This is a genomic window from Klebsiella indica (assembly GCF_005860775.1).
In the GTDB taxonomy this organism is placed as follows: domain Bacteria; phylum Pseudomonadota; class Gammaproteobacteria; order Enterobacterales; family Enterobacteriaceae; genus Klebsiella; species Klebsiella indica.
Genome location: NZ_VCHQ01000001.1, coordinates 1 through 57671, shown reverse-complemented (window position 1 = coordinate 57671; position 57671 = coordinate 1). Strand labels below are relative to the sequence as shown.

The 57671-nt window shown below is 51.5% G+C and carries 52 protein-coding genes, 1 tRNA gene, 1 pseudogene and 1 riboswitch (1 of these 55 running past the window's edge); of the genes and pseudogenes, 35 read left to right on the top strand and 19 right to left on the bottom strand.

Annotated elements, in window-relative coordinates:
* Positions 1-1397, bottom strand: the 5' portion of a protein-coding gene (copA, locus tag FE839_RS00280; protein ID WP_138357975.1) for a copper-exporting P-type ATPase CopA. The gene continues 1105 nt to the left of window position 1, outside the view; only the first 1397 of its 2502 coding nucleotides appear in the window; it begins with the start codon at positions 1395-1397; the stop codon falls past the left edge of the window.
* A 106-nt stretch (positions 1398-1503) separates the two neighbouring features.
* Between copA and cueR the strand changes: the two genes are divergently transcribed.
* Positions 1504-1914 carry a Cu(I)-responsive transcriptional regulator gene (gene cueR / locus FE839_RS00275; RefSeq protein WP_138357973.1) on the top strand — a complete coding sequence of 137 codons (411 nt, stop codon included), beginning with the start codon at positions 1504-1506 and terminating at the stop codon, positions 1912-1914.
* On the opposite strand, the gene FE839_RS00270 is transcribed toward cueR, so the two are convergent.
* Both FE839_RS00270 and FE839_RS00265 read right to left on the bottom strand, forming a co-directional pair.
* On the bottom strand, positions 1911-2375 hold the full coding sequence (locus FE839_RS00270) for an NfeD family protein (protein WP_138357971.1): 465 nt from the start codon (positions 2373-2375) through the stop codon (positions 1911-1913). The two genes, cueR and FE839_RS00270, sit on opposite strands and share 4 nt — an antisense overlap.
* A complete protein-coding gene (locus tag FE839_RS00265) occupies positions 2372-3289 on the bottom strand; it encodes an SPFH domain-containing protein (protein ID WP_138357969.1) in 918 nt (305 codons plus the stop codon). Before FE839_RS00265 ends, FE839_RS00270 begins: the two co-directional genes overlap by 4 nt.
* Positions 3290-3426: 137 nt before the next feature.
* Here FE839_RS00265 and fetA point away from each other — a divergent pair, with 137 nt between their 5' ends.
* Positions 3427-4104, top strand: coding sequence for an iron efflux ABC transporter ATP-binding subunit FetA (fetA, locus tag FE839_RS00260; protein WP_138357967.1), 678 nt, complete (start codon positions 3427-3429; stop codon positions 4102-4104).
* Positions 4091-4873 (top strand): iron efflux ABC transporter permease subunit FetB, encoded by a 783-nt coding sequence (gene fetB / locus FE839_RS00255; RefSeq protein ID WP_138357965.1) that lies wholly within the window; start codon positions 4091-4093, stop codon positions 4871-4873. The genes fetA and fetB overlap by 14 nt, the downstream gene beginning before the upstream one ends.
* Before the next feature lie 81 nt (positions 4874-4954).
* Here the strand turns inward: fetB and FE839_RS00250 are convergent, their stop codons facing one another.
* The 3 genes from FE839_RS00250 to tesA are packed head-to-tail and all read right to left on the bottom strand — an operon-like array spanning position 4955 to position 7294.
* Positions 4955-5809, bottom strand: a complete 855-nt coding sequence (locus FE839_RS00250; RefSeq protein WP_138357963.1) for a thioredoxin family protein — start codon at positions 5807-5809, stop codon at positions 4955-4957.
* 59 nt (positions 5810-5868) lie between these two features.
* A complete protein-coding gene (locus FE839_RS00245; protein WP_171034785.1) occupies positions 5869-6678 on the bottom strand; it encodes an SDR family oxidoreductase in 810 nt (269 codons plus the stop codon).
* Positions 6668-7294 carry a multifunctional acyl-CoA thioesterase I/protease I/lysophospholipase L1 gene (gene tesA / locus FE839_RS00240; protein ID WP_138357958.1) on the bottom strand — a complete coding sequence of 209 codons (627 nt, stop codon included), beginning with the start codon at positions 7292-7294 and terminating at the stop codon, positions 6668-6670. Before tesA ends, FE839_RS00245 begins: the two co-directional genes overlap by 11 nt.
* Here tesA and ybbA point away from each other — a divergent pair.
* Both ybbA and ybbP read left to right on the top strand, forming a co-directional pair.
* Complete coding sequence (gene ybbA / locus FE839_RS00235) at positions 7262-7948, top strand: putative ABC transporter ATP-binding protein YbbA (protein ID WP_138357955.1); 687 nt, start codon at positions 7262-7264, stop codon at positions 7946-7948. The genes tesA and ybbA overlap by 33 nt on opposite strands.
* Entirely contained in the window at positions 7945-10359 is a 2415-nt protein-coding gene (ybbP, locus tag FE839_RS00230; RefSeq protein ID WP_138357952.1) for a putative ABC transporter permease subunit YbbP, read from the top strand. Before ybbA ends, ybbP begins: the two co-directional genes overlap by 4 nt.
* A gap of 569 nt (positions 10360-10928) precedes the next feature.
* Here ybbP and mnmH read toward each other — a convergent pair.
* From mnmH to purE, 3 genes are all read right to left on the bottom strand, one after another.
* A complete protein-coding gene (gene mnmH / locus FE839_RS00225; RefSeq protein WP_171034784.1) occupies positions 10929-12014 on the bottom strand; it encodes a tRNA 2-selenouridine(34) synthase MnmH in 1086 nt (361 codons plus the stop codon).
* A gap of 193 nt (positions 12015-12207) precedes the next feature.
* On the bottom strand, positions 12208-13275 hold the full coding sequence (purK, locus tag FE839_RS00220; RefSeq protein ID WP_138357949.1) for a 5-(carboxyamino)imidazole ribonucleotide synthase: 1068 nt from the start codon (positions 13273-13275) through the stop codon (positions 12208-12210).
* Positions 13272-13781 carry a 5-(carboxyamino)imidazole ribonucleotide mutase gene (purE, locus tag FE839_RS00215; protein WP_138357946.1) on the bottom strand — a complete coding sequence of 170 codons (510 nt, stop codon included), beginning with the start codon at positions 13779-13781 and terminating at the stop codon, positions 13272-13274. Before purE ends, purK begins: the two co-directional genes overlap by 4 nt.
* Positions 13782-14382: 601 nt before the next feature.
* On the opposite strand from purE, the gene FE839_RS00205 reads away from it, so the two are divergent.
* Positions 14383-15867, top strand: a complete 1485-nt coding sequence (locus FE839_RS00205; RefSeq protein ID WP_171034783.1) for a bifunctional metallophosphatase/5'-nucleotidase — start codon at positions 14383-14385, stop codon at positions 15865-15867.
* 42 nt (positions 15868-15909) lie between these two features.
* On the opposite strand, the gene lpxH is transcribed toward FE839_RS00205, so the two are convergent.
* Together lpxH and ppiB are read right to left on the bottom strand one after the other, a co-directional pair.
* Positions 15910-16686 carry a UDP-2,3-diacylglucosamine diphosphatase gene (lpxH, locus tag FE839_RS00200; protein ID WP_138357940.1) on the bottom strand — a complete coding sequence of 259 codons (777 nt, stop codon included), beginning with the start codon at positions 16684-16686 and terminating at the stop codon, positions 15910-15912.
* Positions 16687-16689: 3 nt separating this feature from the next.
* On the bottom strand, positions 16690-17184 hold the full coding sequence (gene ppiB, locus FE839_RS00195) for a peptidylprolyl isomerase B (RefSeq protein ID WP_004130079.1): 495 nt from the start codon (positions 17182-17184) through the stop codon (positions 16690-16692).
* Between the two features lie 173 nt (positions 17185-17357).
* Here ppiB and cysS point away from each other — a divergent pair, with 173 nt between their 5' ends.
* Both cysS and FE839_RS00185 read left to right on the top strand, forming a co-directional pair.
* Positions 17358-18743: a cysteine--tRNA ligase gene (gene cysS / locus FE839_RS00190; RefSeq protein ID WP_138357936.1), complete on the top strand. Its 1386-nt coding sequence runs from the start codon at positions 17358-17360 to the stop codon at positions 18741-18743.
* Positions 18744-18897: 154 nt separating this feature from the next.
* A complete protein-coding gene (locus tag FE839_RS00185) occupies positions 18898-19641 on the top strand; it encodes an SDR family oxidoreductase (RefSeq protein WP_138357933.1) in 744 nt (247 codons plus the stop codon).
* Positions 19642-19674: 33 nt separating this feature from the next.
* Here the strand turns inward: FE839_RS00185 and ybcJ are convergent, their stop codons facing one another.
* Together ybcJ and folD are read right to left on the bottom strand one after the other, a co-directional pair.
* On the bottom strand, positions 19675-19887 hold the full coding sequence (ybcJ, locus tag FE839_RS00180) for a ribosome-associated protein YbcJ (protein ID WP_138357930.1): 213 nt from the start codon (positions 19885-19887) through the stop codon (positions 19675-19677).
* Position 19888: 1 nt separating this feature from the next.
* The gene (gene folD, locus FE839_RS00175) at positions 19889-20755 is read right to left on the bottom strand and encodes a bifunctional methylenetetrahydrofolate dehydrogenase/methenyltetrahydrofolate cyclohydrolase FolD (RefSeq protein ID WP_138357927.1); all 867 of its coding nucleotides are present in this window, start codon (positions 20753-20755) and stop codon (positions 19889-19891) included.
* Positions 20756-21098: 343 nt separating this feature from the next.
* Between folD and FE839_RS00170 the strand changes: the two genes are divergently transcribed.
* A tRNA-Arg gene (locus FE839_RS00170) sits at positions 21099-21175 on the top strand.
* Between the two features lie 266 nt (positions 21176-21441).
* Here the strand turns inward: FE839_RS00170 and FE839_RS00165 are convergent.
* Positions 21442-23862 carry a flavocytochrome c gene (locus FE839_RS00165; RefSeq protein WP_138357925.1) on the bottom strand — a complete coding sequence of 807 codons (2421 nt, stop codon included), beginning with the start codon at positions 23860-23862 and terminating at the stop codon, positions 21442-21444.
* Between the two features lie 5 nt (positions 23863-23867).
* Positions 23868-24476 carry an NADPH-dependent FMN reductase gene (locus FE839_RS00160; protein WP_138357923.1) on the bottom strand — a complete coding sequence of 203 codons (609 nt, stop codon included), beginning with the start codon at positions 24474-24476 and terminating at the stop codon, positions 23868-23870.
* 147 nt (positions 24477-24623) lie between these two features.
* On the opposite strand from FE839_RS00160, the gene FE839_RS00155 reads away from it, so the two are divergent.
* The 4 genes from FE839_RS00155 to FE839_RS00135 all read left to right on the top strand — a co-directional run bounded on the left by FE839_RS00155 (position 24624) and on the right by FE839_RS00135 (position 27589).
* Complete coding sequence (locus FE839_RS00155; RefSeq protein WP_138357921.1) at positions 24624-25577, top strand: LysR family transcriptional regulator; 954 nt, start codon at positions 24624-24626, stop codon at positions 25575-25577.
* Positions 25574-26506, top strand: coding sequence for an FAD:protein FMN transferase (locus FE839_RS00150; RefSeq protein ID WP_138357919.1), 933 nt, complete (start codon positions 25574-25576; stop codon positions 26504-26506). Before FE839_RS00155 ends, FE839_RS00150 begins: the two co-directional genes overlap by 4 nt.
* A 322-nt stretch (positions 26507-26828) precedes the next feature.
* Complete coding sequence (locus FE839_RS00140) at positions 26829-27191, top strand: hypothetical protein (protein WP_138357915.1); 363 nt, start codon at positions 26829-26831, stop codon at positions 27189-27191.
* Positions 27192-27250: 59 nt separating this feature from the next.
* Complete coding sequence (locus tag FE839_RS00135) at positions 27251-27589, top strand: hypothetical protein (protein ID WP_138357913.1); 339 nt, start codon at positions 27251-27253, stop codon at positions 27587-27589.
* A gap of 134 nt (positions 27590-27723) precedes the next feature.
* Here FE839_RS00135 and FE839_RS00130 read toward each other — a convergent pair whose 3' ends face one another.
* From FE839_RS00130 to FE839_RS00120, 3 genes are all read right to left on the bottom strand, one after another.
* On the bottom strand, positions 27724-28656 hold the full coding sequence (locus tag FE839_RS00130) for a LysR family transcriptional regulator (protein WP_138357911.1): 933 nt from the start codon (positions 28654-28656) through the stop codon (positions 27724-27726).
* Positions 28657-28759: 103 nt separating this feature from the next.
* Positions 28760-29998 carry an MFS transporter gene (locus tag FE839_RS00125; protein WP_171034782.1) on the bottom strand — a complete coding sequence of 413 codons (1239 nt, stop codon included), beginning with the start codon at positions 29996-29998 and terminating at the stop codon, positions 28760-28762.
* A 38-nt stretch (positions 29999-30036) separates the two neighbouring features.
* Positions 30037-31224: a M20/M25/M40 family metallo-hydrolase gene (locus tag FE839_RS00120; RefSeq protein ID WP_171034781.1), complete on the bottom strand. Its 1188-nt coding sequence runs from the start codon at positions 31222-31224 to the stop codon at positions 30037-30039.
* Positions 31225-31631: 407 nt separating this feature from the next.
* Between FE839_RS00120 and FE839_RS00115 the strand changes: the two genes are divergently transcribed.
* The 18 genes and pseudogenes from FE839_RS00115 to FE839_RS00030 all read left to right on the top strand — a co-directional run.
* Positions 31632-31817 carry a hypothetical protein gene (locus tag FE839_RS00115; protein ID WP_138357905.1) on the top strand — a complete coding sequence of 62 codons (186 nt, stop codon included), beginning with the start codon at positions 31632-31634 and terminating at the stop codon, positions 31815-31817.
* Positions 31818-32181: 364 nt separating this feature from the next.
* Positions 32182-32892, top strand: coding sequence for a FadR/GntR family transcriptional regulator (locus FE839_RS00110; RefSeq protein WP_138357903.1), 711 nt, complete (start codon positions 32182-32184; stop codon positions 32890-32892).
* Positions 32879-34045, top strand: a complete 1167-nt coding sequence (locus FE839_RS00105; RefSeq protein WP_138357901.1) for a PLP-dependent transferase — start codon at positions 32879-32881, stop codon at positions 34043-34045. The genes FE839_RS00110 and FE839_RS00105 overlap by 14 nt, the downstream gene beginning before the upstream one ends.
* A 20-nt stretch (positions 34046-34065) precedes the next feature.
* On the top strand, positions 34066-35340 hold the full coding sequence (locus FE839_RS00100) for an ABC transporter substrate-binding protein (RefSeq protein ID WP_138357899.1): 1275 nt from the start codon (positions 34066-34068) through the stop codon (positions 35338-35340).
* Between the two features lie 24 nt (positions 35341-35364).
* Positions 35365-36285 carry a carbohydrate ABC transporter permease gene (locus FE839_RS00095; protein ID WP_171034780.1) on the top strand — a complete coding sequence of 307 codons (921 nt, stop codon included), beginning with the start codon at positions 35365-35367 and terminating at the stop codon, positions 36283-36285.
* Positions 36286-36294: 9 nt separating this feature from the next.
* Positions 36295-37119, top strand: coding sequence for a carbohydrate ABC transporter permease (locus FE839_RS00090; RefSeq protein ID WP_138357897.1), 825 nt, complete (start codon positions 36295-36297; stop codon positions 37117-37119).
* Positions 37120-37122: 3 nt separating this feature from the next.
* Positions 37123-38190 carry an ABC transporter ATP-binding protein gene (locus FE839_RS00085; protein ID WP_138357895.1) on the top strand — a complete coding sequence of 356 codons (1068 nt, stop codon included), beginning with the start codon at positions 37123-37125 and terminating at the stop codon, positions 38188-38190.
* 22 nt (positions 38191-38212) lie between these two features.
* Complete coding sequence (locus FE839_RS00080) at positions 38213-39811, top strand: ABC transporter substrate-binding protein (RefSeq protein WP_138357893.1); 1599 nt, start codon at positions 38213-38215, stop codon at positions 39809-39811.
* Positions 39812-39871: 60 nt separating this feature from the next.
* A complete protein-coding gene (locus FE839_RS00075; RefSeq protein WP_138357891.1) occupies positions 39872-41236 on the top strand; it encodes an alpha-L-fucosidase in 1365 nt (454 codons plus the stop codon).
* A gap of 833 nt (positions 41237-42069) precedes the next feature.
* Positions 42070-42288, top strand: a riboswitch (cobalamin riboswitch).
* 368 nt (positions 42289-42656) lie between these two features.
* On the top strand, positions 42657-43712 hold the full coding sequence (locus FE839_RS00070; protein WP_138357889.1) for an ABC transporter substrate-binding protein: 1056 nt from the start codon (positions 42657-42659) through the stop codon (positions 43710-43712).
* Between the two features lie 263 nt (positions 43713-43975).
* The gene (locus FE839_RS00065) at positions 43976-45046 is read left to right on the top strand and encodes a FecCD family ABC transporter permease (protein WP_241675599.1); all 1071 of its coding nucleotides are present in this window, start codon (positions 43976-43978) and stop codon (positions 45044-45046) included.
* Positions 45043-45858 carry an ABC transporter ATP-binding protein gene (locus tag FE839_RS00060; protein WP_138357887.1) on the top strand — a complete coding sequence of 272 codons (816 nt, stop codon included), beginning with the start codon at positions 45043-45045 and terminating at the stop codon, positions 45856-45858. Before FE839_RS00065 ends, FE839_RS00060 begins: the two co-directional genes overlap by 4 nt.
* A 10-nt stretch (positions 45859-45868) precedes the next feature.
* On the top strand, positions 45869-46309 hold the full coding sequence (locus FE839_RS00055; RefSeq protein ID WP_138357885.1) for a pseudoazurin: 441 nt from the start codon (positions 45869-45871) through the stop codon (positions 46307-46309).
* A 27-nt stretch (positions 46310-46336) separates the two neighbouring features.
* Complete coding sequence (petA, locus tag FE839_RS00050) at positions 46337-46888, top strand: ubiquinol-cytochrome c reductase iron-sulfur subunit (protein WP_138358311.1); 552 nt, start codon at positions 46337-46339, stop codon at positions 46886-46888.
* Between the two features lies 1 nt (position 46889).
* The gene (locus tag FE839_RS00045; RefSeq protein WP_138357883.1) at positions 46890-48050 is read left to right on the top strand and encodes a cytochrome b; all 1161 of its coding nucleotides are present in this window, start codon (positions 46890-46892) and stop codon (positions 48048-48050) included.
* A 2-nt stretch (positions 48051-48052) separates the two neighbouring features.
* Entirely contained in the window at positions 48053-48862 is an 810-nt protein-coding gene (locus FE839_RS00040) for a cytochrome c1 (protein ID WP_138357881.1), read from the top strand.
* Positions 48863-48986: 124 nt separating this feature from the next.
* Positions 48987-49220: a hypothetical protein gene (locus FE839_RS00035; protein ID WP_138357879.1), complete on the top strand. Its 234-nt coding sequence runs from the start codon at positions 48987-48989 to the stop codon at positions 49218-49220.
* A gap of 174 nt (positions 49221-49394) precedes the next feature.
* Positions 49395-49817: pseudogene (locus FE839_RS00030) on the top strand (LysR substrate-binding domain-containing protein); the annotation flags it as partial.
* Between the two features lie 96 nt (positions 49818-49913).
* On the opposite strand, the gene FE839_RS00025 reads toward FE839_RS00030, so the two are convergent.
* Positions 49914-50780 (bottom strand): GNAT family N-acetyltransferase, encoded by an 867-nt coding sequence (locus FE839_RS00025; protein ID WP_138357875.1) that lies wholly within the window; start codon positions 50778-50780, stop codon positions 49914-49916.
* A gap of 440 nt (positions 50781-51220) precedes the next feature.
* Between FE839_RS00025 and cadC the strand changes: the two genes are divergently transcribed.
* From cadC to FE839_RS00005, 4 genes are all read left to right on the top strand, one after another.
* A complete protein-coding gene (cadC, locus tag FE839_RS00020; RefSeq protein WP_138357873.1) occupies positions 51221-52732 on the top strand; it encodes a lysine decarboxylation/transport transcriptional activator CadC in 1512 nt (503 codons plus the stop codon).
* Positions 52733-53093: 361 nt separating this feature from the next.
* Positions 53094-54431 carry a cadaverine/lysine antiporter gene (gene cadB, locus FE839_RS00015; RefSeq protein WP_138357871.1) on the top strand — a complete coding sequence of 446 codons (1338 nt, stop codon included), beginning with the start codon at positions 53094-53096 and terminating at the stop codon, positions 54429-54431.
* A gap of 86 nt (positions 54432-54517) precedes the next feature.
* Entirely contained in the window at positions 54518-56665 is a 2148-nt protein-coding gene (gene cadA / locus FE839_RS00010) for a lysine decarboxylase CadA (protein WP_138357869.1), read from the top strand.
* A 486-nt stretch (positions 56666-57151) separates the two neighbouring features.
* On the top strand, positions 57152-57671 hold a 520-nt coding region (locus FE839_RS00005; protein ID WP_241675597.1), incomplete at its 3' end, for an OB-fold nucleic acid binding domain-containing protein.

Here is a 57671-nt window from a genome sequence, read left to right as displayed (position 1 = left end):
GTATAAACGATTTGCGGTGCCGGGCCGAAAAAGTACCAGATAGCGGCGCTGAACAGGGCAATCGCCACCACCGCCGGGACGAACACGGCGGAGATTCTGTCTGCCAGTTGGCCAATTTCCGGCTTACTGCTTTGCGCCTGGCGCACCATGCGGATAATCCGCGCCAGGGTGGTCTGGCTGCCGACGGCGCCGGCGGTAAACAGCACGCTGCCGTCCTGCACCACGGTCCCGGCATGAATGGTGTCGCCATCGCCTTTTTGCTGTGGCACCGGTTCGCCGGTGAGCATCGCTTCATCAAACCAGGCTTCGCCCTGGCTTATCACGCCGTCAACCGGGACACGATCGCCGGTGGTCAGGCGTAGCGTCATCCCTGACTGCACTTCCGCCAATGGCAGATCTTTTTCACCGTTGTCAGTGACGACCCGTGCTGACGGCGGCGTTAAATCGAGGAGTTTTTCCAGCGCTTTGGAAGAACGCTGACGCGCGCGAGCTTCCAGCATATGGCCGAGGTTGATCAGGCCGATAATCATCGCGCTGGCTTCATAATAGAGGTGGCGGGCTTCCATCGGGAACCACTGTGGCCACAGGTTGACGCTTATTGAGTAGAGCCAGGCGACTCCGGTGCCCAGCGCCACGAGGGTATCCATCGTCGCGGCGCCGTTTTTCAGGCTTTTCCAGGCGCTGCGGTAGAAATGGCCGCCAGCAAACACCATTACCGCCAGCGTGATAAGGCCGATAACCAGCCATAGTGAACGGTTGGCGTCGCTGACCATCATATTGTCGCCGATCATCCCCCAGCCCATCACCGGGATACCGACCAGCAGAGCGACGATGGCCTGCCAGCGGAAGCGTTTCATGGTGGCGACGGCGGTTTCCTGCTGACGTTCCCGGCGCTTGAGATCATCTTCGATGGCCTCGGCGCCATAGCCCGCTTTTTCCACCGCCTGGACTAATTCTGCGGCGGACGCGCTGCCCATCACCAGCGCAGTGCGTTCCGCCAGGTTGACCCGCGCCTGCGAGACGCCCGGAACCGCGGCAAGCGCGTTTTGTACCCGGGAGACACAGCTGGCGCAACTCATGCCGTTGATTAACAATTGTTGACTGTCATCCTCGGCATGGGCTGCCGGAAGCTCAGGGGCGGCCGCTGTCAGCGCTTCCGGCGGGGTTGATGATTCTGCCAGCGGTTTAGCCTTTGGGTGGCTGAGTGCCGCGCCGTATCCAGCCTGTTTAATGGTATCAATCAGCGCTTCCGCGCTGGCGCTGCCCGTGACATGGGCTTCGGTAATGGTTACCTCTGCCTGCTCAACGTCAGGGCGTTGCTCCAGGCTTTCTTTTACGCGTTTGACGCAGTGGCCGCAGGAGAGGCCATCAAGCGCCAGGTCGATAGTGTTAGACATAAATAACTCCTGAATAATTTTCCGGTTAATGATTGACCAGATCCACTCTTTCATCGAGTATTATCAAGGTTAAACCTTCCAGCAAGGGGAAGGTCAAGGAGGAAAAATGAATATTAGCGATGTAGCCAAAAAAACCGGCCTGACCAGTAAAGCGATCCGTTTTTACGAAGAGAAAGGGCTGGTGACGCCGCCACGACGGAGTGAAAATGGTTACCGTAGCTACAGCCAGCGGCATCTGGATGAACTGACTTTGTTACGGCAGGCGCGTCAGGTGGGGTTTACCCTGGAAGAGTGTCGCGAGCTGATATTTCTGTTTAACGATCCCTCGCGGCACAGCGCCGACGTTAAGCGGCGGACGCTGGAGAAAGTGGCGGAAATTGAACGTCATATCAGCGAGTTGCAAGGTATGCGCGCTCAGCTACTGGCGCTGGCGGATGCCTGTCCCGGCGATGACGGCGCGGATTGCCCGATAATCGATAATCTCTCCGGCTGCTGTCATCGCAAGGTAAAAGTTTAGCGTTTGACGGGAATTTCTCTGACCCGCAACGTAATTCCTTCGACGGCGACAACTTCGACTTTACTGCCGACCATGAGATCGTCATCGGCAATGACTGGCCATGAGCTGTCGCCGACGCGCACATGCCCACGACCATTGACCAGCGCGCTTTCCAGCGTAAAGCGACGCCCCAGCATCTGTTGGCCACGCTGATTGAGCTGCGCATCTGCCGGTTTCTGGCGTTTTACACGGTTACGCAGCCAGCGTGACCACAGCCAGGCCGCCAGGAGTGTCAGCACGGCGAACAGCGTGCCCTGCCACTCCCAGCTAAACGGCAGCATCCAGGTCAACACGCCGGTAATCACCCCGGCGATACCGCTCCATAGCAAATAGCCGTTGCCGCCGAGCATTTCCGCCGCCAGCAGCAGCCCGCCGAGGCTGAGCCAGAAAATATGCGGATGGGCGATTATCATCTCAATCATGATTTTTTCCGCTCACTGGCGCTGTCCTTAATCAGTTCGGTAATCCCGGCGATTGAGCCCATCAGACTGCTGGCGTCAAGCGGCATCATGACCACTTTGCTGTTATTCGCGGAACCAATCTGCTGCAACGCTTCAGTGTATTTCTGGGCGACGAAGTAGTTCACCGCCTGGATATCTCCGGAGGCTATCGCATCGGAAACCATCTGGGTGGCGCGGGCCTCCGCTTCGGCGGAACGTTCACGCGCTTCCGCCTGCAGGAATGCGGACTGGCGTTCACCTTCCGCTTTCAGGATTTTTGACTGTTTTTCCCCCTCAGCTTTGACAATCTCCGCTTGGCGGATCCCTTCAGCTTCCAGAATATAGGCGCGTTTGGTTCGTTCCGCTTTCATCTGGGCGTTCATCGCGTCAATGAGTTCTGCCGGTGGACGAACATCGCGAATCTCGATGCGGGTGATTTTAATGCCCCACGGATTGGTGGCTTCATCGACGATATGTAGCAGGCGGGTATTGATACTGTCGCGCTGAGAGAGCATTTCGTCGAGCTCCATTGACCCGAGAACCGTACGGATGTTGGTCATCGTCAGATTGATGATCGCCAGCTCAAGGTTACTGACTTCATACGCCGCTTTCGGCGCGTCAATGACCTGAATAAAACAAACGGCATCAATAGCCACGTTGGCGTTATCTTTTGAGATCACTTCCTGGGAAGGAATGTCGAGCACCTGCTCCATCATATTAATTTTGCGTCCGACGCGGTCCATAAACGGCACCACCAGGCTCATGCCGGGCTGGAGGGTTTGCGTATAGCGACCGAAGCGTTCAACCGTCCACTGGTAGCCCTGAGGGACGATTTTCACCGCCGCGCCAACGATAACTAACGCAACAAAAATAAGAATAGGGATAACAATCAGCATCAAAAACCTCCTGTCTTGTTGCCTGTAAGTGCGCCGAAAGAATGACATGTGTCTCATCAGAGTATATCTTTCTGCGCATCCCGGTGAAAGGAAACTGGAGTAAACTGGCACCGTTGTGGAAAAAAACAGGAACAATAATGACGGAAAGTGACGCTATTTTGCGGCTGGAGGATGTGGGGTTTCAGGCTGACGATGCCGTTATCTTCACGGGGATCAATTTTCAGCTCAGGGCAGGGGAATTTAAATTGATTACCGGGCCATCGGGTTGTGGGAAAAGCACCTTATTAAAAGTTATCGCTTCACTGCTTAGTCCCACCTCCGGGAAGATTTTTTTCGCCGGTAAAGACATTACCACGCTATCGCCGGAAGCCTATCGCCAGCAGGTTTCCTACTGTGCGCAAACGCCGGCGCTGTTCGGCGATTCGGTGTATGACAATCTGATCTTTCCGTGGCAAATCCGTCATAAACAGCCGGACCCGAAAGCGCTGGTGGCCGATCTACAGCGCTTTGGTCTGGCGGAAAATCTGCTGGAAAAACCGATCGCTGAACTTTCGGGCGGGGAAAAGCAGCGCGTGTCGTTGATTCGCAATCTGCAATTTTTACCGCAGGTGCTGCTGCTTGATGAAATAACCAGCGCACTGGATGAAAATAACAAAAACAATGTGAATGAGATTATTCATCGCTACGCGAGCGAGAAAAATATTGCCGTACTGTGGGTGACCCACGATCAAAATGAGATAGCTCATGCGGATGATGTGATGACGCTACAGCCTGCTGGCGGGAACGCGCGCGAGGTTAAAAATGAACGGGCATAATATTACCAACGGATCGCTGGCGTTATCCATGGTACTGGTGCTGGTGGCGATTGTGGTGAGCTACCGGGAAAAACTGGCGCTGGAAAAAGATATTATCTGGAGTATTTGCCGGGCGATTTTGCAGTTGCTTATTGTCGGCTACGTTTTGAAATATATCTTTAATGTAAATCACGCGGTGCTGACGTTGTTGATGGTGCTGTTTATCTGTTTTAACGCCGCGTGGAATGCGAAAAAGCGTAGTAAATATATCGATAAAGCGTTTATCTCGTCGTTTATCGCAATAACCACTGGCGCTGGGCTAACGCTGGCGGTGCTGGTTATTTCCGGGTCGATTGCTTTTGTGCCCATGCAGGTGATCCCGATTGCCGGGATGGTGGCCGGAAACGCGATGGTGGCGGTGGGGTTGTGCTACAACAATATGGGGCAGCGTTTCAGCAGTGAGCAGCAGCAGATTCAGGAGAAGTTAAGTCTGGGCGCGACGCCGAAAATAGCCTCCGCAAGGCTGATTCGGGATAGCATTCGGGCAGCGTTGATTCCGACGGTTGATTCCGCGAAAACGGTTGGTCTGGTGAGCTTACCGGGGATGATGTCGGGGCTGATTTTTGCCGGAATTGACCCGGTGAAGGCGATAAAATATCAGATTATGGTGACGTTTATGCTTTTATCCACCGCCAGCCTGTCGACGATTATCGCCGGGTATCTGACCTACAGGAAGTTCTTTAATGCGCGTCATCAACTGATTGTGACGTCATTGAAAAAACGAGAGTAAGCGTTACCCTGGCTATAAGTTCTTCCTCTCCCTTCAGGGGAGAGGCCTGGGGTGATGGCGCGCAACCGACGTTTTTCGCGATCAGTACAGCAGGGAATAGAGTTGGCGGCGGTACTTCGCCGCCAGCGCGTCGCCGGTGCCGAGCGCGGAGAGGATCTCCTGGAGCATCTTGCGCACCTCGCCGTTTCCCGCGCCTAAATCTTTTTGCAGGTGGCTGAACAGCAGCGCCAGCGCTTCTTCGTTGCGCCCGACCTGATGCAGTTGCAATGCCAGTTGGGAAGCCAGCATTGCGTCTTCCGGATTCTGCTCCACCTGCTGCTGCAACTGCTGAATTTCCGGTGTATCGGCTGCTTTCCTGAGCAGTTCAATTTGCGCCACCAGCCCCTGATAATGAGTATCCTGATCCTGTAATGGTACGGTTTTCAACACCGTTTCCGCTTCATCGGAACGCTGCAGAGCAATCAGCGTTTCCGCCAGCAGAAGGCCAATCTGGCTCTCCTGATTCGACAATTGCCAGGCTTCTTTCAGCAGCGGCAGCGCTTCGGTGTATTTCTCTTCCGCCATCAGCGCCTGCGCCTGCTGTGCTTTCAGTTCCTCTTCACGCGGCAGGTATTTATCCAACAGCGCGCGGACCGCGTCTTCGGGCTGCGGGCCTTCGAATCCGTCCACCGGCTGGCCGTTCTGGAACAGGTAAACAGTAGGAATCGCACGCAGGCCAAACTGCGAGGCCAGCATTTGCTCGGCATCGCAGTCAACCTTCGCCAGGGTAAACAGACCGTTGTACTGCGCGGCCAGGCTTTCCAGCACCGGGGTCAGCTTCTCGCAATGCTGGCTACGCGCGGACCAGAAATAGAACAGTACCGGTGCGGAGGCCGACTGCTGCAGTGTCTGGTGCAGGTTGGCTTCGGTAATAGTGACGATATTCTGTGCGGACATGAACGAATCTCTTTAGTCAGTATTTATGAATATATGGGGGCTGTGGTCGGCGCTTCAACTCATCCCTGAATAATTTTGTCCATCACGCGAGTCGGCAACAGGCGTTTAAGCAGGATGACCGCGTGGGTCACCAGAGTTACCGGATAGCGCAGTTTCGGCTTATCACTGGTAAATGCATGGCGCACTTTTTCCACCACCGCTTCCGGTCCGAGGGTAAAGCGGGCGGCAATACCGGGATTTTCCACCGGCTTATCGGCCTGCGTCTGGTTGACGTTGTTGGTAAAACGGGTGTGGATGGGCCCAGGTTCAATCAGGCTGACTTTAATTCCGCTGTGGCGCAGTTCCATGCGCAGCGCGTCGGACCAGGCTTCCAGCGCATATTTACTGGCGGCATAGGCGCCGCGACCCGGGCTGGAGATGATTCCCATCACGGATGACGTCATTACAATCCGCCCCTCACCGTGCGGCGCCATCGCCGGAAGCAGCCGCATCGTTAGCTGATGCGCGCCGAAAAAATTGGCGGAAAACTGCTGTTCCATCTGCTGGCGGCTGATGGTTGGCAGCGGGCCGTAGACGCCGTAGCCCGCGTTGTTAAACAGGCCGTACAGGCGATTGTCGGTCAGGGCGATAACCTCCTCGGCGGCGCGTTCAACGCTGCGCGGATCGTCAAGGTCCAGCAAAACGCCGGTCAGGCCAAGCTCCTGCATTCGCGCAACGTCATCTGCTTTGCGGCAGGCTGCCAGCACATTAAAGCCCTGGCGTTTTAAATCAAGGGCGCTTTCAAGACCTATTCCGCTGGAACATCCTGTAACTAAAACCGATTTTTGCATAACTTTACCTGTAAACGACCCCCGGCTATCAGGAGTCATGATTAACTAAAGGAGCCAGACGCGCCGCCATCCAGTCGGCGATAAATGGCTGGGCGTCGCGATTAGGGTGAATGCCATCGTCCTGCATCCACTGGGGCTTCAGATAAACCTCTTCCATAAAAAAGGGCAGCAGAGGAATATCGAACTCTTTGGCCAGCGCCGGATAGATTGCGCTAAAGGCTTCATTATAACGGCGGCCGTAGTTGGCGGGCAGGCGAATTTGCATCAGCAGCGGCTGAGCGTTTGCCGCTTTGATATTCTGGATAATGGTACGCAGAGTCTGTTCCGTCTGCTGCGGCGGGAAACCGCGCAGCCCGTCGTTACCGCCCAGCTCGACCAGCACCCAGCGCGGCTGATGCTGCTTAAGTAGCCCCGGAAGCCTTGCCAGCCCCTGCTGCGACGTATCGCCGCTGATGCTGGCGTTAATCACCGACGTTTTGGTCTGCCACTTATCATTAAGCAGCGCAGGCCAGGCGGTATTGCCCGCCATGCGATAACCGGCGCTCAGACTGTCGCCGAGAACCAACAGCGTATCGGCCGCCATCGCGCGGCAGGTAAACAGGACCAGAAACAGGAAAGGCAAATGCCAGCGGAAAACATACTTGAAGTTCATCATCTTAAGAAGTCCGTCGGTCAGGGTGAGCATCTGCTTTCCATCCTTACCGGAGTTGAGCTGGTTGTCAAACAAGGGCAGACCATCGCGCTGATTGGCGAGTCAGGTTCCGGTAAATCGACGCTGCTGGCGATCCTCGCCGGGCTGGACGATGGCAGTAGCGGTGAAGTCTCGCTGCTCGGGCAGCCGTTGCATCAGATGGACGAAGAGGCGCGGGCGAAGCTGCGCGCTAAGCACGTTGGCTTTGTGTTTCAATCTTTTATGCTGATACCGACTCTCAATGCGCTGGAAAATGTTGAACTTCCGGCCCTGCTGCGCGGCGAGAGCGATAGACTCAGCCGCAGCAGCGCCAGGGCATTGCTGGAGCAATTAGGGTTGGGAAAACGCCTGAATCACTTACCTGTGCAGCTTTCCGGCGGCGAACAGCAGCGGGTTGCGTTGGCACGGGCGTTTAACGGTCGTCCGGCGCTGCTGTTTGCCGACGAACCAACCGGTAATCTGGATCGGCAGACCGGGGATAAAATCGCCGATCTGCTGTTTTCGCTCAATCGCGAACACGGGACCACGCTGATTCTGGTGACCCACGATCCGCTGCTGGCGGCGCGCTGTGACCGACGGCTGCGGCTGGTGGATGGTCAACTGCGGGAGGAAGCATGATTGTCCGCTGGTTCTGGCGCGAATGGCGCTCGCCGTCGCTGCTGATTGTCTGGCTGGCGCTGAGTCTGGCGGTGGCCTGCGTGCTGGCACTGGGATCGATAAGCGATCGTATGGAGAAAGGGCTCAGTCAGCAGAGTCGGGAATTTATGGCCGGAGACCGTACCCTGCGCAGTTCGCGCGAAGTCCCTGGGGCATGGATTGACGAAGCCCGCCGCCTTGGTTTAACCGTGGATCAACAGCTGAATTTCGCGACCATGACCTTTTCCGGCGATACGCCGCAACTGGCAGAGGTTAAGGCGGTTGACGACGCCTATCCGCTGTATGGTCAGTTGCAAACCCAGCCGCCTGGCTTGAAACCGCGGGCCGGAACCGTGCTGCTGGCCCCGCGCCTGATGGCGTTGCTGAATCTGAAAACCGGCGATACCCTTGATGTTGGCGACGCTACGCTGCGCATTGCCGGGGAGGTGATTCAGGAGCCGGATGCCGGATTTAACCCCTTCCGGATGGCGCCGCGGCTGATGATGAACACCGCGGATGTGGCGAAAACCGGCGCGGTGCAGCCTGGTAGCCGCGTCTCCTGGCGCTATAAGTATGCCGGAACCGCGCAGCAACTGGCGGACTATGAAAAGTGGTTGTTGCCGAAACTGGGGCCGGAACATCGCTGGATCGGCCTGCAGCAGGACGACAGCGCGTTAGGCAAATCGCTGCAACGCTCACAGCAGTTTTTGCTGCTTTCGGCGCTGTTAACCCTGCTACTGGCGGTGGCCGCGGTAGCGGTGGCGATGAGCCATTACTGCCGCAGTCGCTACGATCGGGTGGCGATCCTTAAAACTCTCGGCGCCGGGCGGGCGCAGTTGGGTAAGCTGATTGCCGGCCAGTGGCTGATGCTGCTGGCGCTGGCGGCGGTGGCTGGCGGAGCGATGGGCGTCGGGCTGGAAAATATTCTGCTGGTGATGCTTAAGCCAGTGCTGCCGACGGCGCTTCCGGCGGCGAGCGGCTGGCCGTGGTTGTGGGCGATTGGCGCGATGGTGGTGATTTCTCTGCTGGTCGGGTTGCGCCCTTATCGACTTCTGCTGGCGACGCTGCCGCTGCGGGTGCTGCGCCAGGATGTCGTCGCCGATGTCTGGCCGCTGAAGTTCTATATTCCGCTGGTGTGCGTGGTAGTCGTTGGGCTACTGGCGCTGCTGATGGGCGGCAGTCCCTTATTGTGGGCGGTACTGGCGGGCGCTGTGGTGCTGGCGCTGCTGTGCGGTCTGGCGGGGTGGGGCGTCCTGTGGTTACTGAAACGCGTGACGCTAAACGCGCTGCCGCTGCGTCTGGCGGTGAATCGTCTGTTGCGCCAGCCGTGGTCGACGTTAAGCCAACTGGCGGCTTTCTCGCTGTCTTTTATGCTGCTGGCTCTGCTGCTGGTGCTGCGCGGCGATCTGCTCGACCGCTGGCAGCAGCAATTGCCGCCGGAAAGCCCCAATTACTTCCTGATCAATATCGCGCCGGAACAGGTGGGGCAGGTGAAAACTTTCCTCGCCGAACATCAGGCTCGGGCGACTGAGTTTTATCCGGTCGTTCGCGCCCGCCTGACGCAAATTAATGGTCAGGATACGGAGGGCAATAAAGACGAAGCGCTGAACCGGGAGTTAAACCTTACCTGGAGCCGAGAGCGCCCGGATCATAATCCGCTGGTTGCCGGAAGCTGGCCGCCGAAAGCGGGCGAGGTCTCGATTGAAGAGGGGCTGGCGCAGCGGTTGGGGGTGAAGCCCGGCGATAGTCTGACCTTTACCGGGGATACCCAGAATTTTAGCGCGAAAGTGACCAGCGTGCGCAAAGTGGACTGGGAGAGCCTGCGCCCCAACTTCTTCTTTATTTTCCCGCCAGGAGCGCTCGACGGGCAGCCGCAAAGCTGGTTAACCAGCTTCCGTTGGGATAACGGTAACGGGATGCTGACGCAGCTCAACCGCGCGTTTCCGACCGTCAGCCTGCTGGATATCGGCGCGATTTTGCAGCAGATTGGCCAGGTGCTGACCCAGGTAAGCCGCGCCCTGGAGGTGATGGTTGTGCTGGTGACCGCCTGCGGCATTTTGCTGTTGCTGGCCCAGGTGCAGGTCGGGATGCGCCAGCGTCATCAGGAACTGATGGTCTGGCGTACGCTGGGGGCCGGTAAGTCTTTGCTACGCACCACGCTGTGGGCAGAGTTCGCCCTGCTGGGCGTGGTTTCCGGCGTGGTCGCGGCGATTGGCGCAGAAGTGGCGCTGGCGTTATTGCAAAGCAAAATTTTTGATTTTCCGTGGTCTCCCGACTGGCGGTTGTGGGTGATGCTGCCGCTCTGCGGGGCGATACTGCTGTCGTTGTGCGGCGGCTGGCTGGGATTGCGTCTGCTAAAAGGCAAAGCGCTGTTTCGCCAGTTTACTCAGTAGTGGGATTGCGTGTAATTTGCCGCTATTGTGCCGGGGTATGGCGTGAGTCTTAATCCAGGTAACAGGAGTCGCTTTTTCGGTGGTTTAAGCGAAATCCCGATTCGGTTGCAAAACTCAGGAGATTTTAACCCACAGCCGCAGGGGAGTAACCGTTTCAGCCCAGGCTCACAGCAGGGGGGTGGGCGCATCAAGGAAACCTGGCGGGAACGCAGGCGCGCATCCAGGACTGGCCGCCAGGACGGCGGCCAGAGGGCGGGTCGAGACAGGGACGTCGAGTCCCGCCCGGTCCGCCAGATGAAGCCGGAGTGGAGCGGACCGCGCAGCGGCAGGTTTTCAGCGCAATGCCGGGGGTGCAGGGGGACGGGCGAAACGTCCCCCTGCCCGTTCACACGCTGTGGATATAACGAATATCCGCAAATTTATAGTGAACGGAACAGGCCACTAAGCCAAACCAGGTGAAAACGAAAAATGCCATTTTCGCCAGAACCACCGATTAACGGAACCGCTCAGCCAGCCATCAAAATGGCTGACAGCCCCTTAACTAACCAGCATTAGGGCAACGGGGGAGATTATTGCGCCAGCCAGGCGGCGACCTCCCGCCAGTTACCGCGAAACACTATCTTCTCCGCTTTTTTGCCGAGCTGATAGCGGTACATCGGATCGTAATACTCGTTCAGCAGAGGAACCAGCCAGCTAAAATGCGCTTCGTTGCTGGCGGTACGCTGCTGCTCGACCAGCGCCTCGTCGAGCCGGGCGGTGAGCTGGGCAAAACGCTGTAATCCCAGACGGCGGCGAATGGCAAACAGGCCATGATGCAGATAGTCGCTGTACGCCTGCCAGCCTTGCTCTTCGCCATATGCCGCAATAAAGTCGTGATGCATACGTGTAAAATACTCTTCGCGCAAACGTTCAAGGCGGATCTCAAAGGGATCTTCCACTACCGCCAGCGGCGACCGATCCATGCGAATACGTAAGCTTTCTGGCAGATGATTGGCACCGATCATATGTCCCTCATCCTCCAGCACCCATCGCCTCTGCTGCGCTGACTTTTTGAGCATCGCGATGGCCAGATGGTTTTCAAATGTTGCCTGTTGATACTGCGCCTGTAAGGTACAGCCAAACGAGGAGCCGCGGTGATGAGCATGGCCTTCGAGATCGATGCCGTCAGGCTGAGCGCGGACCAACTGGGTTTTACCGTTACCGGTACAGCCGCCAATCAGCACAACAGGACGCTGTACCAGCTCTTCGGTGAGCTGAATCGCCGCCTGGCGCAGCGCCTTATAGCCGCCGACGATTAGCGGATAATCAACGCCCGCTTCCTTCAGCCACCGCTGCACGATATGCGAACGCTGACCGCCTCGCGCGCAGCACAGGTAGCCTTCCGGATAACGTGCGCAGGCGTCTTTCCAGGCAGCAAGGCGGCGGGCGCGAATCTCGCCATTAACCAACTGATGACCCAGCGCGATCGCGGCTTCCGGGCCCTGATGTTTATAGCAGGTGCCGACGGCGGCGCGCTCCTCATCGTCCATCAGCGGCAGATTGATTGCCGCAGGCATCGCACTTTGCCGGAACTCGACCGGAGCGCGTACGTCAATCAGCGGCGTATCGCTGGCGAGAATCCGTCGAATATTCTGTGGTGATTGCACTAATTCCATTATTCAAACAAGCCATTAATCAATTCAGACGCGTCGCTCGACGCGATAACCCGCCTATTGTACGCGGTGAGAGGCAGGCCGGATTGATTTTTCACGATGAATTGCTCAATAGCATCAGGGAGTCGGGATTTTCGGGGGCAGGAATAACCCGGCGAGGGCGCAACGCGCCGCAAGCCGGGATGATGGTCGCAGATTACGCCAGCTGCGCCTGCGCCCAGAATACACCGCTGGCGTATTCCGGCGGCAGCAGCGGCTTCAGCGCTTCCAGCGTCGCGCTCAGGCGATCGGTATCGCTGTCGGTCAGGTTCAGGTGGCCGACTTTACGTCCCGGACGCACCTCTTTGTCGTACCAGTGCAGATGCACCAGCGGTAGCTTCAGCCAGTCATAGTTGAGATCGGTACCGATCAGGTTGATCATCACCGACGGGCTGTTGACCACCGGCGGCGGCAGCGGCAGATCGGTAATCGCCCGCAGATGAAGCTCAAACTGGCTGATGGACGCGCCGTTCTGCGTCCAGTGGCCGCTATTGTGCACGCGCGGCGCCAGTTCGTTAATCAGCAGACCATCAGCGGTGACAAAACACTCCATCGCCATCACGCCAACGTAGTTAAGCGCATTCATAATCGCCGACAGCATCTGTTCCGCCTGCGCCTGCTGGCGGGCGTTGGCCTGCGGAAACGCAACGCTGGCGCGTAAAATACCGTCCTGATGCAGGTTGCGGGTCAGCGGATAGAAGACCGTGCTGCCGTCCCGGGCGCGTGCGCCGACCAGCGATACTTCGCCGGAGAAGTTAATCCCCTGCTCAACGATACACTCGCCGTAGTTATCATCCGGCAGCTGCGCGGTTTCATTTTCCCGCAAACGCCACTGACCGCGGCCATCATAGCCGCCGACGCGGCGCTTAACGATAGCCAGCTCGCCGAGACGGGCGAATACCGCCGGCCACTCGCTTTTCTCCGCCAGAAGCTGCCACGGCGCGGTAGCGAGCGCCAGCTTATCGAACAGCTGCTTTTGCGTCAGACGGTCGGCGATAACCGGAAAAACGTCGCGGTTGACGAAGGCGGAATGACTCGCCAGCTCGCGGGTCAGCGCCGTTTCCGGCCAGCGTTCAATCTCTGCGGTAATCACGCTTTGCTGTACCGGCACCGCTTCCGGGTCGGCTTCGAGACCGACCGGCCAGACCGCAATACCCAGCGGTTCGCCAGCCTGGCGCAGCATTCGGCCTAGCTGGCCGTTACCGAGAACGCAAACTTGTTTCATGCCGCACCCCGCGGATCCGGGTTATCCAGTACTTCATCGGTTTGCGCCTGGCGCCAGGCGCTGAGGCGCTGGTGCAGTTCCGCATCGTGCCGGGCGAGGATCTGCGCAGCCAGCAGGGCGGCATTGGCGGCGCCGGCTTTACCGATCGCCAGCGTGCCCACCGGGATACCGCGCGGCATCTGGACGATGGAGTAGAGGCTGTCAACGCCGCTCAGCGCCGCGCTTTGTACCGGTACGCCTAAAACCGGCACCAGCGTTTTCGCCGCAATCATACCCGGCAGATGCGCCGCGCCGCCCGCACCAGCAATAATGACCTGAAAACCGTTCTCTTCCGCGTTTTCGGCGAAGCTGAACAGTTTATCGGGCGTGCGGTGTGCTGAGACTACTTCGACATGGTACGGAACGTTCAGGGCATCAAGGATTTCTGCGGTAAACTGCATGGTAGCCCAGTCGCTTTTGGACCCCATCACGATGGCGATACGCGCCGAATTATTGCGGGAAGACATGCGTCTTAAAACTCCTGTGGGTGTGTTTCACACTGCTTTAGAGGCCACAGAGAATAGCATGATCTTGCGGTCAGGAAAACGGTTGCGTGCGCGCGGATAACCGTCTTTTGTCTTATCTGTATCTGATGAAACACGCCAGTTATGAGCGGTGGTCGCGCTGGCAAAAAAGGTAAAAACCAGCCCCAGGAAAGTATGGGAATGCTCATCATCAGCATTTGTATTTGCGTAAAGCGTTTCTTATATGGCGCGTACAGACAGAGATAAATCGCGTAAAATTAGATCCCGATAATAAAACCGCAAACTCCAGTACGGTCAGCGAGCCGAAGGAGATAACTACATGACTGGATACGTGACTGAATTCTCAACGCGTCGTTAACAACGATAAATTCTGACTGATAATGTATACAATGACTATGCACGATAATGGATTTGTATCCTGAATAAATTGGGGCGTATATATAGACTAGGTTAATTTATTAATCTGGCGGATTTTATTATGCGGAATGTCTCTGGTGTTATTCATTTCTTGAATATACCTGAAGCATTTCCCTGCGACTCGATTTTTTTAGGGAGAGTCAGTAATAAACTAAGGATTAAATATATGAGAATGCTTTTATCATTACTGTTAATGTTTTCGTCTTGTTTTTGTTGGGCGGGTGAACGCAATAAAACAATGACAATAATTCATACCAATGACACACATTGTCGAGTCAGTGAAGATAAGAATGCCATTGGCTTTGCGCGTATTAAAACATTGGTTGATACGATTAAAACAATTAATCGTAACGTACTGGTTGTCGATGGTGGTGACTTTATTCAGGGGAAGTTAATTTGTAGTATGGATAAGGGTGACACTATTGTCAATATTATGAATGAAGTAGGGTATGATGCTGCGGTAATTGGAAATCATGAATTTATTTATGGCCAAAGCCGCTTGCAAACATTGATGAAAAAGCTGAATTATCCACTACTGGCCGCAAATGTTAAGTACGATAACGGGCAGGATTTTACCAGGAATTTTATTATTAAAGATATTGATGGCATTAAAGTGGGCATTTTTGGTGTGTCAACCCAAACGATTACCGCAAGACCGGAAAATATTGCGGGTGTGAAATTACTTGATCCTGTTGCGATCGCCAAAGAAATGGTGCAAAGCTTACAAGCTGAAAAGGTAGATGTGATTATTGCGCTATCTCATCTCGGGCTAAATAAAGCCGATCGTAATCATTCGCAAAAATTAGCGGAGGAAGTGGCGGGTATTGATGTAATTATTGATGGACATAGTCATACCGCTCTGGAAAAGGGACAGGTTGTCAACGATGTGTTGATTGCGCAAACGGGTCATAGAACACATAACCTTGGAATTGTTAATCTGGAATTTGTGGATGGGAAACTTAATCATAAACAAGCCGCTCTGATTAATCATCAGTTAGCTTCTTTAGTTAAAAAGGATCAATCTATTGATAAAATTGTTCAACAAGCCAATGCGCGAATAGACACTGCTTATTCTGAGGTGATAGGAAACGCCAGTGAGAAACTGAATGGCGATCGCTATGATGTCAGAAGCCGTGAGACGAATCTGGGAAATATGCTCAGTGATATGATTCGTGAAAAAGCAGGAACTGACACGGCTATTATTTTTGCCCCCTTAATTAGTGCTTCAATGGGGCCCGGAGAAATAACAAAAAAGGATCTGGTTAATATTTTGACCGAGGACTTTGATATTGTTAAGGTTGAAATTAAGGGAGCAGATTTACTGACGTTATTAGAAGCGGGATTAAAAACGTATTTTCAGCAGGTGTCGGGAATACGCTTTAGTTATGACTCGACACGACCATTAAATAAACGAATAGTTGGTGATGTGTTAATTAATGAAAACGTTATTGATAAAAATAAAAACTACACCCTTGCGCTGGTTGACTGGCATTATGAAGAATCTAAACATGCTGACTCTCTTTATCATATTATTCAACAAGCGCGATATATTGAAAGTGTAGGATCGATGAATGCTTTATTTGAAAATTATGTTCGTCAGCATTCACCATTGCGTTATCACGAGGATGGTCGGGTAACGAAACTAAGATAGGTGACAGAGCCTCACGGTATCAGTATGCACTCTCAAGTGCTTTTATCCTGGATTCAGCGCTTGAGAGGAATTTGGTTCGGTAATCAGGGGCGCATCCTGAAAAGGAAAATAAATCAGCTCAACATCTTCAGGCGTCACTTTGACCATGGAGCCTTCGTGATGCCAGGCGCCGAGCACCACACGATAAGCGGTTATGCCGTTGGCTTGTAACTGATGAATGGCAGGGCGATGCGTATGCCCGTGAATCAGCCACTGAACGCGATGCTTCTCCATGATATCAACTACCGCCTGCGGATTTACGTCCATAATTTCCAGCGACTTGCTGCTGTTGGCCGCTTTGCTGTCGGCGCGCATTCTGGCGGCGATACGGCGGCGGAGAAACAGCGGCAGAGCCAGAAACAGGCGCTGGATCCAGGGATTGTGGACTTTTGCGCGAAAGGCCAGATAGCCCGCATCGTCGGTGCACAGGGTGTCGCCGTGCATAATCAGCACTTTCCGCCCGTAGAGATCGAGAAGCTGTTCTTCCGGCAGCAGGGTCATTGCGCTTTCGCGGGCAAATCGCTTGCCGACGAGAAAATCGCGGTTGCCGTGGATGAAGTAGCAGGGGACGCCGCAGTCGGCTAATGCTTTGAGGGAGGCGGCGATTTGCCGATGCAGCGGGTTCGGATCGTCATCGCCGATCCAGGCCTCAAACAGGTCGCCGAGGATATACAGGGCGTCCGCCTCGCGGGCTTCCCCCTGTAAAAAGCGCAGAAAACCGGCGGTAATCGCCGGTTCTTCCGTTTGCAGATGCAGGTCCGCAATAAAAAGTGTCGCCACGAATTACTCGCTGACGGTGACGCTTTTGATCACAACATCTTCTTTCGGCACATCCTGGTGCATGCCGCTACGGCCGGTCGATACCGCTTTGATTTTGTCGACAACATCCATACCTTCCACGACTTCTGCGAATACGCAGTAGCCCCAACCCTGCAGGCTTTCGCCGGAGAAGTTCAGGAAGTCGTTATCGGCGACGTTGATGAAGAACTGAGCGGTAGCGGAGTGTGGGGCCTGAGTGCGGGCCATTGCCAGAGTGCCGCGGGTGTTTTTCAGACCGTTGTTGGCTTCGTTCTGAATCGGAGATTTAGTGGTTTTTTGATTCATACCCGGCTCAAAACCGCCACCCTGAATCATAAAGCCATTGATAACACGGTGGAAAATGGTGTTATCGTAGAAACCTTCGCGACAGTAGTCCAGGAAGTTTTTAACTGTTTCCGGCGCTTTGTCGTCAAACGTCTTGATTACGATATCGCCATGATTGGTGTGGAAAGTAACCATTTTTGCATCCTGTTCCGATGATTGTGGTGCCTGCACCCGGTGTCGGGTGAGATATAGTGGGGTGTTATAGCATAACCGCGGAGTTGGATCACCTTGCAATGTGTGCTGCTTCAGGATTGAATTAAGGTTAGAATACGCGGCTTATATCCACACACGTCTACATGGAATCTTCGATGTTAAAAATTTTTAATACACTGACGCGCCAAAAAGAGGAATTTAAACCTATTCATGCCGGGGAAGTCGGCATGTACGTGTGTGGAATTACCGTTTACGACCTCTGTCATATTGGTCACGGCCGTACCTTCGTCTCGTTTGATGTCGTTTCCCGTTACCTGCGTTTTCTCGGCTATAAGCTGAAGTATGTACGTAATATCACTGATATTGACGATAAAATCATTAAACGTGCGAATGAAAACGGTGAAAGTTTTGTCGCTCTGGTGGATCGCATGATTGCCGAGATGCATAAAGACTTCGACGCGCTGAATATTTTGCGCCCGGATCAGGAGCCGCGTGCGACCCACCATATTGCGGAAATCATTGAGATCACCGAGCAACTGCTCGCTAAAGGCCACGCTTACGTCGCCGACAATGGCGACGTGATGTTCGATGTGCCGACCGATCCGAACTACGGTCAACTGTCGCGTCAGGATCTCGACCAGTTGCAGGCGGGCGCTCGCGTTGATGTGGTTGATGTTAAACATAACCCGATGGACTTCGTATTGTGGAAAATGTCGAAAGAGGGCGAACCGAGCTGGCCGTCGCCGTGGGGAGCAGGGCGTCCAGGCTGGCACATTGAGTGTTCAGCGATGAACTGCAAACAACTGGGCAACCATTTTGATATTCACGGCGGCGGTTCGGATCTGATGTTTCCGCATCACGAAAACGAAATCGCGCAGTCCACCTGCGCCCACGACGGTGAGTATGTCAATTACTGGATGCACTCCGGGATGGTGATGGTTGATCGCGAGAAAATGTCCAAATCGCTGGGCAACTTCTTTACCGTGCGCGATGTGCTGAAGTATTACGATGCGGAAACCATTCGCTACTTCCTGATGTCCGGCCACTACCGCAGCCAGCTGAACTACAGCGAAGAGAACTTAAAGCAGGCGCGCTCCGCGCTGGAGCGTCTGTATACCGCGCTGCGCGGAACCGATAAAACCGCAGAGCCAGCCGGTGGCGAGGCGTTTGAAGCGCGCTTTATCGACGCAATGAACGACGATTTCAACACCCCGGAAGCGTATTCTGTGCTGTTCGATATGGCGCGTGAAGTGAACCGTCTGAAAACTGAAGATGTTGCCGCCGCTAACGCCATGGCGGCGCATATGCGTAAGCTCTCTTCGGTGCTGGGCCTGCTGGAGCAGGATCCGGACGCTTTCCTGCAGAGCGGCGCGCAGGCGGATGACGGTGAAGTGGCGGAAATTGAGTCGCTGATCCAGCAGCGTCTGGACGCGCGTAAAGCGAAAGACTGGGCGGCGGCGGATGCCGCACGTGACCGTCTCAACGAAATGGGTATAGTGCTGGAAGATGGCCCGCAGGGGACGACCTGGCGCCGTAAATAACCGTATTCTCTCTTTTTTGCCGGGGCTATCCCCGGCTTTTTTTGCCCCGATTCAGGCAAATGAACAGATCTTCGCACCTGATTTTTGCATTCTTCCATTCCCGTAAAGCCGCTAACGCGCTAGCGTGAAACGAACATCATAAGGGAGAAGAGATATGCAGAAGGTGGCGCTGGTTACCGGGGGAAGTAAAGGTATTGGCTATGCAGCGGCGAAAGCGCTGTATCAGATGAACTACGTGGTGGTCGTGGTGGCGCGTAACGAACAGCCGCTTATCGAGTGCGCTCAGGGGCTGGACGCGGAACGATTTGTGCCAATTGCTGCCGATGTGACCGACCCTCAGCAGGTAGAGGCGCTTTTTCAGCGTATCAGCCGACATTTTGGCCGTCTGGATCTGCTGTTTAATAATGCAGGCAATAATAGCCCTGCTAAATCGATTGAAGAGATCCCGTTTGAAGAGTGGCAGCGGGTATTTAATCTTAACGTGCATGCCAGTTTCCTCTGCGCCAAAGAAGCTATCAAGATCATGAAACAGCAGCAGCCGATGGGCGGACGTATTATTAATAACGCCTCCATTTCTGCAACTACGCCACGCCTGTACAGCGCACCCTATACCGCCTCGAAGCACGCGATTACCGGGCTGACTAAATCCATCGCGCTCGATTGCCGACAATTTAATATCGCCTGTGGGCAGATTAACGTCGGCAACGCCGAAACGCAGCTATCTGCACGAATGCGTAAAGGCGTTTATCAGGCAGACGGGACAATTGCGGCCGAGGCGATGATGGATGTGGCTGACGTTGCGGCGGCGATTCAGATGATTGCGGCATTGCCGCCAACGACAAATGTGCTGGAGCTGACGATTATGGCGAACAAAATGCCGTTTGTCGGACGGGGATAATTGTTAAGGCGCCGGGTTGCGGCGCCAGTGCTTTTACGCGGTAACGGTAACGCTCTGACCTTCAAAACTGACCGTTTGCCCGGCGATGATTTTACAGCGTTTGCGGGTTTCTACCGTGCCGTCGACTTTGACCAGACCGTCAGCAATGGCGATTTTCGCCTGCGCGCCGCTTTCGCTCCAGCCTTCCAGCTTCAGCAGATCGCACAGTTCAACGTGCGGGTGCTTGCCTAAAGAAAAATTCGCCATCTCAGGCCTCCTGAATATCGTGGTACTCTTCGCACGCCTGCAGCGTGTTCTGAATGAGAGTGGCAACGGTCATCGGACCAACGCCGCCGGGGACCGGCGTGATGTATGACGCACGTGCGGCGGCGTCTTCATAAACCACATCGCCAACCACTTTGCCGTTTTCCAGGCGGTTAATCCCGACATCTACCACGATCGCGCCTTCTTTGATCCACTCACCCGGGATAAAGCCGGGTTTGCCCACGGCGACGATCAGCAAGTCGGCGTGTTCGACATGATGACGCAGGTTTTTAGTAAAGCGGTGGGTGACGGTAGTGGTGCAGCCCGCCAGCAGAAGTTCCATACTCATCGGGCGTCCGACGATGTTGGATGCGCCTATGACCACCGCGTTCAGACCGTAGGTATCGATGTTGTAACGTTCAAGCAGGGTGACGATGCCGCGCGGGGTGCACGGACGCAGGCGCGGCGCCCGCTGGCACAGGCGGCCGACGTTATAAGGATGGAAACCGTCGACGTCTTTGTCTGGTGAAATGCGTTCCAGAACTTTGACATTGTCAATGCCGGCGGGGAGCGGTAGCTGGACCAGAATGCCATCAATAGTGTTATCGGCATTCAGTGTGTCAATAAGTTCCAGTAACTCTGCTTCACTGGTGGTTTCCGGGAGATCGTATGAGCGGGAGACGAAGCCGACCTCTTCACACGCTTTGCGCTTGCTGCCGACATAAATCTGCGATGCCGGGTTGCTGCCGACCAGTACGACGGCTAATCCTGGTGCGCGTTTTCCGGCCGCAACGCGAGCCTTTACTTTTTCCGCAACTTCAGAGCGTACCTGCTGCGCAATCGTTTTACCGTCAATAATTTTTGCTGCCATCAGAGAGAGGATTCCATCTGTATCTTTACGAAAGGGGGATGACGATATTTTGTCAGAAGCCAGCCTCGCTGTCAGTCTTCGTTTAAGATTTTATCTTCCTTTGGCATAATGAGTGATGAATAATGTTTTTATCCGCATCGTCACAGGGACAAAAAAAGCGCATTAAGACAGAATTAAAGTTAACGTGCAGAAACATGGAGTTGGACAAACTTTATACGCCTTTCGCCGTATAATCAGGCAGGTTACGCAGGCAACCGGGGGTTCACGGCAAAATACATTGACTCACCAGACGTGGACCGTATAATTCCGGCGATTGCATATCATGAAGTTGCCACTTCTCAATGCGCCCTTAGCTCAGCTGGATAGAGCAACGGCCTTCTAAGCCGTAGGTCACAGGTTCGAACCCTGTAGGGCGTACCATTTGTTATCAATAGATTAGGCAAGTTTTAAGCCTGCCTGATTTCCTCCTGGCGTCGTAGTGGTGTCGTTATCTCCCAAAATCGCATCAATTTTCATCACGTGATCTGTCAGGTGATTGGGTTGCATCGTCACTCTTTCATTATCACCACATCAACTCTCGTCTGCTAAATCCACAGTTATATGGTGGATATTTTCATGTTTCGCATTAAAAAGAGATTAACCCAAGTTGGGTTAATCTCTCCGGTTAACGACGACCCCACGCTAAGTCAGTTCATTTCTGCAAGCGCTGTCTGGCCTGCAATTCGGCCAAAAGTAAAAATGTCAGTCAGTGCATTACCACCGAGGCGGTTACCGGCGTGGATACCCCCTGCGACTTCGCCGGCAGCATAGAGGTTCTTAATCGGTTGGTTGTGTTCATCCAGAACCCTGGTGGCGGCATCAATCTTCAGGCCGCCCATGGTATGGTGAACAGCAGGTTGCCTCGGTGTGGCATAGAACGGCGCTTTTTCTACCTTTAAGCTAAACGTATCTTTGTGGAATTCAGGATCTTCACCAGCTTCAACATAGCGATTGTATTTGTTGATGGTATCCACGAGTACATCCGGGTTCATGCCGACATTAAGCGCCAGTTCTTCCAGCGTATCTGCCCTAAAGAGCGTACCGGCTTCAACCTGGCGATCAATTTTCTCCTGACTGGTATTCGCAGCCGTTTTCTTGATCTCATCATCAGCAATCAGATAGAAAAGGCCGCCTTCAGCCAGTGCGGCTTTGGTTAAAACATCTCGCCCGGCAAATTCATTGATGAAACGTTTCCCCTCTTTATTTACAATGACGAAGTTCTCTGGTGGTACCTGAAGGCCACTGAAGAGCTCGCCTGTATTCGGGTCGGCCACCGGCATCATTTGGGTGAAGCCCATGCCGGTTAAGGCTGCGCCCACTGACTGACCCAGAAGGATACCGTCACCTGTCATCGCGTAGGAATTGGTTGTCTTGATGTCGTCAGCAATATGGCTCCAGTAGGTGTTGTACTGTTTCAGCATCCTGGTATTTGCACCAAAACCACCGCTGGCCAGAATCACCGCTTTAGCATGAACGGTAATTTTTTGTCCGTTTACACCTGTCGCGATAATCCCTTTAATTTCACCCTTTTCGATGAGAAATTCTTTTGCCGGACTATCGGTAATAATGGTGCCAGACATCTCTTCAATGTATTTGCTTAATGCCAGAATAAAGGCGGTACCATATTTTTTGACCGGTTTATGACCTCGACGCCATAGTGCGCCAACAGGAGCGAAAACGATCTCTTTGTTATATTCAACACCAATATCTTCAAGCCATTTAACGCTCTCTAAGGCTCTGTCGGTCAGAATCTTAACCAGGTCGTATTGGCCGTAGATGCTGTTTCCCTGAAGATCAGTACGCTTGCCACCGAAGTAAGTCTGCATTCTGTGCAGCAGCGGAGAGTCAAACAGAAAGCCTTTGTTATCGCCAAATTGCGCCTGGTAGGCAGCAAATTCGGCTTTCAGCGCTCTGAAATCAGCCAGATACTCCTGGTGAATATCACGTTCATCGGTGTTTAACAGCGCCTCGATAGTATGTCTTTCGCCCGGATTTTCCTGAAATGTCTTCTGCCACTCAGGGTCTGCAGCATTGACTGGACCACCGCTACGAATCGTGTTGCCGCCAACCGCGGGGTATTTTTCAAGAACGATGGCACGCTTGCCTTGTTGTAAGACGGTTGCCGCCGCGCTTAAGCCAGCGCCACCTCCGCCAACGACAACCACATCACAGGTGTACTCTTCATCGCTACGGTTCAAACTGCTGGCTGGTTTTGGCCGTTTCTTTAAGATGTCAGGGTTCACACCGGCCAGTTTAACGGCTTTGGCAACACCATCAATTACCGCGTGACTTGTCTCTGATGCGCCAGAGAGCGCATCCACATTCAGGGTCTGACCCTCGATTATCTTGTCAGGAATTCTCACAAACACGACGTCAGCCAGACCTTCTGTCTCACCGGCGGTGTCAATATAAATGCTTTCGATTTTCTTTTCACTGAAGGAAACCTTCATGGGAAGGGCGCCTCCATGGCCTGATGCATGTACTTCATAGGTGCCAGGGACGAAAGAAAAATCTTCTTCTTTATTTAATTGATTCGAGATTTTGGCAAAACGCATGAATCTCAGGAAGCAGATTTCCAGAAAGTCGATAGTTCCTTCGTTGTTCAACTGACCCTTCTCGTCAAAGGCCGTATTGGCATTACCCAGCAAGAATTCGTAGCCAGGCATCACATTGGCATTGACCCCGGGCGCATCGAGTATCTGCCGAAGGTGCAACTGAGCGCGAGAAGAGCCTTGATAATCGATCGACGCGCCCAGAATCATAACCGGCTTGTTATCCAGAGGATGAAGTTCGTAGCTTAACCATTCCAGAACGCTTTTCAGGCTGGAAGGAATGGAGTGGTTATATTCTGGTGTGGCAATAATGACGCCATCGCTTGCCACTATTTTTTCATTAATCTCCAGGAGCTGTGGATTGTTAGACGGGCAGTCCTGGTTAAACATCGGGACTTCGTTGATTTCTAACAGCTCAATTTCAGCTTTGTCTTTAAAATGCGCTTTCATAAACTGAAGCAGCATTCGGTTATAGGACTTTGGCGACGTGGTTCCAACAATTGCAGTAAATTTCATTTCTCTTATGCCCCCTGAGTTTGCCAGGCGAATTTTTTGTCTTTTTTGATTACTGACCTGTCTGATAACAATTTTGTAATAAGTTCGGTAAACAGAACAAACTCTCTAAAAATCTCATCGAGTTCAGCTAACTTGGCTTTATTGATTAAAATGCCTCCTGCATCAAAGGCGCTTTGTGATTTTCCTAACAGGAATTCGCTGGCAGGCATAAGTCGAGCGGATAATTCAGGGGAATCAAGAATTTGACGAAGATGGGCCTGAGCGCGGGACGAGCCGAGAGCGCCATGGGAAGCCCCCACTATCAAGACGGGCTTATCCGTGAGCGCCTGACTGGTATAACTGATCCATTCTAATGCGCTCTTTAAGGCTGCGGTGATGGTATGGTCATACTCGGGGGTAGCGATGATCACACCATCAGCCTGACGGATTTTAACGGACAAGGCTTCCACTTCCTGAGGAATCTGCTCATCTTCGGCTTCATAAAATGCCGGAAGATCTTTGATTTCACAGAGTTCTATCCGCGCCTCTTCTTTAAAATGTTCTTTCATAAATTGCAGCAACATGCGGTTTGTTGACACACTAGAATTGGTGCCAACAATTGCTAAGTAGTTCATATTAAAGGTTTCCTGTGCTGTAATAACCATAAAAAATATCCTAGTATTGTTTTAACACAGTATACAAAAGCTATCTAATAACTCTTCATTAGTACATGATAAGTAATTTGTTATAATGTTGGGGTAAAGGGCCCGGAGGGGAAGAAAATGTTAAAATATAAGAATCAAAGTGCCTTATGTTATATAGATGCTTTGCTTAAGTTCAGCAACTACAGCAAGGCTGCCGAGTCCCTCTATATATCCCAACCTTATTTAACTCAGGTCATTAAACGGATTGAAGCAGAACTGAATTGTCAGATTATCAACCGCCATGAACTGCCTTATCGTTTAACTGAGCAGGGTAAGATTTATTATGACTATCTCGGTTCACTCGAAACGATTTACTCCAATATGCGCAGGCAAATCAATGTGATAACGGATAGGGGGAAGACGACGATAAAAATCGGTATCTTACCCAGTATCGGCACTTACCTGATCCCGCTTTTTTTGCCGAAATTTCTGGCCCTCTATCCCGAATGTCAAATCGAGCTGGTGGAAGATATACCAGAAAACAATGAGAAAAGGCTGTTAAAGAGTGAAGTGGACTTTTGGATTGGACAAAACTCAAGTCGTCTTGCTCCCGCTGTTTGCGCCGTTTCCTGGGGGAAGCATCGGTATTATGCCGTGATCCCCAGCTCCAGCGAGCTTTATCAGGAAGAGACCGCCACTCTTGCGGAAGGGAGTATTGCCATAGAGGACCTATTGAGACAGAAGCTTGTGTTAACGTCTAAGGGATCGGCCATCAGAATGCAGATCGATCACCTGCTGGGTATTTATAAAATAAAGGCCAATATCATTGTCGAAAGCAGTGAAATAGCCACGGTGAAAAATCTTGCTATGGCCGGTATGGGCCTTACTTTTGTCCCTGAAAGTGTGGCCATAGAACCCTCCCCCTCACAATATAATATCTATGAACTGCCCGTTGACCAGTTGAACATAGATTACTTCATCGCGCATAACCGCAACAGGGAACTGTCGGCGATTGATATGGATCTGCTTGATTCATTTCTGCGTTATAAAGATACCGCCCAATACTCACGTCGTGAGAAGGAGAATGCATGACAGAGGCCAATAAAGCGATCGGTCTTATGGGAACCCGGATTCACCTTTATTTTAAGGGGGATCAGGCTGAGAAGTGGCTAGCAGTGGCGTGTGACATGTTAAAGCATTACGAGCACGTCTTTAGCGCCAACAGCGAATTGTCTCAATTGTCTGCGTTGAAAATCACAGCGGCCAAAGAGCCGGTCGTTGTGGATCCGGATTTGTATGAATTGATCAAGACAGGGAGAGATCATAGTCTGGAACCCAATAGTTTTTTGAACATTGCGATTGGCCCCCTGGTTAAGCTTTGGCGGATTGGCTTTGCTGAAGCAAGCGTCCCGAGCCAGCATGAGATCCACCGGGTTCTGACGCGCCTGGATCCTGCAGATATCATCCTGGATGATGAGCAAAAATCGGTGTTTTTTGCCAAAGAGGGCCTTGAAATAGATTTGGGGGCCATCGCGAAAGGGTATTTCAGCGATAAGATCATGGATTTCTTCAAAGAAAAAGATCCTGTTTCCGCCATGATTGATATTGGTGGCAATGTGCTTGTTTATGGAGAATCACCTAAAAAAAGCTCCTATTGGGATGTCGGGATACAGAATCCCTTTCTGCCAAGAGGCCACTGTGTTGCAAAGATCAAGGTAAGAAATCAGTCGGTAGTGACTTCAGGGATCTATGAAAGGACCTTCGAGCACGAAGGTAATAAATACCACCATATTTTTGACAGCCGCAGCGGCTATCCAGTGGAGAATAATATTGCTTCTTTAACTATTATCTCTGATAAATCAATAGATTGTGATGTCTACACGACGAAGCTATTTGGCCTGGATGCGAAAACTATTTTACAAACGGTCAATAAAATAGAGGGGATGGACGCTATTGTGATTACCGTTGATGGACAATTAGCCACCACTTCCAACCTGAGGGAAAAAATAACCCTGGTTTAGAGCCTATCCCACCAGGCGTTATTGGCGCAGCCAGTTTGAACACGGCCAGCGCGGAAGAACCGGAGCGTACACGTAGTACGTGAGGATTCTGAGCACTGCCCAGGTTCAAAATGACAAGCAAAATAGTCCTAATGGGCCAGGCTCTTAGGTTGTTTTATCGGATAATGCTGTAACCTTCACCAGCCACTATGGTGGCGGCTTTTCTCTGGCTGGCAGTCGTATTTCCGTTCAAAAAAATAATCCGTGTCAGGATATTATTGACGTAACGTATAAGAATGTGCGTTTAGTATGAGCGGCATTTATTCAAAGGAGATTTATGTAGATGAATAAAGCTGTTATAAGCATCCTGGCCATCATGTTGTGTGGCTGCGTGGATCCCGGTCGCGTTGGAATTCATCCGGAATTGAAAACAGTGTATTTCAAAGGACAAAAGCACTCGGTAGAAAATTGCCTGTACTCAGCGGCGCTCTCGCAGAAACTGTCGCTAATGAGGGATGATCCTTTGCCAGGTGGAACGGATCGTTACGATTTACAGGACGCTAACGATGAAGATGTGGCGTGGGTTGATATCTCATCCTTTGGCGGAAAACAAACCAGTGTGAACTTTTATTATGCCCCCAATGCTCCCGATGTGCATAAAGCCATTTCATCGATGATAGCCATTTGCCAGAAAGAGCTTGAGTGACGAACACGTCCATGTGACGGTTAACCGTAAACAAATATTGCGTTAATGGGAGAATCAGTTTGGCATTTAAATTAATGGCGGCTACTGGCGCAGTACTGATAGTGATTGCTACAGTTTTGTTTCTCCCCCAAATACTCCGTGAGGCGCAAACTAATACTGAAATAGAAGAAATGTTACAACATCCCGACAGTACTTTTATTATTTTTAGTAAATGTAAAAAGAACGTTTCAGATGTTGACCAATGCTATAACGCATACAGTGCTGCTGTACGACTTGCCGACGCCAAAAACTGTACGTCGTCCGGTATTGAGCTTAAACGTAAATTTAAGAGACTTGTGGAACATTCGAAAGAACGCGATATTGAGAATGAAATCAGCAAAGAATGCCAGTTGAAATGATAAATTCTTATGCTATCAATCTGCTGTGACAGCGGCCAGAGTCAGGCTTGTTGCGCCGCTGTCAGTTTATCGGCGTGGTTTCTCTGATTTTTCCCGGTGCTGCCTGTCAATCTGGTGGAGTACAACGGCATTATTTACACAGGATTAAAACGCGCCTTTATTGTAGAAATAATACAGTGAATTAAAAATTCACCAGCATGGTTTACGGGTTTAGCGGGTGAACGAAGGAGGACCAGTTTTAGGTTTGGCAGGGAAAAACACGGCGCTGACTGGTATAAATCTAACGCTCGCATACGGACGAATCCCGGGGCGTTTTGAAAAAGCGCCTTCGGTACGACGGCAATACAATCTGTACTCTGCAATAGTTTGTAGCATATCAATGTATCGACCAGCATAACTGAAAGAGGTTTTTCAATCCCCTGATTGACAATACATTGACTAATAAAACTATCGGCTTCTTCGAAGGAGTCAATGGTTATCAGCCATTCATAATGGCTTAATGTCATCTTAGGATCCCGGGACTGGAATATAGGATGATTTTCTCGTGCGACAAATCCCTGCGGAAGGCTAAAGAGTTCTTCAACGGCTATTTGATCCTGATCCCAGAACCAGTCTTCCATCAGCAGCGCAATGGCGTAATCCATTTTGCTGGATTTTAATGCTGGCGTGATGTTGCTGAGCAGGCCATCGGTGAACTGGAGTTGAACGTGACTAAAGCGCGAACGAAACCATTTATAAGCTTCGTCGAGCACCGTGGTGGCGATAAGGGGTGTGACGCCAACACGCAATACCCCATAATCGCCGGTTTTGGTATTATCAATCGCAGCCTTTGCCCAATTCATATTGGCCTGGATTGAGCGAAAATAGGGCTCAATACGTTTGGCCGTATTGGTTAATTTAATCCCTCCCCTGGTCTGGCGTACGATTAATTGGCTACCACATTTTTCTTCAAGCTCTGAGAGCGCTTTTGTGACTGCACTTTGCGAAATCGCTAATGATCTTGCTGCCGCCCGGATCCCTCCGTGATCGATAATGGCTAAGAAATATTGAATCTGGTTGGTTTTCATTTCCTTCTCCACTTGTCCTTGAGACGACAGCGCTTTTCGCGTATTTCTGGAATAAACGTCAACCTGGAAGAGCGCTATCTGAGCTATTCACTATTTTATGCGATTAGCGAGTCACGACCTCAGGAAATTCCTGGGATTTGCGACGCAACAACAGAAGACAGGACATGAGCGACAACATACCCATCACCGCAAGGGAAATGAAAATATATGAATACTGTTTATTATCAACAAAATAGCCAAAGAGCGGTTGGATAATGATATCCGGTGTATAGGAGAAAATCGATACCAGCCCGATTGCCGTACCGGCGATCGACAACGGAATTTTGCACTCCGACATAATTGAGAACATTGATGCATATAAGGTACAAACGAAAAATGCTGCGACCATCGTCAACAGCATTACCGGTACTATCATGCCTGCATCATCACCGATTGCAATAACCGCGATCAGGCAAACAATAGCGACAGGACCTGCGATCGTGAACCATTTTAACGTCGATTTCATCCAGCGATCGGCAATAATACCGGTGAGCGGCGTGAGCGACATAAAAATATAAGAGCGTACCAATGAGAGCGTGCCGGAAACTTCATCACTGATACCAAAGGCGGATGTCAGATAAGGCGTAAAGAACGTGATCCCCACGTAAAGTGAATAGGTACAAAACATCACGATAGCAATTAGCCAGATTACAGGCATCTTCATGACTGAATAGGAGTCTTGTAATGTTGGTAGCTTGCCGCCTTTACCCTCAATGGTCTCTTTGATATCGCGCAACAGATATAACAACAAGAAGGCTACTGCGGCATTAGCGATAGCAGAAACCATAATACTCCAGAAGAATCCGGTTGCTGCATCGCTGGCAGCGAGCATCCCATAAACCTTGATTGTGATATATCCCGCCAGCGCGCCAGTCAAACCATTAGAAGCATAGTAAATGCTATATGCCGTGCTGGTCCTTTCTCCACCAATCGTGCGCACGGTTTTCATGATCGCCGGCCAGGCGAGGAAAATTGAACTAAAAGCCAGCAGGAACCAGATGATCAATGAAAATGTATAGGAGCGATAGGTAAATGCATAAACTATCGTTAATAGCGTGGTACTAATAAGTGACCAGAAAATACACTTTTTACTCGATAGACGATCGGCCAGAATGCCACCTGGAAGTAACAGGAAAAGGCAGGCTACAGCAAATATGGTGACAAGATAACCTAATGCTTGCCCGGATGTTCCAGTGTTTTCTACCATTTGGTTAAAAAAATAATACTTCATATAGGGCAGGAGATAAATAGTTCCGCCACACATACCTAATACTATTAACCTAATAATATCTTTAAGTTTCATTGTAATAGTCTCTACCATTGATTAGCTGCAATCTTCTTTTAGGCGGTCACTGCCAGCGTAAAATCAGCACGAATAGTGGTGAAACGTTCTTTTTCGGTAATAAATTTCAGGAAAGTATGCCCTAATACTTTCCCACCATTTTCAATAGTGGTATTGATAGTCGGTTTAATCATTTCGGCCGCCAGTTCTTTGGTATGTAATGGATAGTTTTGCTCACAAACGGCCAGAATGGGGTGCATGGATGGACAGGCATAGCCGACATTACCAATATCGGTAGAGATGGTGATCGGGATAGTCGGTTCGTTTTTTATACCCAGTTCATTAAAAACTTCACACACTGTATCAGTGCCCGTTTTTAAATACGGCATGTCCGCAAATTCATTGCCTACAAATTCAATTTCATATTGCGTATCCGTCATTATGGCGGCGCCCTTAATGCAATTAAGAACTTTTGTTTTTATTTCCTGTAAATACGATTTGCGATCGTGTCGTAATATAAACTCAAGTTCGCAAAAGTCTGGAATTGAGTTGCTGACGGTACCGCCGTTAACCACATAATAAGACATGATCGTCCCAGGTCGCAGTTGCTGGCGGAGGAGTCCGCAGGAAGTCATCAACAGTGTTGCCGCATCAAGGGCATTTTTGCCGAGAAATGGCGCGGCGGCGGCATGAGAACTGACTCCACGATAACGAACGCGGAAAGCGCTAAGCGAAACAATCTGATAATTTGCCGTTGAAACGCCGCTGCCCATGTGGATCATCATGGCAAAATCGTATTTATCGAAAATACCTTTTGCTACCATGGGGACTTTCTGACCAGTGTATTCTTCATCAGGTGTGCCGATGATATCGATATCTACATCTAACGCATCCTCAATTTCTTTTAGCCCGGCAGCGGCGAGTAATGAAATGGACCCACTGGCGCAGTGTCCGCAGGCATGACCAATATCCGGTAAAGCATCATATTCGGCAATAATTACCATTTTATATTGAGCATTCGCCTTCTTAACGACATGTGCGAAATAGGCATAGGGAATATCACAATAGTTTTTTTCAACCGTAAGCCCAAGCGTTGTTAAAAAACGAATATGTTCTTCTGACGAACGTTGTTCATTACCCGATATTTCGGGATGTTCCGCCAGGCAAATATTGACCTGCTGAGCCCGTGGAGCATGTTTTTTTAACGCGATATCAAAATCATAGGTTAACTTATCATATGTTTTCATCTCATTCTCCAGAGTGAGTAATATTAAACAATCATTGGTCTGCCTCACCAATAACACCATTTGATATCAATATATATAAGAGGCCTGTAGCTGTCGTTAGCATAAAAATAAACGCGTTCTATTTTAATGAACAGAGAAGACGGGTAATCTATACCCTAAATAATTCGAGTCGCAGAATAAGACAATGAGTCATTTTGAATAGCGCCTGACGGACCTTGTGGGATGAGATCCAGAAATGGGCCGCGTTATTGTCAACGCACATACCCTCTGAAGTATGACGGGTATACACAAGAAGGTGTACAGATGCACTGATTTAACGGAGAGATAAAGGAACGCGTTAGCGCGATGGTGTACCATCACCATATCCCGCGATCCAAACGGCGGGAAAACCATCAAAGGAGCGCGTTTTGATTAAGGATTATCTGATAGTTGCTTACCTTACCGCCATTGCCTGTTGGCCGGTGACCTTGACGTTGATTGGCGTCTCCGCCTGGATTGCGTTCTATACTCGCCGCCGGATGACTGGCGTTATCCTTGCTGTCTTATTCGTACTGGTGGCCGTTGCTGCATGGCAGTTTGAACATTACATGTAGCACCAAACCGTCTCATCTTTATAGCGGCGGTCGTTTATATGCCGGCACCGCCGTTCCGGTGTACGAGGCCGCATCCGTTGTGCACTCTCAGGCCCGCGGATGTTTGCGCGTGACGGGCTCGTTAATCCGTGTTGCGGCCATTATTGCCGCGCTTGTTCCCCTGTCGCCTGCGCCAGGCATACGCTTCTCTGTTAATCGCTCATTTGCCGGGATCTGCGCTGGTGCAAAACCGATTAATTTGCACCACAAACAACCAGACTCATCATCCAGAATAAAAAAACTCATTTAAATTCAATGATAAAAAATATGGCCTGCTTATTGCTTTAACTATTGGTAGAGATGTTGGACCAATTAAGGCAGGGCGATGAACACATCAGCAGCGCTTTCTCCTATTTCCACACCGCAGAGCGATACGTTGATTCTCGATGCGTTGACGCGTTATATCGCGCAATCTGGCATCCAGACTGGCAGCCGTTTACCGCCTGAACGGATTCTGGCGGAGAAATTAGGCGTAAGCCGCAACACGGTACGTGAAGCGCTTAAACGCTGGGAAGCGCTGGGAATTATCCTGCGCAAAAAAGGCAGCGGTACCTTCCTGCAGGTGGATATTGGCATCAACGATAGCTTTCTCTCACTGCGCTTTAAAAACGACTCGACCAATATGCTCCACGCCCTGGAAGTGCGCCGTATTATCGAATCGGAATCCTGCGTGCTGGCGGCTCAGCGCGCCACCGCAGAGGATCTTGCCGAGATTGAGCGGCGGCTGGATGAGGTGGAACGCGTACACATGGCGGTCGGTTCTGCGGGCGCGGAAGACTGGGCCTTTCACGCCAGCATTTATCGCGCCTCCGGTAACCCATTACTGCTTCAGATGCTGAACGGCGTCTACGACTCGCTACACGCCTTTTTTGAGTCGCCGCCTGAACAGGCGCTGTTTGCTGACTCCTTACCCCTGCACCGTGAGCTCTTCAACGCCATTCGTCAGCGCGACAGCGAAGGGGCACGGGCTATTTGCCACCAGATTCTTGATATCACTGAACGCGACATGAAGGATGTGATTAATGCCAAACGCTAAACCGCTTGAGAAGCAAACCCTGCTTACCCATGATCTGCGCCATGAAAAAGGGGCTGTATCCCCACCGATTTACCAATCATCGCTCTTCACCTTCAGCGATTATGACAGCATGATCGCGCGTTTCCGTGGCGAGAACGATCAACCACTCTACTCCCGCGTCGATAACCCGACGGTAGTCGCGCTACAGGATAAAGTGGCGGCGCTGGAGGGCGGTGAAGCCTGTCTGGCGTTTAGCAGTGGTATGGCGGCCATCAGCAACGCGATTCTGAGCGTTGTCTCGCCTGGCGCAAAGGTGGTTTGTATTAATCATGTCTATCCTGACACTTACCGTTTCCTGCGCGGCTTCTGCCATCGTTTTGGAATCGACACTGAGTTTGTTGATGGCGGCGATCCTGAGGCAATACGCGCGGCGTTGCCTGGTGCCAGTCTGTTATACCTGGAAAGCCCAGCAAGCTGGGTGATGAGCGAACAAAATCTTAAGCAACTCTCTGCTCTGGCGCGTGACGCCGGGGTGACCACCATTATTGATAACAGCTGGGCTTCGCCGCTGTTCCAGCAGCCTCTGGCCTGCGGGATCGATATCGTGGTGCATTCGGCCTCGAAATACATCAGCGGCCATAGCGATGTGGTTGCGGGGCTGGTGATTTCCAGTCGGCAGCACATCGCCAATATCAGTCGCCACATCAGCCCGTATCTCGGGGGAAAACTGTCTGCCCAGGAAGCGTCATTGCTACTGCGCGGATTACGTACCCTGCCGCTGCGCATGCAGCAACATCATCGCAGCGCGCTGACGCTGGCGAAAAATCTCCAGGCCCACCCGCAGGTGACCGCGGTTTATCACCCCGGACTGCAACCGCCGTCGTGGTCATCCCTGAGCGGCTACAGTGGGCTGTTTTCATTTGCCGTGGCGGAATCTATTGATATCCCGAAACTGTGCAACGCCCTGCAACTGTTCCATATGGGAGTGAGCTGGGGCGGATTTGAGAGCCTGGTGATGCCGGCCATTTCCGTTATCAATCAGGACAGCGCGTTTAATTCCGCTGTTGATTTTGCCGTTTCCCCCCGCCTGATCCGCATTTCAGTCGGTCTCGAAGATACCGCGGATCTGTGGGCCGATCTACAACAGGCCCTCACCGCCGCAACGCACGCATAAACCACCCTGGAGAGAATGCAATGACACATCCCTTCACGCTGAGAGCGCTGATTCTGGCAACCGGACTGACCATGGCGTTGAATAGCATGGCCGCCAAACTGACGGTGGTGGAAGTGATCACCAGCCCACCGCGTACCGAGCTGTTGCAGAAAATGCTCAATGAATATAAGGCGCAACATCCTGGTACGGAAATCGAATTGATTTCGCTTCCCTGGGGGCAGGCTTTCGAGAAACTCGGGACGATGTTACAGAGCGGTCAGATCCCGGATGTGGTGGAGATGCCTGATACCTGGCAGGGCCTCTACGCCAGCAACAACATGCTTGAGGACCTTGAACCACGGATGAAAAGCTGGGAAGGCACGGGACAACTTACCGCTAAAACCTTAGCGATGGCGCGTGCCGCTAACGGCAAGGCCACCATGATCCCTTATGGCTTCTATATGCGGGCGCTGTTCTGGAATAAGAAACTGTTCAGAGAGGCGGGTCTGAGCGAGCCGCCGAAAACCATGGAAGAGTTTGCAAGCGATGCGAAACGGATCAGCGCGTTAGGTCACGGCATCAGCGGTTACTGTCTGCGCGGCGGCGTCGGCGGCACCAACGCCTGGATGATGTTTATGACGGCCATGAACGGCTCACCGGCGTTTTTTGATAAAGAGGGTAACAGCACGTTAACGCAGCCTGGGGCGATTAAAGGCGCACAGCTTCTGGTGGATATGTATCAGCAAGGCGGGGCGCCAAAAGACAGTATTAACTGGGGATTCAATGAGATCGTCTCCGGTTTCTATTCCGGCAAGTGCGCCATGCTGGATCAAGATCCCGATGCGCTGATCGCCATCAAAAATAGCATGCCAGCAGATGATTTCGCCGTCGCGCCAATGCCGGTAGGTCCATCGGGCAAAGCCTTCCCGACGATTGGCTACACCGGATGGGCGATGTTCAGACAAGGCAAGCAGAACGATCTCGCCTGGCCGTTGATCGCCTTCCTCAGTAATAAAACGAACAATCTGGCGTGGGCGAAATTTGTCGGCACGTTGCCCATTTATCAGGGTGCTGAACAGGACCCCTTCTATAAAACCCCCCAGTTTTCCGGTTGGTTTAAAGAACTGAACGATCCGAATTATGTGCCGTTGACCATGCCTACCCATCTGAAAGGCTGGGGATATTTCAACTCGGTGATCGTCAAAGAAAGCTCGCAGGAGACTCTGCTGGGAGAGAACGACACCGCAACGATGGTGAAGGCGTGGGCGAAATACCTCACGAAAGAGCAGAAAGCATGGCTTGCTGCGCAGAAATAATGGCCTTCATGAGGAACGATGCTGATGCTTGATACGTCATTGCCGGCCAGCAACATGCGTTCTCGTCGCCAGCGATGGGCGAGAATGCTGGAGCCCTGGTGCTATCTGTCGCCGGGGCTGGTACTGATCGCCGTATTTATTTTTGTCCCTATGGCGATCGGTATTTCCTATGCATTTCAGAGCATGAACTTGCTTAACCCGATGGAGAACGGTTGGGTTGGCTGGGATAACTTTTCCGCCATGCTCGATGACCGGCGCTTTTTTAAAGCGCTTGGTCACACCCTCAACTGGACGCTGAGCTCGCTACTGTTGCAGTTCTTTTTCGGGCTGCTACTGGCGCTGTTGCTCAATCGCGAGTTTCGCTTTCGGCGCTGGGTGCAGGCGCTGGTGTTCTTGCCCTGGGCCGTGCCGGCGTTTCTCTCCGGGCTGACATGGTCATGGTTGTTCAATCCGGTGGTCGGGCCGTTGCCGCAGTGGTTAAGCGATTCAGGCATCCTGAGCCAGCCCTACAACATTTTGTCCGATCCGCAACTGGCAATATGGGGGCCAGTGATCGCCAACGTCTGGTTCGGTATTCCATTTTTTGCCATCACCCTGCTGGCCGCGCTGCAATCTATTCCACAAGATTTGTATGAAGCGGCGGCAATGGACGGGGCCAGCGGCTGGCAGCAGTTTCGTCGCGTAACGCTGCCGTTCCTCGCGCCGATGATTGCCATCACCGTGATGCTGCGCACTATCTGGATTGCCAACTTTGCCGACCTGATCGTCGTGATGACCGATGGCGGACCTGCGGGCTCCACCGCCATTTTATCGAGCTACATCTTTACCACTGCCTATCGCAAACTTGATTTTGGCTACGCCTCGGCGATGGCTGTGTTTCTGCTACTGCTGATGACCGTCTATGCGCTGGTATTGCTGCGTATTCGTCATCAACTGTTGAAGTAAGGAGAAATCATGCGCCTGTTACCGCTCATCGGACATCGCCTCAGCATTGCCGCATATCTGCTGTTCGCTCTGTTTCCACTTTACTGGATCATCAAAATTGCCGTCACCCCGGACCCACTGTTGTTCAGTCAGGGAGTGACCCTGCTGCCGAGCGGTCTGACGCTGAGCCACTTCAGGAAGGTGCTCACGGAGAGTGATTTTCCGACGTTTTTCAGCAATAGCCTGATCGTTTCGCTGGCGACAGCGCTGCTGACCACGTTGATCTCCGCCGCTGCTGGCTATGCGTTTTCGCGTTTTCAGTTTCGCAGCAAAATGATCATCGCCGCGCTGCTGCTGTTCACCCAGATGTTCCCGCTGGTGATGATTATTGCGCCGATTTATCGCGTTATGGCGCCGCTCGGGCTCACCAACAGCCTGTCCGGCTTAATCCTCATCTATACGGCGTTTAATGTTCCTTTCGCCACGTTTTTAATGCAGTCGTTTTTCGATGCTATTCCGAAAGATCTTGAAGAGTCGGCGATGCTGGAAGGATGTACCCGCTTTCAGGCGCTGTATCGTGTGCTGATGCCGCTCACGTTGCCGGGTATGGCGGCAACGCTGGGTTTTGTCTTTACCGCGGCCTGGAGCGAACTGTTGTTCTCTCTGATGTTAATCAATAAGAACGAGGTGATGACCTTCCCCGTCGGGTTGCTCAGCTTCGTCTCTAAGTTTGCGGTTTCCTGGGGCGACATGATGGCTGCGGCAGTGCTGGCGCTGATCCCGGCCTGTCTGTTTTTTGCCTTTATTCAACGCTATTTGGTTCAGGGACTCACCGCAGGGGCGGTTAAGGGGTAAATAATGGCCGCAATTACGCTGGCGCAAATCGACAAATGCTATGGCAACGTCGAGGTTTTACGCGATATCAATCTCACCATTCAGGATGGTGAGTTTGTGGTGCTGGTCGGTCCGTCCGGCTGCGGAAAATCGACGTTACTGCGCACCATTGCTGGCCTGGAGCTGGCAAGCAGCGGTGATATCCGTATCGGTAATAAGCTGATGAATGATGTCCCGCCAAAAGATCGCGATATTTCGATGGTGTTTCAGAGCTATGCGCTTTATCCCCACCTGACCGTGGCGCGCAATATGGGGTTTAGCCTGGAAATTAAGAAGCGGCCGCGGGCCGAAATCGACGAAAAGGTACGGCGGGCAGCGGAAATTCTCAGCCTCAGCCATTTGCTGGATCGACGGCCAAAAGAGCTCTCCGGCGGTCAGCGGCAGCGCGTGGCCATGGGGAGGGCGATTGTTCGTCAACCGCAGGTGTTTCTGTTTGATGAACCGCTGTCGAACCTTGATGCGCAACTGCGCGGACAGATGCGGGTGGAAATTAAGAAACTGCATCAGCAGATGAATAACACCATTGTCTACGTCACCCACGATCAGGTCGAAGCGATGACGCTCGCCGATCGCATCGTGGTGCTTAATCATGGCGTTATTCAACAAGTGGGCACACCGCTGGAGCTGTACGACACCCCGGCGAATAAATTTGTCGCCAGCTTTATCGGTTCGCCCCCCATGAATTTTATTAACGGCCTGACGTGCGCCAGCGGCGTTGCTATCGGCGACGACGTCCGGTTACCGCTTAATCCACAGTGGGCGGCACAAGAGAGTGGGCGAGAGGTGATTTACGGTATTCGTCCTGAGAATATCAGCCTCGCCACTGCGGATAGGGCGGACGCGCTACCGCTGCGGGTGTCATTAGTGGAGCCTACCGGGCTATCGGAACTGATCCACGGCACGTTATATGGCCATGACATCATGCTGTTTACCACCCGGCGATCCGGCGCGCGGGCGGGGGAGACCATTTTTATTACCCTGGATCACCAGCGCGCGATGTTATTCGATGCGGCCTCGCAAAGACGCTTATAAAACTGACGAAAAGAGATGATATATGAGGAAAATAAACTATCTGCTCATGTTGCCCGCGTTGTTAGCTTCACTCGCCGTCACTCCGGCAGCCCAGGCGAAAACCCTGGTTTACTGTTCTGAAGCGTCGCCGGAGGGGTTTAATCCGCAGTTATATACTACCGGCGTCACCAATGACGCCAGCGCTAACCCCATATACAACCGACTGATTGATTTTAAATACGGTACCACCGATCTGATCCCCTCCCTTGCGGAGCGCTGGGAGATCAGCCCTGATGGCAAAACCTACACGTTTTACCTGCGTGAACATGTGAAATGGCAAAGCAATAAGGATTTTACCCCCAGCCGGGATTTCAATGCCGATGATGTGGTGTTTAGTTTTATGCGCCAGAAAGATACGGCCTCTGAGTGGCATAAGGTCTCGGGCGGCAACTACCCCTATTTTACGGGAATGGGGTTGGATAAACTGATCGTCAGCGTCCGTAAACTTGACGATCGGCGGGTGGTTTTCACCCTCGCTCACCCTGAAGTTCCTTTCCTTGCGGATATCGCAATGGGTTTTGCCTCGATCACCTCGGCGGAATATGCCGATAAAATGATGCGCGCGGGGACACCGGAGAAACTCGATCTTGCGCCGATCGGAACCGGGCCATTTCAGCTCGTCCAGTATCAGAAGGATTCACGTATCCTGTATAAATCCTTTGCCGATTACTGGGGCGGAAAAACGAAAATCGATCGTCTGGTATTCAGTATTACGCCGGATGCGTCGATACGTTTCGCTAAACTACAAAAAAATGAGTGTCAGATCATGACCTCGCCAAATCCAGCGGATATTCCGGCCATCAGTAAAGCGGCGCATATTACTCTGCTGCGCCAGGCTGGCCTGAACACCGGCTATCTGTCGTTTAATGTCGAGAAGAAGCCATTTGATAACCTGAAAGTTCGCCAGGCGCTGGCGCTGGCAATTAACAAACCCGATATTATCAAAGCGGTTTATGAAGGCACGGGCCAGATTGCCAACAGTTTGCTGCCGCCATCCATGTGGGGCTACGCGCCGGGTCGCGAAAGTCATGATTACGATCCGCTCAACGCCAGGAAATTGCTTGCCGAGGCGGGCTATGCCAATGGCTTCAGCACCGAGATTTGGGCGATGCCGGTCCAGCGCCCCTATAATCCGAACGCACGGCGGATGGCGGAAATGATTCAGGCTGACTGGGCGGCTATTGGCGTACAGGCAAAAATCGTCACTTATGAATGGGGTGAATATCTGAAACGCGCCTCACAGGGCGATCACCAGACGATACTCATTGGCTGGGGAGGTGATAATGGCGATCCGGATAATTTCTTTAGCCCGCTCTTTAGCTGCGCCGCAGTGAACGGCGGCGCGAACTATTCGCGGTGGTGCGATAAATCCTTTGAAGCGCTGATTAATGCCGCGCGCAGCGAGCCGGATCATGACCAGCGCGTTCGACTGTATCAGCAGGCGCAGCAACTGATGGCGCAGCAGGTACCGGCAGTGATGATCGGCCATTCAACGGTGTATGAACCCATCAGCGATAAAGTGAAAGGTTACAGGATCTCTCCGGTTGGCGGTCATCGCTTTGAACAGGTCTCTGTGGAATAAATATTGACAGCGCCTGATTCATCAGGCGCTGAACCGAAGGACAACGTGGAACATCAACCCATGACCCAAAAAACTTATCAGCCCGATTGGGCAAGCCTCGATAGCCGGGAGATACCTCAGTGGTATAACGAGGCCAGGTTCGGCATTTTTATCCACTGGGGGGTTTACTCCGTTCCCTCATGGCGAAAAATTAATAACGCCTTGTTCGGATCTTACGCCGAGTGGTATTACGCCAGCGTTTATGGTCAGTATCGCAATAATGATGATGATTTCCACCAGAGAAACTATGCCCCGGATTTTCTCTATCGTGATTTTGCTCCGCTCTTTAAAGCTGAGCTTTTTGAGCCTGAGGCCTGGGCCGAACTGTTTAAATCCTCCGGGGCGAAATATGTGGTGCTGACGACAAAACATCATGACGGCTTCTGCCTGTGGCCGACTGAAAATCGCCATAAGAAAGGGTGGAACAGCGGCGACACCGGGCCGCAGCGCGATCTGCTCGGCGATATCACCCGGGCCGTCCGTGACAGCGGGCTAAAAATGGGGATCTACTATTCCAGCGTTGAATGGGAAACCAACTCAAGCCATCGCCCTGAAGGCGGTTTTTTTATCCCTCAGCGCGACCGCGAAAAGTTTGGTATTGCCGAGGCGCGTTATCCGGATGAAATCCTTATTCCTCAGTTAAAAGAGCTGGTTACCAACTATCAGCCAAGCCTGATTTTCGCCGATGGCGGAGAGTGGGACTTTAGCGAAGAATATAGCCAGACTAAAGAATTCCTGTGCTGGTTGTACAACGATGCGCCGAATAAAGACGAAGTGGTAGTGAACGATCGGTTTTGTAAAGAGATGCCGGGCGAACATGGCGATTATTACAGTACTGAGTATAACGATAAAGATGGTTTCGGCAGGCTTCATCCGTGGGAGGAGAGTCGCGGTATCGGCAAATCCTACGGTTATAACCGTGCGGAACAACTGGAAGATTATTGCACATCACAGCAACTGATTCTCCAGCTCATCGGGATCGTTGCTAAAGGGGGAAACTTCCTGTTAAACGTTGGCCCCACTGCGGATGGCCGCATCCCGGTTATACAACAGGAACGGTTACGGGACATCGGTCGTTGGATGGCGGTAAACGGCGAAGCGATTTATGGCAGCGAAATGTGTACCCGCTTACAGCACGACGATGAGCACGCTTTTCTGACCTGCGCAGGCGCCCACGATTACCTGATTCTCACCCGCTGGCCTACCCACAACTTTGCTTTACGCATCCTGTCAGGAATGACGCCGGGCGCCTGTGAGTTACTGTGCCGTGGGCAGCCGATCCCAGTGCCGTTCGAGATCCTGGGGGAGCAGCTTATTCTGCATCCTCTGCCCTGGGATTTTGAGCTTGGGCTGGAATATGCCTACACGTTCAGGCTGAGCTATTAATCGACTTGCTGGCGTATATATCGCTGAGAACATTGCGGTATATACCCGGCATACTTCCCGTTATATCCGCGTTGGCCACGGCGATCCGCTTCACCCCTGAGCCCTTCGCGGCCAGCGCAAAATCAGGTTGAATGCGATTAAGCGTTCTGTTCAGCAATGTTAAAGAGACGAGGCATATAAGTGCCGTCGGGGGGATCCGGGATGGGCGGTGAAAATGCATAAGCAATGGGACGTTCCGGATAGCGGTATTTCCCGTCTGAGTTGTTATTATCTCTTTCCCCTATTCTTGTCTACTCTGAGCCTGGCGCATTATGATTCCCGTTACGCTGCGCGAGATGACGCGTATCGATATTCCTGTGGTTCAGGTATTTCTTGTTAAGGACCTGGAATTTGTTCTTCAGCGTGGGCAGGGTAATACAGCCCGCCGCTCAGGACATCTTTAATCCCGAATGTGTTTCTCAGCGCAGACCTGCCGGTTAAAGGGCAATTTTCTCCTGAGACGTTTGTCGTTCTTTGAACCCCGCCTTTAAGTTAAGCGGCTCAGTATTTCTAAATTGATCATAATCATATAATTCTCATTTATCTTTTTATTGTGATTCTCATATACCAGAGCGGTCTATTTTAACTTATTGTAAGTTATATATAAAATGATGTTTGTATGACGTTTTTATTTATTTATTTATCATACGGTTGACCTTATTAACAATTGTCGCTAGAGTCGCTGTCGACAGCACTTCATTACATTTTTATAGCCTAAATTATTCGCGCGGCAGGGTAAGAGGATTGCGCCCAGGGAACTGACTCAAGTCAGTGACTGAGGTGAGTGAATATCCGGGACACCTGCTGCCTGAAGTATGATGGATTATGTTTTGAATTGGAATATGGTGCGAATGATTCAGTTCAATGCCATAACTGCCCCCGCAACTGTAGGCGGATAGCGAATATCCTTGTGCGGTTAATTAACCGCTGGTCACTGTAAAGTATGCTTTATGGGAAGGCTGATATTCTGATTGCCGCGAGTCAGGAGACCTGCTGTCAGGTTGTACGCCATTGAGTGGACGGGATGGTCCATGGGATGAATTATTTGACATAAACTGTGATGAATTTATGTATACGATATTTGGCGAAATAAAGCTTATTCCCCTAAATAATTCGAGTTGCATGACAAACGGTTAACCGTTTTGAACGGCGCTTGCGTTGGCCCCGTAGAGGTGAAGCCGCAGGCGTGAATCACGCGGCAAGTGAGCGCAGTCAACATACAGGCAACTTGAACTATAACGGGTATATTTGCATCTTTTACATAATATCATTCAAAAGCGTTCACGACTCAATGTCATCTATTTTCATGTCTCCTCCCGCTATATGGAATGAAATAACCATGACCAGAGGTTAACCTTCTGGCATCGACGGGACGATGATAATGCACGCTAATTCTACCTCTTTTACTTCGAAAAAAACGCTTCTGGCAATGACGGGCGCCGCGGTTCTGTTTCTGAATGCCGGTTTCGCCAGCGCGGCAAAAACCGAATATCCTCTGACGATTAAAAACTGCGGTCGCGAGCTTACCTTCAATCAGGCGCCAACGCGCGTGGCAACGGTCGGTCAGAACAGCACTGAAATTCTTTATTCACTGGGTCTGGCCGACCGCGTGGTCGGAACCTCGCTCTGGTTTGGCCCGGTACCGGATGCGTATAAAGCGGCAAATGAGAAAATTGCCGTTATTGCACAAAACATTCCCAGTTTTGAAGGGATCATTGCGAAAAAGCCGGATCTGGTTGCCAGCCAGTTTGAGTGGCAAATCGGCCCGGCGGGGACGGTGGCATCTTACGAGCAGTTTAGTGAACTGAAAGTGCCTGTTTATACCGCGCCAGCCGACTGCGCAAAAGATAACGAAGATGGCGGCGACGGTGTACGTAAGAGCATGTTTGATATCGCAATGGTGTACCAGGAAATCGCCGATCTGGCGAAAATCTTCGACGTTCAGGATAAAGGCGATGCGCTGATTGCCAGCCTTAAGGCGCGGGAAGCGGCAGCCAAAAATAAAATTTCCGCAATGGATAAAAACGTTTCCGTCGTTTTCTGGTTCTCCAGTGCCGACCTGCAGCTCGATCCTTATGTCGCCGGGAAGTTTGGTCCGGCCGCATGGATCGCGAAAACGCTGGGCGTGAAAAACGTGATTGATTCCGCTGAAGAGTGGCCCACGGTAGGCTGGGAAACTATCGCTAAAGCCAATCCTTCCGTCATTGTGCTCGGTGAAATGAGCCGTCGCCGCTTCCCCGCTGATGACTGGAAAGTCAAAATGGAATATCTGAAATCTGACCCCGTCACCAGCCTGCTTCCCGCGGTGAAGGAAAACCATCTGCCGGTCATTGATGTACAAACCATGAACGCCGGGATTAGAACCATTGATGGGGTGGAAAAACTGGCTGACGCCCTGGTTGAGTACGGCTTAGCGCATCCGCAGGCCGCTCATTAAGCGACGTTTTACCCCTGGTCTTGCCTTACTGCCCGGTTAACGGCGCAAATTGTCGCAGCCAGTCTGGATACGGACAGAGCGGAACATCCGGCACGTACAGGCAGTACGCGCCGATGATTCCCGACGCTCCCCCTGCGGGTCGTCCTGGAGGGCACTGCATTTGGCGTTATCGCTGTCGAAGACCAAACGGGCAAATAACATCGCCTGATGGGTCAGGCAGGCTCCGGGTCATCGCGTATTTCAGGTAATCAGGAATGCAGATAATGATCAGTGATTCTCGCAGGACGCGCCGTGCTATCGGTCAACTTGCGGTGAGAGTCGGTGGACACACCCTTTGGGTCAGCGTGCTCATGTGCTGCGTCCTGCTGGCAGGGATTTCTATTGGCGAAACCTTTATTCCCTGGGGGCACGTACTCAGCACGCTGGCAAATCGTCTGTTTGATGCCCGCTATCCTGTCGATGCGCTGGATGCGGGAATTATCTGGAACTACCGCCTGACGCGCGCGCTGGTCTCTGCCAGTTGTGGCGCCTGCCTGGCCATATCCGGGGTTGTGCTTCAGTCGTTGCTGCGCAATGCGCTTGCCGAACCTTATCTGCTGGGTATTTCCGCCGGCGCCTCTACTGGCGCGGTGCTGATTGCGCTCACCGGGCTTGGCGCCGGGATCGTCAGCATGTCCCTGGGGGCTTTTATTGGCGCACTGACTGCATTTCTGTTCGTTGCGCTGCTGGCGATGGCCGCTGGCGGCAGACAGGGCGGTGGCGTCACAACCAAAATTATTCTGGCCGGGATCGCCAGTTCGCAGCTTTTCAATGCGATGACTTCACTGATTATCACCCGCTCGGCAAACGCCGAGCAGGCCCGCGGTATCATGTTCTGGTTACTGGGTAATCTCAGCGGCGTGCGCTGGCCTGATGTCGTCCTGGCGGTGCCCACTGCGCTGATCGGCATTGTGCTGTGTTTTTTTTATGCTCGTCATCTTGATGCCTTCTCTTTTGGCGCGGAATCCGCCGCATCGCTGGGAATTCCGGTAAAACGTACCCGCGCGGTGCTGATCGCCGCCGTCACCGGCATGACGGCAATTATGGTCTCTATTGTCGGCGCGATTGGCTTTGTTGGCCTGGTGATCCCTCATGCCGCCCGTCTGCTGGTTGGCAATCAGCACCATCGGCTGCTGCCGGTCAGCGCGCTGACCGGCGCCATTTTCCTTGTCATCGCCGACGTTATTTCCCGCACCTTATTGCCAGGCCAGGTGCTACCAATAGGCGTGATCACCGCGCTGGTTGGTGCGCCAGCGTTTTCACTCATCCTGATAAGAGGAGGCCGGGCCAAATGACGCTGAACGCGGTAATCCCTTTTGAGACCTCTGCTGATGCGGTTATCGAAGCGCGCAATCTGCGCTGGCAGGTGAAAGGCAAGATGATTGTTGATGATGTCTCGCTCAGCGTCACGCCAGGCGAGTTTGTCGGTATCATCGGCCCCAACGGTTCGGGTAAAACGTCCCTCATTTCATTGCTGGCGGGGTTGCTGAAGCCCACTTCCGGCCAGATTGCTCTGCAGCAAAAGGCACTGCAACAGTACTCGCGTCGTCATCTGGCGCAGAAGGTGGCATTGGTTGAGCAGCAGGCGGAGACCAGTGAACGTCTTACCGCGTTGCAGGCCGTTTCGCTGGGGAGAACGCCCTGGCTCAGCCTGCTCTCGCCGTGGTCTCAAAAAGATGACGACATCGTGCAAACGATGCTGGAAAAAGTCGCGCTTCAGGCGTTGCAGCACCGCTGCTGGCATACTTTTTCCGGCGGAGAAAAACAGCGTCTGCATATCGCCCGGGCGCTGGCCCAGCAGCCGCAGCTACTGTTGATGGATGAACCCACCAACCACCTTGATATTCAACATCAGATTGGCCTGCTGAGTCTGGTGAAACGCGAAAAGCTCACGGTGATTGCCGCCCTGCATGACCTGAATCATGCGGCGATGTTTTGCGATCGCATCCTCGTTATGACGTCCGGACGCATGGTGATGCAGGGAGCGCCATGCGCCGTTTTTACCCGCGAAAATATTAACGCCTGGTTCGGCATTGATACCGTCATTGAACGCGAACCGGATGGCGCAAGCTGCTTTATTCGTTATCAGAGACCAGATGAATGCTAAGGAAGAACTGATGAAATACCTCAAACAGAGTCTGAAAGTTTTGTGTTTACTGGCGATCGCCTCTTCCGCTTTCGCACAAACCCACGAAGTATTGATGAAAAATCGTGGCGCGGCGGGGCCAATGGTCTATGAGCCGGATTACCTGGAGATCCAACCCGGCGATACGGTGAAGTTTATCCGCAAGCACAAGAGCCACAACGCGGCTTCAATCGCAGAACTGTCTCCTGCTGGCTACCCTGGGTTTATCGGCAAAATTGATGAAGAGATCGAAGTGAAATATGACCATGCCGGATTTTACGGCATCAAATGCACGCCGCATTACGCCCAGGGGATGGTGATGCTGATTAAGGTTGGCGATGCCTCTCTGCCAGACAGTTATCGTGCTTTCAAGGCGCCGGGAATTGCCGATAAGCGTTTCCAGGCCATTTACGCACGTATCGACAAACAGTAACCCACGATATGCAGGGAGGAGTGCATGGTGGCGGATAACAAACATGCAGATGACGACATTCAGGAGCAGCGTCGGGAATGCCTGTGCAGGATGACAACATTCGTCGGAGCGGCAGGCGTTGCCGCCGCCGTCTGGCCGCTGGTTTCTGCTTTAGGCCCGGATGAAAAAACGCGCGGTGAGAATGAACCGATCGATGTTTCTCTTGCGGGGATTGACGCCGGGCAAACCCTCCGGCGGGTATGGCAGGGAAAGCTGATTCTTATTCATCATCGCACGGCGGAGGAAATCGCCGCCGCCAGGGATGTCGATCCCACTACGCTTCTCGCCCCCCAGGCTGACAGCGAACGGGTGACTGCCGGTTACCCTCAATGGCTGGTGATTGAGGGATACTGTCCGCATGCCGGATGCGTCCCCAACGCCAGACCGGGCGGGCAGGGCTGGGTTTGCCCGTGCCACGGTTCAGAGTTTGATACTTCCGGGCGCGTAACCCGCGGACCGGCAACGGCGAATCTGGCCATCCCGGATTACGCGTTTCATCCCGATGGCCAGACCGTGCGCATTGGTGCGAAGGAAGCCTGAGATGGGGCGTGAACGGGTCTATTCGCTGCGCTGGCGTATCCCTTTTCCGCGCTCGGTCGCCGGACTCTGGGTTTTTGCCGTCGGCGCTATCCTGCTGGTTATGCTTGGCGTGCAGATCCTCACGGGGATCGTGCTGGCGATGTTTTACGTGCCGACGGCTGAACTGGCCTTTGATTCCATTATTCATATTATGCGTGCGGTTCGCCACGGCGAGCTGTTGCGCAATATGCACGCAATTGGCGCGTCGCTGTTATTCTTCGCCTGCTATCTGCATATTTTTCGCGGCATGTACTACAGCGTGTACCGCAAACCCTGGGTGACCATGTGGATGATTAGCGTGACGCTGTACGTGCTGCTGATGATGACCGCATTTCTCGGCTACAGTCTTATCTGGGGGCAAAAAAGTTATTGGGCGGCCACGGTCATTACTCGTTTTGTCCAGGCTATTCCGCTGGTGGGGGGCACGCTTTACGCCTGGTTGCTCGGAAGCCATACGCCGGGAACGCCGATGCTGGGGCGTTTTTTTGTTTTCCACTTTCTTTTCCCCTTTCTGATTGTTGTGGCGACGATTTTTCATATTCGTACCGTGCAATCGGCATTCGCTCAGGCGATGAAAAAGACGTTCAGCGAGAAAGCGTCGAGAAGCCTGTTATTCGATTACAAAATCAGCGACCTCGATGCCATCAAAATCACCCTTTTTTTGATGCTTTTTGCCTGGTTTTTATTTTTTGCTCCGCACTACCTGAGTAGCGCCGACAACTTTATTCCAGCCGATCCAACGGTGACGCCGGCGATTGTCGCGCCTGAATGGTACTTTCTCCCTTTCTTCTCAATGCTACGCTGCTTCCCGAATGAATTTGCCGGTCTGGCGGCGATGTGCGGTTCGATACTGATTTTCTATTTCCTGCCCTGGCTTGATACCTCGCGGGCGCGGTTTCGCCATTACAGCAAACTGGTGAAGTGCGGCTTCTGGCTGTGGGTCATGAATGCCTGTTTTTTAGGCTGGCTGGGGTCAAAAGCGCTGGTGGGCCCCGATCTGATTGACGGTTTCCGTAATGAAGAGGGGTGGATCCGCCCGGCATCTCAGCTTGCCACGCTGATCTGGTTTGCCTGGTTTTTAATCCTTTTACCCTGTCGTCGTTTTCTCGAAAAGCAGGATTGACAATGAAACGACTGGTATTCAGCATTCTGTGCTTATCTCTTTTGGCATCAGGCGCGACCGGTACGAAAGAGGCGGTGCCTGAACGGCAGGACTGGAGCTTTAGCGGTATTGTCGGCCAGTATGATAAACAACAACTGCGGCGCGGCCTGCAGGTGTATGAAGAGAAATGTCGTGCCTGCCACGGTATGAAACACCTTACTTTTCGCAATCTGACCCGGCCCGGCGGCCCTGAACTCACGCCTGAAGAGGCAAAAAGTATCGCCAGCGGCTATCAGTTCCCTGAGATTCAGGATGATGGCCAGGTGGGGGAGCGGGACGGGACGCTAAATGACAGCTTTATTTCGCCTTATCTCAATGAGCGGGAAGCGCGATACTTCAATAACGGCGCGGAACCCGTTGACCTGAGCTATATCGTCCGGGCCCGTTCCTACGATCGTGGTTTTCCGCAATTCTTGTTTGATGCCTTTCTGCCCTATACGGATCAGGGCGCGGATTACGTCTTTGCGCTATTAACCGGTTACCTGCCTGACGATCCTGAAATGAAAGCTAATCGCTATTTTCCAGGTGGGGTGATGAATATGCCGAAACCGCTTTCCGACGGCGAGATAAAATGGCACCCGGCGTCGCAGATAGCGGAAACGGAGGCGCAGTACGCCAGGGATGTCACTGCATTTCTGGCATGGGTCGCTGACCCGGATCTTTCCGGGCGAAAACAACAAGGCACTTACGTTATGGGCTATCTCGCCATTATGCTGGGACTGCTCTGGCTGCTACGCCGAATGAAGAGACGCTCGCCGCATGAGCGAGAGTGAACAGCGGCGTTTTTATTGCGACTGACGATAAATGAGAAATGCATCAAGTTGACCACATAATATCTTCATAATGTGGCATTACAGTAACGCTGTTTCTTTGTTTACAACATCAGGGAGGGGAGGTATGGAAGAGAGCCTGGAACAGCCCAGGGAACAGCCGATCGCCAGCTTTATCTGGTGTGGCGTGAGGGTAATTGTTTACTCACAGACGGTAAAATTTGCCGGTACGATGCTACACCGCCATTTTTTGCCAACCAATCTACGATTGAAGATAAATGAAGAAGTGCAGCAGGCGGCGATGAATCCCGGCGCTCACCGGCACAGTGGATATCCGGCAAGGAACCTCCTGAGAAAGTAATGTAACCTTTTCCGTTTCCGTATAGAACGATGAATATCTTCACTGTTTTCTGCCGCGTCGTTTAAATATTTATTTCTCCTTCAGAGACACTTTCCAGAACGTTAAGCAATGCGCTATTCCGGCGTTGGCGTTTTTATCCGTTTTTGTACCGGATGCCGTTGCGCTACACCCGCCGCGTGGGCCGGGATGCGTATGCGTTTTCTGTTTGAGGAAAGGTTGGTGCCGGTCTGTCATCCGGCGTTACTCACCGGAGGCCATTTCGCCAGCAAGTTGAGCGCGCTACCGCGCATTCACCGACGGCAGAATCCCGATGCGTGGCGTCTCTACGCTGATGAGAGAGGGATCACGTTGAATAATCCGGCACAAGGTGTCCGTTACGATCTGCACGAAATGGCGATTGCCGCTGCCCTCGCCGGGCAGGGTGTTGCGCTGGTGCCGCATGTTTATGTCGAAAATGAACTTGAAAATGGGCAATTAGTGGCGCCCTGGCCGATATCCCATCGGTTGAGTAAGCGCTTTTGTCTGGTGAGGCCGTCGGAAAATGGGATCAACGAATTGGCGTTACAGGCGTTTGAACGGTGGCTGGCGGCGGAATAATATCGCGTTTTCATGGTGTAAATGGCGCTGAATCATCACAGGGTGGTCGGCGCAGAGAAGGAGGGTACAGCCGCCAGGAGGCGGCGGTGGCATGGGTCAGGCGTGGGATAACAGCGGAAACATTAGCTTATTCTCTGCGAAGATATTTTCTTTGTGCGGGTAGATAAATAAAATATCTTCACCTTCTATTTTTTCATATTCGCCAGCCCGCCCTTCTTTTGGGGTAAAACCCAGAATAGCTTGATAGGTATGCGCGTCGGCGAGTTCATTTATAATGCCTGCCAGGGAACCGCCGTTATCGCAAAAAATATCGAAACAGATAAGTGCCGGGCCGTGCTGCATCGCTATTGCGACAGCCTGATTCTTTTCAGAAAAATAGACGAAGTGTTTCATAAAGGCGGAGCAGTAGAACATCAATAATCCGAAGTTATGCTGTATTCGCAATTGTGAAAAGGGGTTCGATTTTTGATAGTAGCGCTGCAATAGTGCGACTTCTTCTGGCTGGTCCATATCGAGCTTGCGAAAGTCACCCGCCGTTGGCATTACTGGCAGGATATATTGATGCTCATCTGTGCGCCTGAAACCGAATTGTGGATAAAAATCAACGGTTGTTGGGTTGGCGAACAAGAAAAAAGCGTCGGCTTTATTCTGCCAGTCCGCCAGAATCTGCCTGATGAGCTGCCCGGCCAGCCCCTTATTCCGATGATCCACATCGGTCATCACGGTACCGATTTGAATATAGCGTCGGGGTTCGTTCCGCCAGACAAGATCGATAATATTGGCGGAGGCATTAGCAATCACTTTATTGTTGTTCACCAGGGCATAAGGAATATAGGCGTCGGTCCAGTATCCTTTGTGGTACCACTCTTTAAAGGAGAGATCGAAGGTTTTAATTGCGAGGTCAATAAAGCTATTTCTCAAAACGTCATCGTGCACAATTTGCTTAACTAATTTATAGATCATCGTCGACATTCCTTTCCGCTGCGGGTGAGGCGCTATTTCCGGTTATCTGTTCGGCGGCCTGCTCTCTGTCAGGCGACTTAAAAATAGCATATCCCCACAGAACGGCGATGATTGTTGCGCTTAACCCTTGCCCCGGTCACAAATTCGCAGGAGATAAGGTGGTGTTCACGGCATATTTCAGGCGGTATTAGGGTAGCGGTTACGAGTGATGAGCATTTCCTGAAATCAGTGGATTGGAGCATGAAGCAGTGACGAGATGAAGTATCGTGGGAACAAATGCGTTTATTTTGCCAGGGCCGGGAATGTTCTGAGCTCTATCACTATGAATTGTAAAAAACGAAGAGCAATATCTCGCCTTCAAGGTCATGACCCCCATCATAATCACGTAGGTGGAATGTGTTATCATCGCGCCACTCTTTTCCGTCCCTGGACGTTTGTTTATGCAACAACCTGTTGTTCGCGTTGGAGAATGGCTGGTTACTCCCTCTGTTAATCAGATCAGCCGTAAGGAGCGTCACCTCACTCTCGAACCGCGCTTAATCGACCTTCTGGTTTTTTTTGCTCGCCACCCTGGCGAAGTGCTGAGTCGTGATGAGCTTATTGATAATGTCTGGACTCGCAACGTTGTCACCAGTCACGTCGTGACGCAGAGTATTTCTGAACTGCGCAAGTCGTTGAAAGATGGTGATGATAGCAAACTGGAATATATTGCTACAGTACCTAAACGCGGCTATAAACTGACGGTGCCGGTCATCTGGTGTACGGAAGACGGAGAAGCATTGACGCAGAATTTTTCCGTAGAAACAGAGTCCCTTTCCACCCCACCGGTAGACGCAGCGTCAGATGCTATTCCAAATGCGACATCGGAAAAATGCACGCGTGTGAACGCGTTTATTGTCTGGGTACTTTTTTTGTTAGCGCTCGGGAGTTGCGTGGCGCTGGTAGCTTTATCGACTCTGGAATCACGTCCACCCGTTGCGAAGGCACGATTACTACTTAACCCGCGTGATATTGATATTCATCTGCTCACCGGCAATACCTGTAACAACTGGTCGTCTCAACACGCGTATGCCATTGGGTTAGGGAGTCTGATTACCACTTCGCTAAATACCTTCTCCACCTTTATGGTGCATGATAAAACCAACTACAACATTAATGAGCCGAGCAGTTCCGGAAAAACGTTGACCATTGAGTTTGTGAATCAACGTCACTATCGCGCCCAGCAGTGCTTTATGTCGGTTAAGGTGGTGGATAACGCAGATGGTTCGACGATGATGGACAAGCGCTATTTCGTGACTAGCGATAATCAACTGTCAATTCAGAACGATCTGCTGAGTAGCCTGTCGGAGGTGCTGAAGCAGCCGTGGCCGGCACGTATGCAGGAGATGTTAAGGCAATTTCAACCTTCGCAGAGCATTGCCCTTACTTATTTTTATCAGGCACATCAACTATTAATGAACGGAGATGTTGATTCACTGAAAAGAGCCAGTAGTTTACTTGATGATGTGAATAAACTGTCTCCGGATTTTACCTATGCCTGGGCAGAAAAAGCGCTGGTGGATGTATTACGCCATTCACAGCAGCCGTTGACCGATAAACAGTTGGTTGATCTTTATAGTGAAATAAGTCGCGTAGGGAATATGCCAGTAATTAAAGATATGGCCATATTTTATCAAATTAAAACAGTAGACATGTTGAGCAAAGGAAAAGTGGATGAAGCCTATCAGGCCATTAATGCCGGGATTGATCTGGAAATGTCATGGATGAACTATGTGCTGTTAGGTAAAGTCTATGAAATGAAAGGGCAGAACCGGGAGGCTGCCGATGCCTATCTGACAGCATTTAATTTACGTCCAGGTGAGAATACATTTTACTGGATTGAAAATGCGGTATTCCAGACCTCGGTTACCCGCGTAGTACCCTATCTCGATAACTTTCTCGCTTCAGAATAAGTAAATTCTCATCATGGTCATTATTTTGAGCATAATGAGGTTAATATTGTGTTTCTTATAATATACCTGGTTGTTTTATTTCTTGGCTCATCTTTTGAAATTGCAACATTTTCGCAACAGGTGATGGTGTTTTTAACCTTCTGTAAATAAACAATATTTATCTTTTTATGATGTCAACTTGCCATCCTGATATGTTACGAGAAAAAGGTCAATATATCATTTGTTTGATGTTTTTAATTATTTCACTTTATCTTTATGACTTATTTTTCATCCGGACGTAATCTGGTTTGGAGTTGGTCGGATCAATAAAAATTTATCATCATGATCTGTGCCTCCAAATAAACGTAGGAGAAAAGAAAACATGAGTTCAGCGAAGAAGATAGGGCTGTTTGCCTGTACCGGTGTAGTAGCCGGTAATATGATGGGGAGCGGTATTGCACTATTACCTGCAAACCTGGCCAGTATCGGTGGTATTTCTATCTGGGGATGGGTGATTTCTACTATTGGCGCAATGTCACTGGCTTACGTTTATGCCCGTCTGGCGACCAAAAACCCACAACAGGGAGGGCCAATTGCTTATGCTGGTGAAATATCACCGGCATTCGGTTTTCAAACTGGTGTGCTTTATTATCATGCAAACTGGATTGGTAACCTGGCTATCGGAATTACCGCCGTTTCTTATTTATCGACATTCTTTCCTGTGTTAAATAACCCAGTGCCAGCAGGGATTGCCTGTATTGCTATCGTATGGATTTTTACTTTTGTTAATATGCTCGGCGGAACATGGGTTAGCCGATTGACGACGATTGGGTTGGTACTGGTACTTATTCCGGTTGTGATGACGGCGATTGTCGGCTGGCACTGGTTTGATGTTGCCACTTATCAGGAGAACTGGAATACCTCTCACGCTACGGATAGTCACGCGGTTATCAAAAGTATCTTGCTCTGCCTGTGGGCTTTTGTGGGGGTGGAATCGGCAGCGGTCAGTACCGGCATGGTGAGCAATCCGAAACGTACCGTGCCATTGGCTACGATGCTGGGTACAGCGATGGCCGGTATTGTCTATATTGCCGCAACTCAGGTTATGGTCGGTATGTATCCTGCCTCTAAGATGGCCGCATCCGGCGCGCCATTTGCCATCAGCGCTTCAACCATACTCGGCGGCTGGGCTGCACCGATGGTGTCCGCTTTCACCGCCTTCGCCTGCCTGACATCTCTGGGTTCATGGATGATGCTGGTGGGTCAGGCTGGCGTGCGTGCGGCTAACGATGGTAATTTCCCTGCGGTATATGGTGAAGTCGATAGCAACGGTATTCCGAAAAAAGGCTTGCTGCTGGCGGGAGTAAAAATGACTGCGCTGATGGTACTTATTACGCTGATGAATTCCACTGGCGGTAAAGCGTCAGATTTATTCGGGGAGCTGACCGGCATCGCGGTGTTACTGACCATGCTGCCTTATTTTTATTCCTGTGTTGATCTGATTCGTTTTGAAGGTATTAACATTCGCAACTTTGTCAGCCTGATTTGCTCGATTCTGGGCTGTGTATTCTGTTTTATCGCGCTAATGGGGGCAAGTTCCTTTGAGCTGGCGGGTACTTTTATCGTCAGTCTGATTATCTTGATGTTTTACGGTTGCAAAATGCATCAGCGCCAGAGTAGCGACAATTCCACTGATAACAACGCTGCCAGCGCGCATTAATCAGTAAAGTAACCCTATTCCTGAGGCCCTTTCCATAATCTGCCACAACGTGGCGGGAGGGGGATTCTATATCCGGAGATTTGACTATGAACGTTATTGCTATTATGAATCACATGGGCGTTTACTTCAAAGAAGAGCCCATCCGTGAATTGCATCGCGCGCTTGAACACCTTGATTTCCGTATTGTGTATCCGAATGATCGTGATGATTTATTGAAACTTATTGAAAACAATGCGCGACTGTGTGGCGTTATTTTTGACTGGGATAAATATAATCTTGAGTTGTGTGAAGATATCAGCAAAATGAACGAATATATGCCATTGTATGCCTTTGCTAATACTTACTCTACGCTGGATGTGAGCCTGAATGATTTGCGTATGCAGGTGCGTTTTTTTGAATATGCGTTAGGTGCAGCGGAAGATATCGCCAGCAAAATAAAACAAAATACTGATGAGTATATTAATACAATTCTGCCGCCGCTGACTAAAGCGCTGTTTAAATATGTACGTGAAGGCAAATACACCTTTTGTACTCCCGGCCATATGGGCGGTACCGCGTTCCAGAAAAGCCCGGTAGGTAGCATTTTCTACGATTTCTTTGGTTCTAATACCATGAAATCCGATATCTCGATTTCGGTTTCCGAACTGGGTTCTTTATTGGACCACAGCGGCCCACACAAAGAAGCTGAAGAGTATATCGCTCGCGTTTTTAATGCGGAACGCAGCTACATGGTGACCAATGGCACCTCTACCGCCAATAAAATTGTTGGAATGTACTCTGCGCCAGCGGGTAGCACCGTGTTGATTGACCGCAACTGCCACAAATCGTTGACCCATCTAATGATGATGAGCGATATTACGCCAATCTACTTCCGTCCTACCCGTAATGCTTACGGTATTCTTGGCGGCATTCCGCAGAGTGAGTTCTTGCACGCGACTATCGCTAAACGCGTGAAAGAGACGCCAAACGCCACCTGGCCGGTATATGCGGTGATCACGAATTCCACTTACGATGGCCTGCTGTACAACACTGATTACATCAAAAAAAACCTGGATGTGAAATCTATTCACTTTGACTCTGCATGGGTGCCTTACACCAACTTCTCGCCAATTTACGCAGGTAAATGTGGGATGAGCGGCGACCGCGTCGAAGGGAAAGTGATTTACGAAACCCAGTCCACGCACAAACTGCTGGCGGCATTCTCTCAGGCTTCCATGATTCATGTGAAAGGTGATGTTAACGAAGAAACCTTTAATGAAGCTTACATGATGCATACCACCACGTCTCCGCATTATGGTGTAGTGGCTTCCACGGAAACCGCTGCGGCAATGATGAAGGGCAACGCCGGTAAGCGCCTGATTAACGGTTCTATAGAGCGTTCAATCAAATTCCGCAAAGAGATTAAACGCCTGAAAGGCGAGTCTGAAGGCTGGTTCTTTGACGTCTGGCAGCCGGAACACATTGATGATCCTGAATGTTGGCCGTTACGTTCTGATAGCGCATGGCATGGTTTTAAAAACATCGACAACGAACATATGTATCTCGACCCAATCAAAGTCACCCTGCTGACTCCGGGGATGAAGAAAGATGGCACTATGGATGCGTTCGGGATCCCGGCCAGCATTGTGGCGAAATATCTCGACGAACATGGCATCGTGGTGGAAAAAACCGGTCCGTATAACCTGTTATTCCTGTTCAGTATCGGTATCGACAAAACGAAAGCGCTGAGTCTGTTACGTGCGCTCACCGATTTTAAACGCGCGTTCGATCTCAACCTGCGGGTGAAAAACATGTTGCCGTCACTGTATCGGGAAGATCCTGAATTCTATGAAAATATACGTGTTCAGGAACTCGCGGAGCGTATTCACCGACTGGTTGCGCATCATAACCTTCCGGATCTGATGTTCCGCGCGTTTGAGGTACTGCCAACTATGATGATTACGCCATACGCCGCGTTCCAGGAGGAGTTGCACGGTCAGACTGAAGAAGTTTATCTCGAAGAGATGGTGGGCCGCGTCAACGCGAATATGATCCTGCCGTATCCACCTGGTGTTCCGTTGGTTATGCCGGGTGAAATGATTACTGAAGAGAGTCGCCCTGTACTGGAATTCCTGCAGATGCTGTGTGAAATCGGTGCTCATTATCCGGGATTCGAAACTGATATTCACGGCGCCTATCGTCAGGCAGATGGCCGATATACTGTCAAAGTATTGAAAGAAGAGAACAATAAATAATTGATGTTTAACAGGGAGGTGGTTTATCGCTTCCCTTTTTTCAAGGGGCAAGGAGAACATATTTGCAACCACGCGCTGTGGTATATCGCTTTCCTGAGACGGCCTGATATGCGGTTCAGGGGGTTGATACCGCTGAGCAGCAGCGCGTCGGCGTGTTCATTCTCGCTTTGTTAACCGTCGTTGCTTGTCGCGTGGGTATACACGGTACGGCTATCCGGGAATGTCCTGGAGACGGCGTCATAGTACCGGGATGCTGATGCAGGCGTTAATACTCAAAACTGGGGTCTGAACTGTCGTGAATTATCACTTATTGTATTGAATATTAATACAAAAATAATAAATCCATGGTTGAGTGAAATCAGCCAGAAGTGAAACCTGTCTCGTTAAGATTGTTCCGTAATAATGGCACCAGAAACAGATCTCGCCGGATAGTGAACTGGTTCAATTATCGAAACAAGCTTGCAAGCAGGGTTATGAGGAACCAATATGTCTGAACAACAAGTACAAGGTGTCGATGAGGCACTTGATCTCAATAATGAACTGAAAGCCCGCCGTGAAAAGCTGGCTGCACTGCGTGAGCAGGGTATCCCGTTCCCGAATGATTTTCGTCGTGACCACACCTCTGACCAACTGCACGCTGAGTTCGATGCGAAAGAAAACGAAGAGCTGGAAGCGCTGAACGTTGAAGTTGCCGTTGCTGGCCGTATGATGTCCTGTCGTATCATGGGGAAAGCCTCTTTTGTGACGCTACAGGATGTCGGCGGCCGCATTCAGCTGTATATCGCCCGTGACGATCTGGTGGAAGGGGTCTACAACGAGCAGTTCAAAAAATGGGACCTCGGGGACATCATCGCGGCGCGCGGTAAGCTATTCAAAACCAAAACCGGTGAACTCTCCATCCATTGCAGCGAACTGCGTCTGCTGACTAAAGCCCTGCGCCCGCTGCCGGACAAATTCCACGGCCTGCAGGATCAGGAAGCGCGCTATCGTCAGCGCTACCTGGACC

Coding starts and splice junctions, on each gene's coding strand:
- cueR (WP_138357973.1), top strand. CDS start 1,504: ATGAATATTAGCGATGTAGCCAAAAAAACCGGCCTGACCAGTAAAGCG.
- FE839_RS00270 (WP_138357971.1), bottom strand. CDS start 2,375: ATGATTGAGATGATAATCGCCCATCCGCATATTTTCTGGCTCAGCCTC.
- FE839_RS00265 (WP_138357969.1), bottom strand. CDS start 3,289: ATGCTGATTGTTATCCCTATTCTTATTTTTGTTGCGTTAGTTATCGTT.
- fetA (WP_138357967.1), top strand. CDS start 3,427: ATGACGGAAAGTGACGCTATTTTGCGGCTGGAGGATGTGGGGTTTCAG.
- fetB (WP_138357965.1), top strand. CDS start 4,091: ATGAACGGGCATAATATTACCAACGGATCGCTGGCGTTATCCATGGTA.
- FE839_RS00250 (WP_138357963.1), bottom strand. CDS start 5,809: ATGTCCGCACAGAATATCGTCACTATTACCGAAGCCAACCTGCACCAG.
- FE839_RS00245 (WP_171034785.1), bottom strand. CDS start 6,678: ATGACTCCTGATAGCCGGGGGTCGTTTACAGGTAAAGTTATGCAAAAA.
- ybbA (WP_138357955.1), top strand. CDS start 7,262: ATGCCAGCGGAAAACATACTTGAAGTTCATCATCTTAAGAAGTCCGTC.
- tesA (WP_138357958.1), bottom strand. CDS start 7,294: ATGATGAACTTCAAGTATGTTTTCCGCTGGCATTTGCCTTTCCTGTTT.
- ybbP (WP_138357952.1), top strand. CDS start 7,945: ATGATTGTCCGCTGGTTCTGGCGCGAATGGCGCTCGCCGTCGCTGCTG.
- mnmH (WP_171034784.1), bottom strand. CDS start 12,014: ATGGAATTAGTGCAATCACCACAGAATATTCGACGGATTCTCGCCAGC.
- purK (WP_138357949.1), bottom strand. CDS start 13,275: ATGAAACAAGTTTGCGTTCTCGGTAACGGCCAGCTAGGCCGAATGCTG.
- purE (WP_138357946.1), bottom strand. CDS start 13,781: ATGTCTTCCCGCAATAATTCGGCGCGTATCGCCATCGTGATGGGGTCC.
- FE839_RS00205 (WP_171034783.1), top strand. CDS start 14,383: ATGAGAATGCTTTTATCATTACTGTTAATGTTTTCGTCTTGTTTTTGT.
- ppiB (WP_004130079.1), bottom strand. CDS start 17,184: ATGGTTACTTTCCACACCAATCATGGCGATATCGTAATCAAGACGTTT.
- cysS (WP_138357936.1), top strand. CDS start 17,358: ATGTTAAAAATTTTTAATACACTGACGCGCCAAAAAGAGGAATTTAAA.
- FE839_RS00185 (WP_138357933.1), top strand. CDS start 18,898: ATGCAGAAGGTGGCGCTGGTTACCGGGGGAAGTAAAGGTATTGGCTAT.
- ybcJ (WP_138357930.1), bottom strand. CDS start 19,887: ATGGCGAATTTTTCTTTAGGCAAGCACCCGCACGTTGAACTGTGCGAT.
- folD (WP_138357927.1), bottom strand. CDS start 20,755: ATGGCAGCAAAAATTATTGACGGTAAAACGATTGCGCAGCAGGTACGC.
- FE839_RS00165 (WP_138357925.1), bottom strand. CDS start 23,862: ATGAAATTTACTGCAATTGTTGGAACCACGTCGCCAAAGTCCTATAAC.
- FE839_RS00160 (WP_138357923.1), bottom strand. CDS start 24,476: ATGAACTACTTAGCAATTGTTGGCACCAATTCTAGTGTGTCAACAAAC.
- FE839_RS00155 (WP_138357921.1), top strand. CDS start 24,624: ATGTTAAAATATAAGAATCAAAGTGCCTTATGTTATATAGATGCTTTG.
- FE839_RS00150 (WP_138357919.1), top strand. CDS start 25,574: ATGACAGAGGCCAATAAAGCGATCGGTCTTATGGGAACCCGGATTCAC.
- FE839_RS00140 (WP_138357915.1), top strand. CDS start 26,829: ATGAATAAAGCTGTTATAAGCATCCTGGCCATCATGTTGTGTGGCTGC.
- FE839_RS00130 (WP_138357911.1), bottom strand. CDS start 28,656: ATGAAAACCAACCAGATTCAATATTTCTTAGCCATTATCGATCACGGA.
- FE839_RS00125 (WP_171034782.1), bottom strand. CDS start 29,998: ATGAAACTTAAAGATATTATTAGGTTAATAGTATTAGGTATGTGTGGC.
- FE839_RS00120 (WP_171034781.1), bottom strand. CDS start 31,224: ATGAAAACATATGATAAGTTAACCTATGATTTTGATATCGCGTTAAAA.
- FE839_RS00110 (WP_138357903.1), top strand. CDS start 32,182: ATGAACACATCAGCAGCGCTTTCTCCTATTTCCACACCGCAGAGCGAT.
- FE839_RS00105 (WP_138357901.1), top strand. CDS start 32,879: ATGCCAAACGCTAAACCGCTTGAGAAGCAAACCCTGCTTACCCATGAT.
- FE839_RS00100 (WP_138357899.1), top strand. CDS start 34,066: ATGACACATCCCTTCACGCTGAGAGCGCTGATTCTGGCAACCGGACTG.
- FE839_RS00095 (WP_171034780.1), top strand. CDS start 35,365: ATGCTTGATACGTCATTGCCGGCCAGCAACATGCGTTCTCGTCGCCAG.
- FE839_RS00090 (WP_138357897.1), top strand. CDS start 36,295: ATGCGCCTGTTACCGCTCATCGGACATCGCCTCAGCATTGCCGCATAT.
- FE839_RS00085 (WP_138357895.1), top strand. CDS start 37,123: ATGGCCGCAATTACGCTGGCGCAAATCGACAAATGCTATGGCAACGTC.
- FE839_RS00080 (WP_138357893.1), top strand. CDS start 38,213: ATGAGGAAAATAAACTATCTGCTCATGTTGCCCGCGTTGTTAGCTTCA.
- FE839_RS00075 (WP_138357891.1), top strand. CDS start 39,872: ATGACCCAAAAAACTTATCAGCCCGATTGGGCAAGCCTCGATAGCCGG.
- FE839_RS00070 (WP_138357889.1), top strand. CDS start 42,657: ATGCACGCTAATTCTACCTCTTTTACTTCGAAAAAAACGCTTCTGGCA.
- FE839_RS00065 (WP_241675599.1), top strand. CDS start 43,976: ATGATCAGTGATTCTCGCAGGACGCGCCGTGCTATCGGTCAACTTGCG.
- FE839_RS00060 (WP_138357887.1), top strand. CDS start 45,043: ATGACGCTGAACGCGGTAATCCCTTTTGAGACCTCTGCTGATGCGGTT.
- FE839_RS00055 (WP_138357885.1), top strand. CDS start 45,869: ATGAAATACCTCAAACAGAGTCTGAAAGTTTTGTGTTTACTGGCGATC.
- FE839_RS00045 (WP_138357883.1), top strand. CDS start 46,890: ATGGGGCGTGAACGGGTCTATTCGCTGCGCTGGCGTATCCCTTTTCCG.
- FE839_RS00040 (WP_138357881.1), top strand. CDS start 48,053: ATGAAACGACTGGTATTCAGCATTCTGTGCTTATCTCTTTTGGCATCA.
- FE839_RS00035 (WP_138357879.1), top strand. CDS start 48,987: ATGGAAGAGAGCCTGGAACAGCCCAGGGAACAGCCGATCGCCAGCTTT.
- FE839_RS00025 (WP_138357875.1), bottom strand. CDS start 50,780: ATGATCTATAAATTAGTTAAGCAAATTGTGCACGATGACGTTTTGAGA.
- cadC (WP_138357873.1), top strand. CDS start 51,221: ATGCAACAACCTGTTGTTCGCGTTGGAGAATGGCTGGTTACTCCCTCT.
- cadB (WP_138357871.1), top strand. CDS start 53,094: ATGAGTTCAGCGAAGAAGATAGGGCTGTTTGCCTGTACCGGTGTAGTA.
- cadA (WP_138357869.1), top strand. CDS start 54,518: ATGAACGTTATTGCTATTATGAATCACATGGGCGTTTACTTCAAAGAA.